Raw genomic sequence first — 54,091 nt, forward strand, 5'->3', positions numbered from 1 at the left:
AGGGCAATAAAGCTTAACAAAAAGATTAGATGTTTGGGTTACGGGGTGCGGTGATTCATCATTGCAGCAACTCGTTGTTTATAAAGGATTACAATGGGCTTCTCTCTTTTTAAATTGGATGTTGGCGACGATATTGTTTCTAAATCCATTGATGCCCTCAGCAATGCCTGGCAGAAAATTGATGATAGACATCCGCTTTTGGGTTGTTTACTGATTCTTTCTTTGCCTACCATCGCTATTTACTTCATCTACACTTGGGGTAGACTCAAAACAACTGAAACCGAGTTGGATCGAAGGGCAAAAGATTCAAACGCGAAACGGAAAAGGAAAAAGGAGGGCAAAAAATGACAAACTGGCTGTATGCACTAGCTATATGCGTTGGCGTTTTGGCCTACTGGATCCTATGTCGTAAGAGTGCATTGAAGCATCAGAGGCGAGCGGTTGAAATGCTGGAAGGCTTTCTGGATGACGATAACATCTCTGAAAAAGAGAAAACGAAAATGTTTCTTAACTATCGCCTGTTCAGAAATTGGTTTGCACTGCCTTTATTTGCAGTGCTTACCCCGTTTTTCGTCATTTTTGCCCTAGCGTCCAACAAGTTTCAACCAGAGCAGTTAGCGAAGGAAAACAGTAAAGAATTTGATGAGTTTTTTGGTGTACTGATGCAAATGTATATGGCAAGAAATCCCATAATTTCAGTGTTTGTTCTCTCTGGAGTTGGGGTATCCTTAGCTATATCTTTAGTTATTGGCACTATGCTTAACAAGGCATCAAAGATTCCGAATCATACCTTGCTAGTAACCGGAATTGCGATGAAATTGCTGGCTTTGAAGCATAAATTCAGGCACGCACACTAGTAAGCATTTCTAAACCCGGTCCCCCGCGCCGGGTTTTCTTTGCCCTACTCTTCCAGCAGCTTCACCGCCAGTTCCATCACCTGAATCTGATCCAAATCCCACTTATCCAGCCCCTTTGCAATCTCCGTTCTTATCACGTCTGCTATGGCTACCCGCTTGGTTTCATGACCTTCGGCAACCATAGCAAACACGACATCCCCGACAATGCGACACATCTCCTGATAGCGCAGCTGCGCGGCTTCTTCGTAGTCCATATCCACAATCCTCTTTGACGTTTTTATGAGCATACCACGAACCCCTCCCTGCCCCATACGGTCACTCCCGCTCTGGCCGAATGGTCCCCCACCAAACAACAACAAAATACAGTTGCAACCAACAATATTTTGCAGTAGATTTAACCCATCAACACCACAACGGTGCCATAGATAAACGTTCCGCTACCCGGCGATAAGGGTCAACTAACGAGGTGTGACATGTCACATCAATCAATAGGAGCAGAAATGAAAAAGGCATCAGAAATCAGCCCAGAAACCCGCAATTTCCGAATTGCTCAGTTGATTAACCAGAAGATTTCCCAGCCAGTGTGCGACGTAACAATAGCGTTGGTTCTGGCTGGGAAGACTGAAAGTGAAATTACAGAGGCAGCAGAAATTACTGCACGTGTGATTTTAAAGACGCTCAGTAATCACCTGGAGAAAGGTGACCGAACTCTTCGTTGTGAAGGCGAATAAAGGTCTCGTCATCAAGCACCCCGAAATCACCAGACTCCCTGAGGAGGGCTTCGAATTCCCCCTCAAGGTCCAGAAGCCTTGACAGGTATTCGATTGGGGTTAGTGGCTCAGTTGTTCGGGATAAGTAGTTTTTTGCTAGCTCAAGTGCATCGAGATTAGACATGTCGAACCTCCTTCGGTCCTTAGGTGTAGGAACCGTCAGGATATACCGGGGGAAGGTTCGGCACCAATAAGAGGGTAGGAATATGAGCAGAAACGGCATTCGTTCACTGGTAATTGTTCTGGCTATCTGCCTTGTTGCCTGGTCAGCGACAATTATCAAAATTCTACATGTTACGGGGGTGTTTAATGGCTAGTTTACCAAAACACGATCCTCATATTCAGGCAGCACAAAGCAAACTTGCTATTGCACACTTTATTGATGACAGAGATATGTGGTCGCAGGCTATGGCTTCAATGAAATTCATATATGAAGCAGCAAAGCACATAGAAGACCGGATGTTTATGGGATGTATTAGATTGTATTCATCTCTGGAAATTGAAGATATAGAGTGCAGCATGGAAATGTATGGCGATTTACTTTCTGTAAGCGGTGATTTGCTGACAGCACAATACAAAATAAATACTGAAGTTTCATTTTAATTATTAATAAAATGAATTAATGCCTTAAATGGCAGGTATCTACACACCTTAACACAGGAATAAATATGGAAACCGAAACACTCCACTGCTACAGCTGCGGCGGCTCCTTTGCACGCGAAGAGTTGCAATATCGCCCTTCTGGTCGAGGGGCTTATCGCAAAGTGGCATATTACTGTTCTATCTGTAACGAAAAGGAAAAAAAGAAAAACCAATTAAAGGCTACGCAGTCGTTAGTTCGCAAGTCGTTACCATCAAGACCAGTAACCGCTCAGCTAAGGCCTGCGCTATGGAACAAATGATATCGAACGCAACTCGCACACCGTTACACGTTAATCAAAAAGCATACGCAACTCTTAATTCATATAACTGCTGGCAAGTAAAGCCCTGCCGCATTAAATGTGGGAATTTAAGTTTAAAGGTTGGAAGGAAATGGCGTTTATTGTCCCGCGATAATGGGAAGTGTTGGGAAGTAATGAGCCATGAAAAATATAACCAACGTAAAGACAGGAGATAATTATTGTGAGAATAGAATTTGATGATCATGGTGCAATAGCAACCGCCACCATCATCAGTACCGTATTCGAATTCCGCCGCCATAATCGAGCTGTGGACACAGCCTTGTTTCTGGCTCCGAGTGTACGCCATAACAGCAGCGGATTCTTTATTTTGAAAACGGAGATATCCGGTAAAACATCTCACGTGCTTCGTGCATATAAAGCACTTCAGTCGGAGGCTTCACGATGATTCAAGTAGCAGAAGCCAAAATTCTCGACAACAACGGAACATATTTTATTAATGGCTCAATTTTCCCTGTGTATCTCAATGATGACGGTGACATATATCTGATCGAAGAGTACGAAAAAGGCGAGCCATGCGAACACGTAATAAAAGACCTTTTTGCCGATGGCGTTTTGGTTGCCATTAATCCGATTGGCTACAACTGAGAACCTAAAAATGAAAGAACTGAAATTTTACGGTGCCAGCGATGACCTTTTTGAATGCGAGGGCGCTATCCGGGAAGAAATCTCTATGTATAGCAACCCCGGCGTTTATCACCTGAAATCTTCTGAAGGCGAGATGCTGGTTATTGCCTGTTATACAGACGAAGGCTGTTGGGCTATCGGCGTCGGTCAAGTCAACGAAGAAACACTTCTCCCTGCATGGCCTTGTTCGTTCGGTCAGCATGAGAGCGGCTATAGCGTTGAGCTGACAATTCAGGTTCCTGACGACACCGAACTGGTACAGGAGGATGACGAATGAGTTGTGGATATCAAGGTTATGAATTTGGTGCGCATTATCCGGACAGCCTTTGCTGTGATGGCTATCTGTGGGATTGCGACGCATACGAAGATGGCATGCTGACGAATGGTGGTGACATTCCTTGCCCTGTCTGTAATCGCAAGCAGTGGCTGGCCTTCTACCGCGATCACATCATTGAGTGCGGAATGATGCAGTCAGAGCGCAAGCGTGGACCTAAAACAGTGAAATACGGCGGTTTCCCTGAGCCCGTACGTGGTGATGCAAAGGCTATGCGCACCATCCGTCGCTGGCTGCGTCGCGGTTGGTATCAAGGCCGGAAGTTCGATGCGGAAGCGCACAAGGTGGCGGCATGAGCATCATCAAAGGCCAACTTATCAGCAGCCAGCGCTATCTGGACAGGTCGAAAGTGGCAGACAGAGCGCTGCGCTTTAAACGGTTCATAGTGGCTGTCTATCCCATCATTTTACGTGGGGTTCAGTACACCATCCTGATGGACGGGCATCACAACTACGCAGCAGCAAAGCTGGCAGGTGTAGAACCGGATTTCCGCCCGATCACTAAGAAGGTGATGAAAATCATTGGTGGAATGACTGAGCACGAGCGTGAGGCTCTATTCATTAACAACGTTACCGACAGCAATTATTACTACGTTGAAACCGGTGAAGTGGTTCAGGAACTTCTGTTGCCGGATACGTCGTGCAAGTTCCAGGCTCACGCGGGTAATCAATGGATATTTGGGGGTGCAGCATGAATATCACCGAACTTACCCCGGAGGTTGCCAGAGAGTCCGGCAGCATCCTGATTATCGTCGCCGCACGACTGGTGCGTCGTGAGTTCTTTGCTCCACTGCATAACCTCTGCGAAATGAACAAGCGTGTTGTAAGCACCCGTGAACTTCGCAATGCCATAGAGCGGGCAGAGGAATGCATGAACCGCGAGGCTCTGAAGATTGTTGATGGTCATGACAGGCTGACCAAAAAGCTCAAAGAGGCTGAGGCCCGCATTGCGGAACTGGAGCTAAGGCATCGCCAACGCGACCGCGATGACTTTATCAGAGGAATTACTCACCCTGCATCTCTATATACCGCCGATGAAGCTATGGAAGCAATTGCAGAATACGACCGTACGCACTGAACTGATTTCCAATAATCAACATTAAACCGGGGAACTGATTATAGTTTCCCGGCCATGAGGTTATTTATGGCCGATATTACTCAAGAAGATGAATGGGTGATGGAAAAGGGAATTGTAGCGAAGATGTATATGACTCCCCGGCAAATTAAATCTTACCGGGAGGGGAGATGGATCGAGGGTATTCATTATAAGAAGCACCCACCAGATCCAAAGGCTTCAGAAGGAAGGGTAACGCTTCTCTACAACTACACCAGGATTAATAGGCTTGTCGGGGAAACATAATGAATATGCCTGCTGGCGTAGAGCTGCATGGGAAGGGAATAAGAATTAGCTTTCTATATCGCGGCATACGTTGCCGCGAAGTTTTGCGCGGTTGGACTGTATCAAATAGCAATATACGAAAGGCTGGTAACCTCCGAGCTTTAATTATGAGTGAGATTCAGCAAGGTAAGTTTGATTATGCAGAGCACTTCCCTGAATCGAAAGCCATACAAAAATTCACAACCACGCAAATGATCCGCACGTATGGTGAGCTTTGCGGTACCTACCTTACAGCAAAAAAACTAGAGGTTTCGGCTGCATCCTATCGTGGCATAGTTTCAAGGCTGGAAACGTTAAGATCAGTTGTTGGAAGCAACACTTACATTGCTGATATTCAACACAGCGACCTGTTGAACTATCGAAACCAATTGTTGACCGGAGAGTCTGTATCGCCCCACTCTCCCTGGCTTAACAAAACCGGTCGTGCAGTATCTACTGTAAATGGGTTGATGAATACCCTGACAGCTATGCTGAAACTGGCCCAGCGTAGTAATTTTATTAATCATGCCCCACACGATGGAATCAAAATGCTAAAGAGGTCCCGTAAAGACCCGGATCCGTTACTTCATGATGAGTACGACGCTTTTATAAAAGTTCTGGCACCTGCAGCGAAATTGCTATGGACAATAGCGATACATACCGGCCTTCGACATGGCGAGTTAGCGGCGCTTGCGTGGGAAGATATCGACCTAGAAAGAGGTGAGATCCATGTATGCAGAAACAAAACTAATGAAGGGTTATTTGTACCGCCTAAAACGGACGCTGGTAAGCGAACAGTGACCCTTTTAAAACCCGCTCTGGATGCCTTACGGCTTCAGTTTCAAAGAACCGGTGCTCTAAGAAAAACAGAAATCACTTTCCACCACCGGGAATATGGCTTAACTGAACAACAGCATTTGCGATTTGTGTTTATCCCAGATCCTCGTTCCCGGACAAAAGGAACGAGTTTCAGTAAGTCCTCTTTGGGCTATAGCTGGGATGCAGGATTAAAAAAGGCGGGGATCCGCTCTCGAAGACCTTATCAATCCAGGCACACTTTCGCCTGTTGGCTGTTAACTGCAGGAGCTAACCCATCATTCATCGCTAGTCAGCTCGGACATGAAAATGCCAAGATGGTTTACGAGATTTATTCAAAGTGGATCGGTGGAATGGACCGAAATCAAGTGGAAATGCTGAACAGCACTTTGCCAACCGTTGTGTCCCAAGGGTGCCCCAAAGACAAAGTGAAGAAAATTAACTTCAAGTAGCTCAATAAGATACGACCAAGCTGGATAATATGCATGTATTTATGGCAGTTCTGGGAACCATTGTGTTCTTTGGATTTCTTGCCGCGTATCTAAGCCACAAATGGGACGACTGATGAACGCCGATAATCCCCACCCGTAAACGCCCCCTGCTGCTGATGCACCAGGGGGCGTTTTTGTTAGCGTCGTTATTTCTTTGTGAAACTCTTAACCGTCGTTTTTCTGTAGCACTTGGTTAAATAACAATTTAGCCATCAGTTATGGGTACTAGTTTAATTGATATCCTTAACTGGATATCTTTATTCTACTTGATCTCTGGTCCGTGCCATTCAAGTTTACCTCTCATTTCTTCCGGAACCAAAGAGAACAGCGAAGAAATTCTCTTTAATTGATGCTCGTATAAAAAACTTTTCTTTTCACTACAATCATCATGGTACCAGCGAGCATTTCTATTTAAAAACCAAATATCCAAATCATTAAAATCATCATTCTTCAACAGTAAATAAAACTCATGTATAAGCTGAGATTCATAATATACAGACTTGTCCCTTGCTCTAAAAAAAGCACCATGAGTGGACACGCTTCTTATTTGCAATAAACTTCCCTGAAGGATGTCTAAGTATATATCTTTTTTTCCCATAACATAATCCCTTTTGTAGTTTCCCTTGAGGGATAACTCAAGGGAATTATTTACTTTCTCACTGGGAGTGGTTTATAAATGCCCACATAATTTGCATTATATGTCCACGACCCATTTTTGATCAATAGATTTATATAGTGAGGGTTCCCTATTTTTGCGATCCTGCATGGTTTGGCCTGCCTTTGAGCCCTATTTTACCGCTCTGAATAAGCAACTGCTAGAGCTGTACCGCACCAGAGATCTATCGGAATATAAAATAGCCCGCAGCACACATTGACCGGAACCTTATCATCCGCGAGAAAAGTAATCTCGGTAGCATCGTCGCCACTCTGGGGCTGAAATAAATAACGCAGGGGATGCTGGTCCGCAAACTGTGCTCGTACACCACGACCAATGCAACCCTGCTGGCACTATTCGAATATGGCCGGCTGATCCGCCGAATCTATACGCTAAAGTATCTGCGCGATCCGCAGTTGGAACGCAACTCCGGCGCGCCCAGAACCGGATTAAATATTATCACCAGTGGCCTGGCAACACATTTTGCTGAACGGGCATTATAACTTCCAAATCAATAATGAGGTTATTGACATAGATGCGCTGGTAGCTGGGCTTAAACTGGGATAATAGAAAAATCTGGGGTTCCGACGTAGAACCCCAATATCATTATCTAAGTCCAATCCTCATAGCCGTTTTCATGAATCCAGACAATTCCAGCCGGACAATTTTCACTTAGAAACCAAAATCCCTCAAATGCATCACAATTCATATCATCCTCAGTTTTAGGAAAAGCCATTTCAAAAACTTCGATCTGCTTGTCGATGCTTCCTGGGAGAAACTTCCCGCGGCGAGCAAGTTTGATCTCACCATCCTCCAATAAACGCCAAATGAACCAGATATAAAGCGTTTTTTCTTCTTGATAAGTTAGCTTATAGATACCATCTACACTTTCTGGGTCGATATTTTTCCATAACATGGTAGTAGAAGCCCCTCGAAGAACCTCTTTCCTTTCCTGATATTGTTTTTCGGCTAAATAATGCATCTAACTCCCCCCCCCAGACATGTGTCATTCATTTTTAATATATTCTCTCAACTACGGCCAAGGGAAACATTAGTTATTAAAAAGGTCATGCCAATTAGAACCTTTGCCACTCCTCGGTTCATAATATTTATCCACATCTATTGATATCCATTGCCCGTTATCTTCTATACTCATTTCTCTTACCAGAATACCTTGTTTACCAGTCACATGGTCCTTTTTCAATAGACCTATCAACTTTACATGATGGAATAAGCGAGAGTTCCCCCCTCCATACAAACTGACATTAGCCTCCAGATTATCAGATAGACTTTTATTTTTCACCGCCAATGATGGGGCTTTAGTATAATCCTCACCATAATCTAATCCAATAACATAAAGACCACCATCATCCAGATAAACAATGTAACCCTCAAATATTATTTCTTGCTCATCAAACGGAGAACAAATTAACTCATCTATATTTTTCATTTCAATGTCACTCCATTAAAATTCATCGCTTTTTCAAGAATAACTGAACGTATGCCAGTCGCACCATTAAAAGTTCTGCGCTGATACCCGCGACCACCGCATGGCTTAGGGCTCTGTCCGGCAGGTCGAGAATCTCGCCGTTATCGCCAATCAATCCCGCCCCTTCGGCATTAATCTGGTTACCGATATTAGATAACAGGGCATTTGTCAGATTGTCCTTGAAGCTGCCGCCATTAATAGTGGTATTCAGAGTGGAGCTGATAACCGACTGCCCGTCCACGCGCTGGACAACTTTCCCCCGTTCTGAACGCTGCCACTGCGTAGCGGATTGCCATTGCTTCAAAACATCTCAAAGATTGTTATCGTGAGTTCGTGTATACCCCTGCTCACGCATGCGAATCAGGTTCTCCTCGCTGGCGCATACCATTCCCGTCGTGAGCAGCTCAAAACCAAAGCGGCGATAGAAGTCTATTTTATCCACAACCGAGTAGATAAAGGTTTTACCAAACGGCTTCAGCTCATTGCTGACCACCTGCATCAGCTGCTGCCCGTATCCCTTTCCCTGGCAGCGTGGAACAACCGCAACATCCGCCAGATAGCTGCACCAGGTCAGATCGCTAATGGCTCTCGCCACCGCAATCAGCTGACCATTTTCATAACCAAACCAGCAAAAAGTACTGTGGCGAAAGGCCCGCTCAACTAATGCGACGTCCCTTTGATTAAGACCTGCGGCGGCGATAATAGCCGCGACTGCATGCCAGTCCACCTGCCCCAGATGCGCTTTTCCGACCAGTTTCATCATCACTTTGTCCCCCGGTTTATCCGCATCCAGAGTAGAGCATCTATGCCCAACCTCACAAAGATTTCACTCACTTCCTCGTCGTTGGTATACTGCAAATCATTTGGCCTATGACAAAACATAATTTGGCCCATGACAACAACACTAGTGACTCACCGGAGACATCACCATGAACCCTCTTACAGAAGCGCCTGGCCCGTCCTCCTCAACCACCCAACCACAGCATGACATGCACAACCGCTGGCCGCGCGCGCAGAGCGTTGAGGATTTCCGCGAGAATCTTCAGGCAGTGCAACGACGCATACACGAGGCATGCCAGCGTAGCCATCGTGACCCGTCAACGGTCAGGCTCCTGCCGGTCAGCAAAACGATGGATGAAGCGCATATTCGCCTTGCGCACCAAGCGGGTTGTTTAATGCTGGGAGAAAACAAAGTTCAGGAAGCCTGGAGTAAATCGCAGGCGATGGCAGATCTCACGGAACTAAAATGGTCGGTTATCGGCCATCTGCAATCGAATAAAGCGAAGCTGGTCGCCAAATTCGCCAGTGAATTTCAGGCACTTGATAATCTGCGTACTGCTGAGGTCCTCGACCGTCGACTGCAAACTGAGGGGCGTACGCTTGACGTTTTTGTGCAAGTCAATACTTCCAACGAAGCCAGCAAATATGGGCTCGCGCCAGACGAGGTTGAATCCTTTTTATGTCAGCTGAAAAACTATGAAAACCTCAACGTACTCGGGTTGATGACGCTGGCTGAATTTAGCACCGATGCCGAACGCGTCAGAGCCTGTTTTATTCGCCTGCGATCTCTGCGGGATCGTCTGTGCGAAGTTGCCCCCTGCGGTTATCAGCCACAAGAGCTTTCTATGGGGATGTCCGGTGATTTCGAAATCGCCATTGAGGAAGGTGCAACGGTGGTGCGGGTCGGACAGGCAATATTCGGTGCGCGAGCGCTGCCTGATGAGTATTACTGGCCGCAGGGAAGCTAGCCATCTCGACAGCATTTTATGCTACTAACAAAACTATAACCCTCGAGAATTTGTTAACCACCGACATGAAAAACAGCGCATTTATGCTTCTAAAAGGTCAAACAATCACCTAATCACAGCATTAAATAAAATATACTCTTGCCCGTTGGCCAGAAAACGGGCAAAAAAAACCGCCAGGTTATTGGCGGTAAATCAATGCTTGCATGGATAGATTATTTTTACGTTCAGAGCATTAATCACTCTGCCTACGTCTTTTCATTACGCTATCACACGTTTCTTCAATGAAAGCTAAACGAAGCCGTTGCTCAAAGTTTTTCCACCAGCGTTTTTATTTGCGCGATTAACTGCGCCTTTTCATCTTCCGCCTCAACCGCGCAAGGCCAGGTTGAGTGGCGGATGATCAACCGCGTGGGGAGCAGTTCGCGGATCCTTAACTGTGGGGAGGCCATCAGTTGGATCAACAGCTCGACCGCCCTTCTTCCCAGTACATTAAAATCCTGTGCGACGGTGGTGAGCGGTGGCTGGAAGTAGAGGCTATCCGCCGTATCATCGTAGCCGGTAACGGAAATTGCCTGGCTGCCGGTGCGATTAAGCTGCGCCAGAGCGCTCAGCACCCCGAGCGCCATCTGATCGTTTGCCACCACGATCGCGCTGATACTGGGATGCTGATGCAGCAGTTCAAAGGTTTTATTCCAGCCGCTGGCTGCGCTCCAGTCGCCAAACACCGTCACCGCATTGCTGACCCCCAGCCGGTGTAGCGCCTCGCGCCAGCTGCTCAAGCGCATCCGTGCCGAGACCGAACTCTCCGGCCCGGCGAGTAATCCGAACTCGCGATGTCCTGAGTCCCACAGATGGCGCACGCAGGCTCCGCAGCCGTCGCGGTGATCGAAGCGCACGCAACACACATCAGTGTCCGGCGAAACGTCAAGGAACAGGCAGGAAATATCCGGGTTCTCCTCTACCAGCCGCTCCGCCAGGCTGCTTTCCAGCGGCAAGCTGATAATCGCTCCGCGAATGTGCTGGGCACGAAACTCATTCAACCGCGCCTGCAGTGACGAATAATCGATCTGCGCCGGCATCGCAATCGACACCTCCAGCTGATGTGAACCGGCATAACTTTTTACCGCCGCGGCGATTTGCGAAGGCGCGTGCAGGGTCAACGAAGCGGTAATGAGCCCAATCGACGGCGCGGATTTTCCCGCCAGCAGCTGCGCAGAGCGGTTCGGCACATAGTGCAACGCCTGCATAGCGCGGATCACTTTGTCGCGGGTTCGTTCAGAAACCACCTCCGGATTATTCAGTACCCGAGAGACCGTCTGCTGAGAAACCCCGGCCTCGCGGGCCACATCTTCTAACGTTGCCAAACGGCGCTGCATCGCCCGCTCCTTCTGCCTGAAAACCTAAATGTCGCCCGCTAACATTTTATGTTTAAAAGACGACAAGAATCAGCCATTTTTCTGGCATTTCGTGATCGCCAGTAGGTTTCAATTTCGCCAATATTGCGGCCTAAATGAAAATATCTGATAACGAAACCATTCTTGTCTAGCGAATGACATTTTCGCACTTATCCGTCAGGTATGTGTATGCAAGAACATAACTCTATCTCTACCGCAGGACCGACGTTTAATGAAGTAATTGCCCGGGAAGACTGGCAAAACCAGACCATTACTCACCTCAACCGCTTAGCGGCCCACCCAACTTTCGCCAGCTGGCGCGATACCGGCGCAGCGCGGGATAACCAGCCTTCGGCAAGCCGTCGTCTGCTTGATGGTCAGTGGCAGTTTTCTTACGTTCGCAGCCCGTTCGATGTGGATGCCAGCTGGATCAATGACGATCTGCCGGACTGCCGCAGTACCCCGGTACCGTCGAACTGGCAAATGGAAGGCTACGACGCCCCTATCTATACTAACGTCCGCTACCCTATCGATACGACGCCGCCGCGCGTCCCTGACGAGAATCCCACTGGCTGCTACTCGCGGACCTTTAGCGTCGATGAACACTGGCAGGTCGAAGGTCAGACGCAGATTATCTTCGATGGCGTCAACTCGGCGTTTCATCTGTGGTGCAACGGCAAATGGGTCGGTTACTCGCAGGACAGTCGCCTGCCCGCCGCCTTCGATCTCAGCCCGTATCTGCAGGCGGGCGAAAACCGCATCTGCGTCATGGTGATGCGCTGGAGCGCGGGAACCTGGCTTGAAGATCAGGATATGTGGCGCATGAGTGGGATATTCCGCTCAGTGTGGCTGTTACATAAACCGGCGCTGCACCTCAGCGATGTTCAGCTCACTCCGCAGTTGGATGCGTTGTATCGCGATGCCGAGCTGCTGGTCAATTTAAGCGTCGCTGCGCCGGTACAGCAACTGGAAGATCTGACGGTGAAGGTTGAACTGTGGGATGGCGCTCGCCTGGTCGCCAGCCACCAGCAATTGCCGGGCTCGCCGGTGATTGATGAGCGCGGAAACTACGCCGAGCGCGCGGCGATCCGTCTGCAGGTTGAACGCCCGGCGCTGTGGAGCGCGGAGACGCCGAACTGCTACCGGGCGGTCGTATCGCTGTGGCGCGGCGATGAGCTGATTGAAGCTGAAGCCTGGGATATCGGTTTTCGTCGTGTCGAAATCAATAACGGTCTGCTGCTGCTGAACGGCAAAGCGCTGCTCATTCGCGGCGTCAACCGCCACGAGCACCACCACCAGCGCGGCCAGGTGGTGACCGAAGAGGACATGGTGCAGGACATTCTGCTGATGAAGCAGAATAACTTTAACGCCGCGCGCTGCTCCCACTACCCTAACGCTCCGCGCTGGTATGAGTTATGCAACCGCTACGGCCTGTACGTGGTCGACGAAGCCAATATCGAAACCCACGGCATGGTGCCGATGAATCGCCTTTCCGACGATCCGTCCTGGCTGCCGGCCTACAGCGCCCGCGTCAGCCGGATGCTGCAAAGCAATCGTAACCATCCGTCAATTATTATCTGGTCGCTGGGAAATGAATCCGGCGGCGGCAGCAACCACGAAGCGATGTATCACTGGCTGAAACGCAACGATCCCTCACGCCCGGTACAATATGAAGGCGGCGGCGCCGACAGTAGCACAACCGATATTATCTGCCCGATGTACGCCCGCGTTGAGCGTGACCAGTTGATTCCAACTGTGCCCAAATGGGGGATCAAAAAATGGATCAGCCTACCGGGCGAGCAGCGTCCGCTGATCCTCTGCGAGTACGCCCACGCGATGGGCAACAGCCTGGGTAACTTTGCCGATTACTGGCAGGCGTTTCGCGACTACCCGCGCCTACAGGGCGGTTTTATCTGGGACTGGGCCGATCAGGCCATTAGCAAAACCTTCGACGACGGCAGCGTGGGCTGGGCCTACGGCGGCGATTTTGGCGATAAACCGAACGATCGCCAGTTCTGTATGAACGGTCTGGTGTTCCCGGATCGCCGCCCGCACCCTTCATTAATTGAAGCTAAACATGCACAGCAGTTTTTCCAGTTTACCCTGCTGGCGCAAAGCCCGCTGCGTATCAGTATCAGCAGCGAATATCTGTTCCGCACTACCGATAACGAAGAGCTGCGCTGGCAGGTTCAGGCGGCAGGTGAAACCTTTGCCGAGGGCAGCATGAAGCTCGATCTTGCGCCCGAAGGCCAGAGCGAGCTGACACTATGCGAGAACCTGGTGCTGCCTGCCGGTGCTGAAGAAGTGTGGCTGACGCTGGAAGTGGTCCAGCCGCAGGCCACCGTCTGGTCCGACGCCGGTCATCGCGTCGCCTGGCAGCAATTCCCACTCGCCGCACCGCTGGCCTTACGCGCTCCTGCTTCTGAGGGTGCTGCGCCAACGCTGGGCAGCAGCGACCGCGCCTGGACTGTACGCAGTGGATCGCAACAATGGACTATCGACCGGGAAAGCGGTCTGCTGAGCCACTGGCAGGTAGACGGCGTGGAACAGCTACTGACGCCGCTGCGTGACCAGTTCGTGCGCGCACCGCTGGATAACGATATTGGCGTTAGCGAAGTGGAACGCATCGATCCTAACGCCTGGGTTGAACGCTGGAAAAGCGCCGGTCTCTACAATCTTAGCGCCCGCTGCGTGCTGTGCGAGGCACAAAGTCTGGCCCATCAAGTGGTGATCGATAGCCGCTGGCACTATTTGCGCGGCGAAGAAGTGGTGATCGTCAGCCACTGGCGGATGACGTTTGATGCTGAGGGTAAGCTGCATCTGGCGGTTGATGGCGAACGCGCTGGCACCCTGCCGCCGCTGCCGCGCGTCGGGCTGAATTTCCAGGTCCCGGACCAGCATCAGCCGGTCTCCTGGCTGGGTTACGGCCCGCATGAGAACTACCCGGATCGCCGCGCCAGCGCCTGTTTCTCCCGCTGGCAGCTGCCGCTGGAAGAGATGAGCACAGCGTATATTTTCCCAACCGAAAACGGTCTGCGTTGTGATAACAAGGCGCTGGACTGGGGTCGCTGGCATGTGGCGGGTAACTTCCACTTCTCAGTACAGCCCTACAGTACCGCGCAGTTAACAGAAACGGACCACTGGCACTGGATGAAGCCGGAAGACGGCATCTGGATCACCCTCGATGGCCAGCATATGGGCATCGGCGGCGATGACTCATGGACGCCAAGCGTACTACAGCAATGGCTGCTGCTTGAGACACAATGGCAATATCAGTTAACGATTCACTTCCAATAATAATCGGGGGCGAAAGCCCCCAACCTTACAGGCATAATAAGATGGAATATTCACAATGAAACTCTCTGAACTCGCGCCCCGAGAACGGCATAACTTCTTTTACTTTATGCTGTTCTTTTTCTTCTACTATTTCATTATGTCGGCTTACTTTCCCTTTTTCCCGGTGTGGCTGGCGGAAGTTAACCATTTAACCAAAACCGAAACGGGGATCGTCTTCTCCTCAATTTCGCTCTTCGCCATTATCTTCCAGCCCATATTTGGCTTGATTTCAGATAAGCTTGGGCTACGCAAGCATCTGCTGTGGACCATCACAGTTTTATTAATCCTGTTCGCGCCATTCTTTATTTTCGTCCTCTCACCGCTATTGCAGATAAATATCATCGCGGGCGCGCTGGCGGGCGGGATTTACCTGGGGATCGTGTTCTCCAGCGGCTCCGGGGCAGTAGAAGCCTATATTGAACGTGTCAGCCGCGCTAACCGTTTTGAATACGGTAAGGTTCGCGTTTCCGGCTGTATCGGCTGGGCGCTATGCGCATCAATCACCGGCATTTTATTTGGTATTGATCCCAATATTACTTTCTGGATCGCCTCCGGTTTTGCGCTGATCCTTGGCGTGCTGCTGTGGGTATCAAAACCGGAAAGCAGCAATAGCGCTGAGGTTATCGACGCGCTGGGTGCTAATCGCCAGGCCTTCTCCATGCGCACCGCCGCGGAGCTGCTGCGGATGCCACGTTTCTGGGGCTTCATCATTTATGTCGTTGGCGTCGCCAGCGTCTATGACGTCTTCGACCAGCAGTTCGCCAACTTCTTTAAAGGCTTCTTCTCCAGCCCGCAACGTGGGACCGAAATCTTTGGCTTCGTCACCACTGGCGGGGAGCTACTTAATGCACTAATCATGTTCTGCGCACCGGCTATTGTTAACCGAATTGGTGCCAAGAATGCCCTGCTGACCGCCGGATTGATTATGTCAGTGCGTATTTTAGGATCGTCTTTTGCTACCTCGGCAGTGGAAGTGGTTATCTTAAAAATGCTGCATATGTTTGAAGTTCCGTTCCTGCTGGTGGGCACCTTTAAATATATCTCGTCGGCCTTTAACCCAAAACTCTCTGCCACGCTGTTCCTGATTGGTTTTAATTTATCGAAACAGCTTTCAGGCGTTGTGCTGTCAGCGTGGGTTGGACGGATGTACGATACCGTTGGCTTCCATCAGGCTTATCTGATCCTCGGCTGTATTACCCTGAGCTTTACGGTTATCTCACTATTTACCCTGAAAGGTAGTAAAACGCTGCTCCCGGCAGCGGCATAGAATAGATGCCGCCGGAAATAACCCGGCGGCATTTAGAATGCAAATAGCCAATATTACTCAATAATTCGCGTCTCTCCATCGCTATTTTCCAGCGCATAAATTCGCGCGTCGGCCATTGAGGAAATCAATTCGGAAAGCTCGGCAGAATGGCTGGTCAACCAGATTTGGCTATAGCGAGACGCTTCAACAATTATTCTGGCAAGAGCCGGAAACATCTGGTGGTGCAGGCTGTTTTCCGGCTCATTGATCGCCAGAAATGCCGGAGGACGAGGGCTCAATAACGCCACCGCCAGGCACAGGAAACGCAGCGTGCCGTCTGACATCTCGGAGGCCAGTAAAGGCCGGTAAACACCGTTACGCCGCATCTTCATTGAGAAACGTGAATTCTCATTCTCACAATAGAATGTGCATTGCGGAAAGGCCTCGGCGAGGATCTCATGCAGCAGTTCCTCCGCGCCGATTTCCACAATAGTCTGAAAGGCGGCAGCAAGATTATGCCCATTGCTATCAAGCACCGGCGAGCGGTAGCCGACCGCCGGTTGGCGTAGCGGCGAATGCCTGCCAATATTGAACTCGTGATAAAAACGCCAGCGTCGCATGGTCTCCCTGACCCGCGAGACCTCCGGAAAGCGATGCGGTTCACCCAATTGACCAAAGATGGATTCGTTCTCATAAATAGTATCGGTGAAGGTACTTTTTTCGCCGTTAACATCTACCAGAAACGCGGCCTGATTTTTGCGCTGTAGCACACGCGATGAAGGTCGTCGGGAAAAGCCCGCCAGCCAGATAGACTCCTCTTTGACAATCGGGTCCAGCACAAACTGGGTCGGATAAGGCAGTTTTTCCGGAAAGCCAACCTGCAACTCATAGTCGAACTCATCGGTCAGACAGGCAAGCTGCAACCGTCGCGGAAAGCGGTCCGTTGGCGCACTCGGCCCTGACCACATAATATTTTCCAGGCCGCCCTCATCACTGATATAGCCGGAAAATTGTCCGTCAGCGGAGGCGGTTAGCAGATGAATAGCTTTGTAGATATTGGACTTGCCGCAGCCGTTGGGGCCGAAAACAATGTTCAGCGCACCCAGCTCCAGCTCGATATCCCTGACCGATCTGAAGTTTTTAATGCGGATGTGGTTAATCATAGCGTTTCCGAAGCGTGCAAAGGCGTATCGCTATACTGTATCGGAGGCGGGAGGAAAACGAAACATGGCCCGACCGGACGACAGATAGCCGTCCGGCATCGGATCAACTGAAGAGCTTTTTCATGCCGCGAGTCAACGCCACTCTCTTGAGTTTATCCGTATCCTCATGGCTCTCACTGAAAACGCCGAAAAAGTAGCGCTCATCATCGATAGTTTGCGACACAATCCGATAGCTCAGCGGCTGACCGGATTTTGCGCCGTACTGCGCCGGCGTGACGGAAACTTCTGTCGCGGTATCGGCGACGCTGACCAGCAGGCCATCTCCTTTACCCCCTACCAGCATGACCTTAATTAACGGGTGCACCATGTCCCTCCCGGGTTGAGGTCAATGATTAGTTTTCGATAGCCACTGGCTGACAGTTTGCAGCGGGGCCGTCATGACCTGGTTTGCCATTTGCCGGAGCAGGCCGAGCCCCCTCTTTTCCGACAACGGGCGGTAGCGGCACGCCCTCTTTGTCCACCGCAGGCGGCGCTTTCTGACAGGTTGTTGTTTTCGCCGCGTCCGCACCCCAGGCAGGCGTGGACAGATTCAGCAACGCCACGGGAGCAAGCAGTAACGCAACCTTCAGTACATTCTTATAGTTCATACCGACCTTGAGTAAAAAAATAAATTTCTTATGCTGAGCTAAACGCTGATTATTAGTAGCAAAAGCTGACAAATGATGAAGGAAAAAAGAGGAATTGTGAATCTCAATAGCTCTTATTTATCAGTCGTCGCTTTGGAAGAAAGCAAGTTATGTGGATTTTATTACTCAGAATAGTCTCAATCAATTGAAATATCAGGAAAACCACTAATTCTGGCGAAGGCTTTATGGCGAGGTTGTTTCCTGTACTGAAGCGGAAAACAACAACCAGGGTTATGTAATGAAAAAATCTCTCTAGTGCTCCTTTCGACAGGTGCAGCACTATATAAAACCAACGCCGATGGCGTCGCCCTTCAGAACGGACTTGGGCAGTCGATTATGTTTATCTTTGACGACAAAGGCGTATTGAAAAAGCACGGCAGCGTGTAACTCATCCGGTCTTTGGAAAAATCCTGGAATACAGCCGCAGCGGCCTGTGCATTTGAACTTCTTCCGTCAGCCACTAGACTTAGATGAGTCAAACGAAAGGAGAATCACATGTCATCACAAGATTATGAAAACGACGCGCAAAATCTGGCGGACAAGGTCGGTAACAAAGTCAACGAAATTGCCGGGGAAGCCCAACAGCAATTTGGTGATGCGGTAGATTCGCCTAAGCATCAGTTGAAAGGCGCAGCGCGTAAATACGCCGCCCAGGCGTCAGATGCGGTCTCCGAAGTTTCGGAGCGAGTCAAAGAAAACCCGCTTACCGGATTGCTGGCCGCCGGTGCCATCGGGCTGGTCATTGGTTTACTGGCTGGACGTAAGTAAGATTAAGGCCTTCGGGCCTTAATTTTTTGTGCTTTACCCCACTCAAATCGCCACGACGTTCGCCACATCAAACTGAAAGACATAGGGATCGGACAGGAGCTGGAATTGCTCATCATCAGGGTAGGTTACCGCCACATGGTAATTCTCACCCGCGAACGCTTTGACCGCATCCAGATCCTCCCAGTAAGTCGCCAGAAAGAAATGTTCCCATTCTCCCTGAGTTTCTCGCCTGACAAACGCTCCCGCGTTTCCAGGGATACCCGCCGAATGTTGCACGCCGGTTGCCTGCAAATGGTCTGCAAACGCTTCACCAAAATCAACAGGAACACAGCCGTGCCAGGTTCTGACAATCATCTTCGCTCTCCATAAAAAACCGACAAAGATGCATTTATAACAAAAATAAACCACTTTATGTGATTTTTTATGCACTTCATGTCTGTACTGGATGATTCACCAGGTCCACCTCGATCTGACCGTATCGCAACGTCATCCCCTCGCACTGACACATCAGCTAAAATTACAGGTATAATCGCAAAAATTTTTCAACGGGATTAGAAGCGAAGATGACAAAACTCACCTTACAAGAGCAGATGCTAAAAGCAGGACTAGTCACCAGCAAAAAGATGGCTAAAGTCCAGAGAACAGCGAAGAAATCACGAGTTCAGGCTCGCGAAGCAAGAGAGGCTGTGGAAGAAAATAAAAAAGCGCAGCTTGAGCGTGATAAACAGCTAAGCGAACAACAAAAACAAGTTGTTTTATCTAAAGAGTATAAAGCTCAGGTGAAGCAGCTCATTGAAATGAACAAAATCGTCATTGCAAAAGGCAATATTGATTTTAACTTCACGGATAACAACTTAATTAAAAAAGTTGTTGTGGATAAGACAACGCAAACTCAGCTGATTAACGGCCGTCTCGCCATCGCGCGTTTGGTTATTGATGGCAGTGGCGAGAGTGAATACGCAATTATCCCCGCGATCGTGGCCGATAAAATCGCGCAGCGAGATGCGAACAGTATTGTTTTAAACAGCGCGCTGAGTCAGGAAGAGCAGGATGAAGATGATCCGTATGCTGATTTTAAAGTGCCCGACGATTTGATGTGGTAATCAGCCGTGCAGACCAGAACTCATCGTCCAGAATGAAATCAACCACCTCCCCAGGAGGTGGTTTAGGGCGGGCTCTGCGCCCGGCTACTATTTCAATCTCCTTCCTGCATCAATGCCTGGGATCGGCAATGATACGTGAGGGGCTACCGTATAAAACGAGAACCTTTTTACCTTCTACAAATAAAGGTGCATTGCCTTGAACGACTGTCATTAGATTACCGTTTTCAGTTTCGATAACATATTCCATCCCCGTCTGTTTAGTCGCAGAGGCTTCAAGTGCTGCGCCAGTGAGACCTCCTACAACAGCTCCACCAATAGCACCCACGATATTGGCGCGAGTGCCGCCACCAATTGCTGAACCAGCTGCTGCTCCTGCGGCTGTACCAGCGGCACCTCCTAATGCGGAGGTGCCACGAATATCAACAGGCCGAGCGCTAATGATCGTTCCAGCAATAGAACGATTAACCATACCCACCGAACCAACGGAATAGCTATTAGGAGAAATCTCCTGTGCGCACCCTGACAACAAAGTGAGCACTGCGATTAAAGCGGCCGTTTTCATTTATCTACCCGGGAAGGGAACATTGGACGGGTAAGGTCAATACTCTCTAACGCCTGCAAGAATTGTGTAATATTGTTTTGCACTGCGCGGTTAATTGACTCACGGGCACGAACAACTCCCACGAAGGCATATGACGCAGGTACAGTTCCGGTAGATTCAATATCTTGCGTGTAGATAATATCGCCATTAGAGCGGTTAATAATTTCATAGCGCGCAACAGCTTTCGTTGTCATCGACATCCCAAAGCTCGGGACATCCAGCGCTAAGGAAGGTGCGAACAAGTCCCTGATATGAGATCATGTTTGTCATCTGGAGCCATGGAACAGGGTTCATCATGAGTCATCAACTTACCTTCGCCGACAGTGAATTCAGCAGTAAGCGCCGTCAGACCAGAAAAGAGATTTTCTTGTCCCGTATGGAGCAGATTCTGCCATGGCAAAACATGGTGGAAGTCATCGAGCCGTTTTACCCCAAGGCTGGTAATGGCCGGCGACCTTATCCGCTGGAAACCATGCTACGCATTCACTGCATGCAGCATTGGTACAACCTGAGCGATGGCGCGATGGAAGATGCTCTGTACGAAATCGCCTCCATGCGTCGGTTTGCCCGGTTATCCCTGGATAGCGCCTTGCCTGACCGCACCACCATCATGAATTTCCGCCACCTGCTGGAGCAGCATCAACTGGCCCGCCAATTGTTCAAGACCATCAATCGCTGGCTGGCCGAAGCAGGCGTCATGATGACTCAAGGCACCTTGGTCGATGCCACCATCATTGAGGCACCCAGCTCGACCAAGAACAAAGAGCAGCAACGCGATCCGGAGATGCATCAGACCAAGAAAGGCAATCAGTGGCACTTTGGCATGAAGGCCCACATTGGTGTCGATGCCAAGAGTGGCCTGACCCACAGCCTAGTCACCACCGCGGCCAACGAGCATGACCTCAATCAGCTGGGTAATCTGCTGCATGGAGAGGAGCAATTTGTCTCAGCCGATGCCGGCTACCAAGGGGCGCCACAGCGCGAGGAGCTGGCCGAGGTGGATGTGGACTGGCTGATCGCCGAGCGCCCCGGCAAGGTAAGAACCTTGAAACAGCATCCACGCAAGAACAAAACGGCCATCAACATCGAATACATGAAAGCCAGCATCCGGGCCAAGGTGGAGCACCCATTTCGCATCATCAAGCGACAGTTCGGCTTCGTGAAAGCCAGATACAAGGGGTTGCTGAAAAACGATAACCAACTGGCGATGTTATTCACGCTGGCCAACCTGTTTCGGGCGGACCAAATGATACGTCAGTGGGAGAGATCTCACTAAAAACTGGGGATAACGCCTTAAATGGCGAAGAAACGGTCTAAATAGGCTGATTCAAGGCATTTACGGGAGAAAAAATCGGCTCAAACATGAAGAAATGAAATGACTGAGTCAGCCGAGAAGAATTTCCCCGCTTATTCGCACCTTCCCTAATACTTTCACGTTAAGACTAACCGTATTTGAGGAGTTATCTTTAAAAATTGCCATGCGGTCAAGCGCTTCTTGTAACGAATCGCGCCAAATTGGCGTAATAACCTCCATTCCCGCCGTGACATCACCTTTCTGCTCATCTGGACGAGCAAGTGATACCGTGAGTGATTTTAGTTGTGCATCAATTTTCTTTTGGCTAACACCTACGCTTGGTGTAGAAAAATTCAGAGGTGGAGCGCTGGTACATCCAGTTAAAGATCCAATGACAACAGCAATTAATAGTAGTTTTTTCATCATTTATCCCCATTAGCATCATGGGTATAATAGCGGAATAAACAATCAAAAAGTATTGATTTTAATCAGTTACTTAAATGATGATATAAACCACTTCCTGCACATAACTTTTTAATTGTTTTGCTCCACCATGTCTTAGGGCCCCTGATGCGGCCGACAGGCTCATTATGTCTGACAACATTAGTAGCTGGCTGGATTGGACACCCAAGTTAGGGATAGCTACGTGAATTACCTCTGGCATTTTCTCAGAATACAAAACCCATTTTGGGGAAGAACTTTAGAGGGATTTGGGCACGAAACTATTACTCAAAAACCGGGTTTATCGCCCGGTTCTCTTTTCACTAGCTAAACGCACTGCTAGCTCAGCCCGCGATTTTCCAGCATCGGTTCGATTTTAGGATCGTGCCCGCGCCACTGCCGATACAGTTCAGCTAAATCAGTGCTATTGCCGCGCGACAAAATCGCCTCGCGGAAGCGCTGGCCGTTTTCACGGGTTAAACCGCCCTGCTCAACGAACCACTGATAGCCATCGTCCGCCAGCATCTGCGTCCATAGATAGGCGTAATAGCCTGCGGCGTAGCCGCCGCCGAAAATATGCGAAAAATAGCTGCTGCGATAACGCGGCGGCACGGCGGAAAGATCCATATTCTCCGCTTGCAGCGCCGTCGCTTCGAAGGTATCAACATCCTGCGGCAGCGTTTCCGTCGACACGCTGTGCCAGTGCATATCCAGCAGCGCCGCCGCGAGCAGCTCGCTCATGTCGTAACCTTTATTAAACTTCGCCGCCCGGAACATGCTATCACGTAACGCTTCCGGCATGGCTTCACCGGTTTGATGATGCCGCGCATAGTGGGCGAATACCTGCGGTTCGCTGGCCCAGTGTTCAAAAATCTGTGACGGGAACTCAACAAAATCACGCGGCGTATTCGTGCCTGAGAGGCTGGCATAACGCTGGCTGGCAAACAGGCCGTGCAGCGTGTGACCAAACTCGTGGAATAACGTAATCACCTCATCCCACGACAGCAATGCGCTGTGGCCAGCCTTGGGTTTCTGATAGTTACAGACGTTGTAGATGACCGGATGCTGCGCGCGCAAAGTTGATTGCTCAACAAAAACGCCCATCCACGCCCCGCCGCTTTTGCTATCGCGGGCGAAAAAGTCACCATAAAATAGCGCAATCCCCTCACCGTTCGCGTCAAAAATTTCCCATACCTGCACATCTGGGTGATAAACCGGGATATCAAAACGCTCAACAAAGCGGATGCCAAACAGCTGAGAAGCGGCCCAGAATACGCCGTCGCGCAGGACGCGGTCGAGGGCGAAATACGGCTTTAGCTGCGCTTCGTCGATAGAAAACTTCGCCCGACGCACCTGCTCGCCATAGTAGAGCCAGTCCCAGGCCGCAGCCTGAAAATCGCCGCCTTCATTATCGATAACCTGCTGAATATCCGCCAGCTCCTGCTCGGCTCTGGCTCGCGCCGCAGGGGCTATCCGCCGCATAAAGGAAAAGGCCTGCTCAGGGGTTCTTGCCATCTGGTCAGCCATCGACCAGCTCGCATAATCAGCGGTCCCAAGCAGTTGCGCTTTACGGGCCCGGATCTCCGCGAGCCGCAATACCAGCTCGCGGGTATCATTGGCATCGCCTTTTTGGTTACGCGTCCAACCCGCAGCGAACAGGTTTTCTCGCGTCTGCCTGTCCTGCAGGGAAAGCAGCGCGGGTTGCTGAGTCGTATTAAGCAGCGCAAGCAGCCAGCGATCGTTTAAGCCTTTCTCCTGCGCCGCTTCTGCCGCTGCGCTTATTTCATCCTCACTGAGCCCTTCCAACTGATGGGCATAATCTACCACCAGACCACCGGACTTCACCGCCCCCAACAGACGTTGCTGAAACTGACTTTGCAGGGTCGCAGCTTCCGTATTCAGCGCCCGCAGCACCGTTTTTTGCTCTTCTGCCAACGTTGCGCCTGCGAGGGTGAAACGTTGCCAGGTTACCTCCAGCAAACGCATGGATTCAGCGTCCAGAGAGAGAGAATCACGCTGTTGCCAAACCTGTTTCACACGCTCAAACAGCGCCTCATTGAGCCAGATATTGTTGCCCAGTTCAGCCAGTTCGGCAGAAAACTGCTCATCCAGTTCCTGAATTATCGGGTTGGTATCCGCTCCAGCCATAGCAAAGAAGACGCTTGTCACCCGCGCCAGCAGCTGCCCGCTCTGCTCCAGAGCCACCAGCGTATTGGTAAAATCCGCCGGAGCCGGGTTATTAACGATCGCGCTAATCTCTTCACGTTGACGCCGTACGCCTTCATCAAAGGCCGGGCGGTAATGGCTATCTGAAATCAAATCAAAACGCGGCGCCTGATAAGGCAGCAGGCTGACGCTTAAAAAAGGATTGTTGTCCAACATCATCATCTCCTGAACACGATTATCCTGTAAGATTAGGCAACTCATTGATTGATCGCAATGATTTCCCCGCTCGTCAAATGTTGTCCGACGATTTCCATTACCCGTCGCCGATATCGCGTGCTATGGTATAAAGACACAAAAAGCGTTGAGGAACAGTAAGATGATTATCCTGGTTACCGGAGCAACAGCAGGTTTTGGTGAAAGTATTACTCGCCGTTTTGTCGCTAACGGTCACAAAGTCATTGCCACCGGGCGTCGCGAAGAGCGCCTGAAGACGCTGAAGGATGAGCTGGGCGAGAGCATTTATACCGCGCAGTTGGACGTGCGTAATCGTGCGGCTATCGAAGAGATGATCGCCGGGCTGCCCGCGGAGTGGCAAGCCATTGACGTTCTGGTTAATAACGCCGGACTGGCGCTGGGGCTCGAACCCGCACACAAAGCCAGCGTTGAAGACTGGGAAGATATGATTGACACCAACAATAAAGGGCTGGTGTACATGACCCGTGCGGTTCTGCCTGGCATGGTTGAACGTAACCGCGGTCATATCGTCAACATCGGTTCAGTCGCTGGTAGCTGGCCATATGCTGGCGGTAACGTCTACGGCGCGACAAAGGCTTTTGTTCGCCAGTTTAGTCTAAATCTGCGCGCCGACCTTCACGGCACCGCCGTTCGCGTGACCGATATTGAACCCGGTCTGGTAGGCGGAACAGAATTCTCTAACGTGCGCTTTAAAGGTGATGACGCCAAAGCGGACAAAGCTTACGAGAATACGCAAGCCCTGACGCCGGAAGATGTAACCGAAGCGGTCTGGTGGGTCGCAACCCTGCCGAAACACGTCAATATCAACACCCTTGAAATGATGCCAGTCAGCCAAAGTTTTGCCGGTCTGAACGTTCATCGTCAGGGCTAAGCTCAACGACCCGGTCAGCAGACCGGGTCTGGGCTGGAAAGCAAAAAACGCGTAAAATAGCGCAAAATTCCATTTAAAAGTAAGCACAATGGCCGCAGAATCCCAACTGAATCCGACACAGCCTGTAAACCAGCAAATTTATCGTATCCTTCGTCGGGATATCGTCCATTGCCTGATCCCGCCCGGCACCCCACTGTCCGAAAAGGAAGTTTCCGTACGCTTTGACGTTTCTCGTCAGCCGGTGCGTGAAGCCTTTATTAAACTGGCGGAAAACGGCCTGATTCAGATTCGCCCACAGCGCGGCAGCTATGTGAACAAGATTTCCCTCTCGCAGGTGCGTAATGGGTGTTTTGTTCGACAGGCCATTGAATGCGCAGTAGTGCGCCGCGCCGCCGGGATGGTGAATGATGAACAGCTCTATCAGCTTGAGCAAAATCTCAATCAGCAGCGTGCGGCGGTCGAACGCCAACAGTTAAATGATTTCTTTCAGCTGGATGATGAATTTCACCAGAAGCTCTCGCAAATTGCCGACTGCCAACTAGCCTGGGATACCGTCGAAAATATTAAAGCCACCATTGACCGGGTGCGCTATATGAGTCTCGATCATGTCACCCCTCCCGATATGATGCTGCGCCAGCATTATGATATTTTCCAGCCGCTGGTCGCCCGTAACCCGGATGCCGTAGAAAAAGCGATGAGCCTGCATCTGCAGGAAATTAGTGAGTCCGTCCTGCTTGTACGTCAGGAAAATAGCGACTGGTTCAGCGAAGAGTAAAAATATAGATAGCGGCAGAGTCTCTCACCTGCCGCCAAATGTTCAGGCTATCGATGTTATCTAATCACCAGAACCGGTATTTTAGCGTAGCGAATAATCGACTCGGCGTTGGATCCCAACAGATGAGTAGAAATGCCCGGCTTACGCGAGCCAATCACAATCACGTCATAGTCATCATTACTGCCGATCGCTAAGATTTCATCACGCACGTTACCAAACACGACCCGGGAGTGAATGCGCTCAGCAGGAATTGAGAACAGACGGGACAGCGACCTCATCTTTTTCTCTGACTCTTCCCGCATATATGCTTCAAATTTACGAATATCGGCTGCGAAACCGCGCAGAACTGAGCTACTGCTGTTTGGCAATATGTTCAGCAGCGTGATTTCACCTTCATCCGCTGAGGCCAAAAACTCCGCATGGCGAACGGCTTTGTCACTTAAATCCATTTCAAAAACGTCTACGGGCAACAATATTTTCTTGTACATAGTCCGTTCTCCTTTACTCAAGAAACTAAATAATTTAAGCCATCATGCCATATTTATCACAACGGGAGAACAACACATCCGCCAAATAAATATTTAATTCATTAAAATAAATATAAATTATATATATTTAGCTATGGATAGCTAAAGTTAAGTGTGTTCAACGATCTGGATCAAGTTTATTGCCCAATATGGTAGGTTTATATAGCCTGGATAATTCACGTTGTCGGCAGGTGGCATGCCAGAGGAAAAATGCCGCCAGTAAGGCGGCATCAGAATGGATAAATTTAGTTGGCCTGGGCCCACGCAGCAACAGTGGCTTTTGCGCCGTTCTTTTGCAGTGCTAAATAGGCGTTAGTGACCGCATCTACGAAGCGGCCTTCCTGTACCAGAGTCTGACCGAAAATGGCCTCAATACCCAGCAATGCCTTCACTCGCCCTTCACCTTCTTCGCTGTTGCGCACGGTCTTGGCAATCACCGGCAGCAACGGGTCAGAAATTTCAATTGACTGTCCCTGGTCATCAACGCCGCTGACGTAGCGCATCCAGCCCGCAACGCCCATCGCCAGCAGAGTAAAATCGCTGCCATGTGCCAGATGCCAACGAATCGAATCCAGCATGCGCTGTGGCAGCTTCTGACTACCGTCCATCGCTATCTGCCAGGTGCGGTGCTGCAACGCCGGATTGCTGTAACGGTCGATAAGCAAACCTGCGTAACGCGCTAGATCTACGCCTTGTACTTTCAGCGTCGGAGCCTGTTCATTCAGCATCAGCGCATGTGCGGCACGGCGATAGTTGTCGTCCAGCATACAGTCATTAATATGCTGATAACCTGCCAGATAACCCAGGTAAGCCAGGAAGGAGTGGCTACCGTTGAGCATGCGCAGCTTCATTTCCTCAAACGGCAGCACGTCAGATACCAGCTCAGCGCCCGCCTTTTCCCATTCCGGACGACCGGCAACAAAGTTATCCTCAATAACCCACTGGCGGAACGGTTCACAGGCGACCCCAGCAGGATCGCGCACGCCGGTGAGTTGTTCAATTTTGTCCAGCGTATCCGCTGTCACGGCCGGGACGATGCGGTCAACCATCGTGGATGGAAAAGTAACATTGCGCACAATCCATTCAGCGAGTTCGGCATCAACTGCACGGGCATAGGCACAAACGACATTACGCATCACGTGGCCGTTTTCCGGCATATTATCGCAGGACATGACGCTAAATGCGGCCAGCCCAGCCGTCTTACGTCGTGCCAAAGCTTCCACAACCACGCCCGGCGCTGATTTTGGCTGATGCGGGTTTTGCAAATCGGCGACAATCAGCGGGTGATCCAGCTGTAGTTCACCGCTCGCTGGGGAGTGGCAGTAACCTTTTTCAGTAATGGTCAATGAGACAATGGCGACCTGCGGTTCACACATTTTCGCCAGCACGCTTTCCAGACCATCTACCTGGGCGTGCATCGCCTGCTTCACCACGCCGACAACGCGAGCAGTCCAGGCATCCGCCGACATCTCGGCGACGGTATACAGCAAATCCTGCTGTTGCAGGTCGGCAATCTGTTGCTCGCCGCCGATTAAATTGACTTCTGTATAACCCCAGTCGCTGCCGTGTTCTGTTGCCAGAATATCGGCATATACCGCCTGGTGGGCGCGATGGAATGCGCCAAATCCCAAGTGGACGATACGCGGAACGAGCCGGTCGCGATCGTAAGAAGGCAGCGTGGCATTAGCTGTTAAAAGCGTGTTTTCCATGGTGACTCTCATTTTATGATGTTCAAAAATCCATTCTCAATGAGAATGGCTCAGTGATATAAACCATCTCATATGATTGGTATGACACCTTTGACCTTCATCAACTACCATACAAGATAATGTCATTATATATTCAGCATATTTTGCATGAAGGGATAGAAAATGCCGGGCTAAAAACCCGGCAGGTTATTAATTTACAACTATCATCAAGGTGCGGACTCTATGGAACTCAAATATATTGCCCGTTGCCGACCGTTTTTTTCTCCGGCGTGCAATCTGCAGCATCATTGAGCAAACTCAAATCACGGTCGCGGACTTCAGGCATCAGAATGGCAGAAATTAAACCAATGATTGAATAACAAACCAGCATAATAACGATGGGCATCCATGAGCCGGTCATATTACAGAAAATACCAGCCAGTACGGGACCAAAGCCTACGGCAACTAAACCGCCAGCCTCTTTCGAAATCGCCATACGGGTAAAGCGATTACGGGAACCAAACAGTTCGGCCATGGTAATATTTTCCAGAGCAAACAGGCCTAACACCGCCACATTATGAATCACAATCAATGACGCCATAATAGTGCTTGCGCTATAGCTCTTATCTACAATTATCGACAGCATCGGGTAAGCCAGAATAATCGCCGAGATATTGATGATAATGTAAGGTACGCGACGACCTATTTTATCTGATAACCACCCCAGGAAAGGAATAGTGATAAAGCCAATAACCGAGCTAATCATTAATGCGTCAGTTGGTATACCTTTATCAAACAATAACGTTTGTACCAGATAACCTGCGAGGAATGTTTGCAGTAAGCCGGAGTTACCCGCTTGCCCAAAGCGCAGACCCGTCGCCAGCCAGAAGGACTTACTTTTCAGCATCGCACCGAGGGTGTTCTCACTGGTCGCAGCCTCTTCCTGCAAAACATTTTCTTCACTAACCTGTTCAAACACCGGGCTTTCTTTCAGGTTCAGACGTAACCAGATAGCAAAAATCATCACCACAACGCTTGCCAGGAACGGAATACGCCATCCCCACGCGACGAGCTGTTCGCGGTCCAGTACGAAGAACATGACCGCCCAGATGGCCGTGGCGCTTAACGTTCCGCAGTTGGTTCCCATCGCGACCAGCGAAGAGATAATGCCGCGCTTACCTTTTGGCGCATATTCTGCCAGCATGGTGCCCGCTCCGGAAATTTCAGCCCCGGCGCCTAATCCCTGAACGATACGTAAAGTGACCAGTAATACCGGCGCTAATATACCGACCTGAGCGTAGGTTGGCAGAACGCCAATCAGGGTGGTACAAATCCCCATCATGGTGATGGTAATAAACAGGACTTTTTTACGCCCTATACTGTCACCCATCTTACCAAAAAAGAATGCCCCGACGATTCGTGCAATATACCCTGCGCCATAAGTCCCCATTGCCAGAATAAGCGCCATGGCAGCAGATTGTTCAGGGAAAAATATTTCATGAAAAACCAGCGCCGCGCCAAGAGAATAGAGCTGGAAGTCCATAAACTCCAGCGCGGTACCTAACCAACCAGATACGGCTGCACGAATGAGATCTGATGTTGTTCTCTCATTTTTAACTGTAGTCATAATGATTATCTCTAATTGTAGGATATAGAGTCCGCACTCGTAATTATTGCCCGAAGGTTAATAAAACCTTACAGCAACGTTTTCTGTCATTCTCAAAAAGTTCCAGTGCATCAACAACATGTTGATACTCAAATTCGTGAGTGATCAGCTCCTCTGGATTAATTAGCCCTTGTTCTAACCAATCAATTACCACCGGGAATTTATTGGCATTCAGGCGTGACGAGAAAATAGATAACTCTTTCCCGGTAATGCCTTGTTGGACAACCTGAGAGGGTTCTGTTGAGAATCCCATCAACACAATTCTTGCCGCCGGTGAGGCTAACGTGACGGCTTCTTGCAAAATCGTCGGATGACAGGCGGCGTCAATAATCAGAGTCGGCTGTATTCCCTTCTCTTTCAGCGTTTCGGATAACGGCTTCTCGCCATTATTGATAACCCAATCCGCTCCGTTGCGCTGCGCCATCTGCAGACGCTCATCAATCCGGTCAACCACGATCACCTGCTTAACGCGGTACACCCGTTTCAGCACCTGGATAGTTGTTAGGCCCATCGGCCCAGCCCCGTAGACCAGCGCAACATCCTGGTCAGTTGGCGAGACATGTCCAGTAACGTTAGCCGCAATAGTGAAAGGTTCAATCATCACCGCATGTCGGTCAGAAACCGAATCCGGTACCAACCAGGCATTTTTAGCCGGCACGACGGCGTACTCGCTAAAACCGCCATCCCGATGAACGCCAAGCACCACTAAAGAGGTACACACGTTCGGTTTTCCCACTGAGCAAGGATAGCAATGACCGCAGCTAATCACCGGGTCAACGCTGACGCGCTGGCCAACGACTTTATCAGTGACACCTTCACCAACCGCATCAATCTCGCCGAAAAATTCATGCCCTATCACGCGCGGATATTTAGCAAATGGGTTGTGCCCGCGATAAATATGGCTATCAGAACCGCATATTCCCGCCAGTTTCACTTTGACCCGCACTTCCCCTGCCGCAGGTTGCGGAATTGGACGCTCTTCAATCACTAACTCGTTAGGTTGACGAATCACAATACTTTTCATTTCTTTCTCCTCACCAGTTCCACAACGTGCCGTCTTCCAGACGGGCTACCGGCAAATAAGCGGGTTCATAGGGATATTTCGCTGCCAGCTTTTCATCAAACTCGATGCCCAGGCCCGGTTTTTCACCCGGATGCATATAGCCATTATCAAACGTCCAGCTATGCGGGAAGACTTCCAGCATTTGCTCGGAATAGCCCATATATTCCTGCACGCCAAAGTTCGGCACCCACAGGTCGAAATGCAGCGCTGCGGCCATACAAACTGGCGACAGATCCGACGGCCCGTGTGAACCGGTGCGCACTTGATAGAGCGAAGCAAAATCGGCAATGCGGCGCATACCCGTAATCCCACCGGCGTGAGTAATGGTGGTGCGGATATAGTCGATCAATTGTTCTTCAATCAGCTGCTTACAATCCCAAATGCTGTTAAAGACTTCCCCAACTGCAATCGGTGTGACGGTATGCTGACGAATTAAGCGGAAGCACTCCTGGTTCTCTGCCGGGGTCGGATCTTCCATCCAGAACAGGCGATAATCTTCGATACTTTTACCAAAGCGCGCCGCTTCAATTGGCGTCAGGCGGTGGTGCATGTCATGGAGCAAATGTTCGTTAAAACCAAACTTTTCGCGCACGGCAGCAAATAGCTGCGGCGTAAAATCGAGGTATTTTTCTGTCGACCACAACTGCTCTTCCGGCCACTGCCCTTTGGTAGCTGGTTCGTAGGCCTGACCTTTACCTTTCGCCATGCCGTAGGTGGTTTTCATACCCGGCACACCGCACTGCACGCGAATGGCCTTGAATCCCATCTCCTGGTGGCGAGCATAATCATCGAGTACTTCATCAATGGAGTGGCCCGTGGTGTGGCAGTAAACCATGACCCCTTCCCGCGATGCCCCACCCAGCAGCTGATACAAAGGCATGCCTGCTGCTTTTGCTTTAATGTCCCACAGGGCCATATCGACGGCGGAAATAGCCGACATCGTCACCGGACCGCGACGCCAGTACGCGCCTTTATAGAAAAATTGCCAGATGTCTTCAATACGATGCGCATCACGCCCAACCAGCTGCGGGCAAAGGTGATCGCGCAGATACGATGCGACTGGCAGCTCGCGGCCGTTTAGCGTGGCGTCACCGTAGCCGACAATTCCGTCATCGGTGGTGATTTTAAGGGTGACAAAGTTACGTCCTGGACAAGTGACGAAAACTTCAGCGGCAACGATCTTCATCTCATCTTCCTTACATCTATGCGGTTAGTGAATAAAATTAAAACACCAGACCTACTACCATACAAGTATGACGATCAAAAAGAATGCGTTCGATCACATTATCTCGGTTGCCAAAATGGGATCTCAAAAGACGGGAATGAATTAAGATGGGGAAAAACAATCCGGACCAATGCGGGTTTGATCCGGATGATTAACTCAAAGCGATCGCTATGCTCGTCCCCATCCTGCCACAATGATTAGCATCCCGCACAGCGCAATCAGCGCCCCTGCCCAGTCGTAATGACTCAGTTTTACGCCATCAACGAAACGCAGCCAGAGCAGCGCTGAACAGACATAAACACCGCCGTAAGCCGCATAGACGCGCCCGCTGGCTTCCGGATGCAGCGTCAACAACCAGACAAACAGCGTCAGCGCCAAAGCAGTCGGAATCAACAGTAACGAGCTTGCCCCACGTTTCAGCCATAGCCAGGGTAAATAGCAGCCGATGATTTCACACAGGGCGGTAGCAAAGAAAAGTAATGTTGTTTTTAGCATTTAAAGATTCGTAAAGGGGACAATGAATTAATCCATTCTACGCAATAATGCCCCATAACCAGGTCTGTTTTGTCGGGTATGCCGTCGAAAAGAGATGTAGTAAACTCAGACTAAGGGGATCACTTAAAGGAAATCGTGATGAATATGACATTGAACAAACGCTGGTGCCTGACCGCTATGCTGGCGCTGAGCGCGGTAATCTTTACCGCATCGTCATTTGCCAAAACTGACAAGCTGGTGATTGAATCCGGCGATAGCGCGCAAAGCCGCCAGCAGGCCGCGATGGAAAAAGAACAGTGGAACGACACCCGTTCTTTACGCCAGAAGGTCAACACGCGTACCGAGAAAGAGTGGGACAAAGCCGACGTGGCTTTTGATGCTCAGGACAACTGCCAGAAGAGCGCGAACGTTAACGCGTACTGGGAACCCAACACCCTACGCTGCCTTGATCGCCGCACTGGCCGTACCGTAGCACCGTAATTTATGGCGCCTGCGGGCGCCATAATTCATACAACTGCGCAATAACTCACAGGTATTAGGTATTCCCATGACTGACGCTCATCACGTCAAACTTCGCCCACTCGAGCGCGAAGACTTACGCTTTGTCCACCAGCTCGATAATAACGCCAGCGTTATGCGCTACTGGTTTGAAGAGCCTTATGAAGCCTTTGTCGAACTTTCTGATCTGTACGATAAACATATTCACGACCAGAGCGAACGCCGCTTTGTCATTGAATGCGACGGTGAAAAAGCCGGCCTGGTGGAACTGGTGGAAATCAATCACGTTCACCGCCGTGCGGAGTTCCAGATAATCATCTCCCCGGATTATCAGGGGAAAGGTCTGGCAACCCGCGCTGCGAAGCTCGCAATGGACTACGGCTTTATGGTGCTCAACCTCTATAAGCTGTATCTCATTGTTGATAAAGAGAATGAAAAGGCAATTCACATTTACCGCAAGCTCGGTTTCATAGTGGAAGGTGAACTCATTCATGAATTCTTCATCAACGGCGAATATCGCAATACTATCCGCATGTGTCTGTTCCAGCACCAGTACCTGACCGAGCACAAAGCACCGGGTCAGACGTTGCTCAAGCCGACGGCTCAGTAATACTCGATGGTGTTTTTGATAGTGTAGTGGTAAGTCAGCGGGGGCTGGACGCTGTTATCGACCATCTGCTGCTCGCAGCGAGTAGGGTTGTAATAATCATCGTATTCGCAGGTCTGCTGTACGCTGCCGACCGGATTATCATCTGAAACCAATACGGCGCTATAGTTCAACTTCTGACGTGAGTCGGCTGAAGGTGTCAGCGTTACCGCATAACGCGCATCTTTAGCCGTCGTGGTTTTCCCCAGCGGAAAACCCTCGCTATCATAGCGATAAGAGGTCGTTGTTTTTTTACCCATTGACGTTACGATAAAACCATTATCATCCATCTCCCACTTCATCCCTTCAGACACCATTTCAGCCAGTTGGCATTTCCCCTGCAAGCGCAGGCGTTTTTCATGGGTTTCAGAATCAAGGTAGTAATTCGCATCCAGCAACCACGCCCCACCGGTGTTCTCTTCACGATTATCCAGAGCGATAAGATCAAAGCACCCTTCGTTTGACAAACGCGCTCTCACCTCTTTAATCGCTTTATCATGTTCATCAAACAGCGTCTGAGTAAACTCCTTCACCGGCCCGCGCAGCGGATCGAACTCAAATTCGTTAGAAAAACTCGCCATTTCCGGCGTAAACGCTTGTGGCGCTGCCTTTTCATCGCAGGCGCTAAGCGCCCATACTGCCGATACCAGCAAAAACAGTCTTTTCACGCGCGATTCCTTTTGTGCATAGTGCAATCATATTAGCAAATACAATTGTTTACACCACGTCTGCTATGCTTAAATCTGGATAAGGTCAATAAGGAGTTTATGATGAAATTATCACCCTGGCTATGCGCGGCTCTGCTGCTGGGTTCAGCATCCGCTTTGGCAGCACCCGACTCATGCGAGCGGGTTAAAAACGATATTCAGCAAAAAATCATCAATAACGGCGTCCCTGAATCAGGGTTTAGCCTCGCGATTGTCCCGAACGATCAAACCGATCAACCCGGAGCGCAGGTTATCGGCCACTGCGCCAATGATACGTTTAAAATTATCTACACCCGCGACAGCGACTCGCAGTAACCTCCTGCCGTTTTGTTGTAAAAGGTCTTATCCCTCGGTTGACCGGGGATAAGATCTTCCTAACCCCTTTTAAGTATTATTTCTCACTCCACGCCACCCTATTACGGCGGCGTCGTACCTACACCATTATAACAAGATCATGGAGTGAGCTATGTCTAACCAGGAATATCCCGGCGGCCTCAGCCGTCGAACGCTAATAAAATCATCCGCCCTTGGCTCGCTGGCTCTTGCGGCTGGCAGTCTATCGTTACCTTTTAGCCTGCGTACCGCCGCCGCTGCGGTTCAACAGGCTACCCAGAGCGAAGAACGTATTGTCTGGGGCGCCTGCTCGGTCAACTGCGGCAGCCGCTGCGCCCTGCGTTCGCACGTACGCGATGACGAAGTTGTCTGGGTAGAAACCGATAATACCGGGCCGGATGTTTATGGCGATCATCAGGTTCGCGCCTGCCTGCGCGGCCGCTCTATTCGTCGCCGCATTAATCATCCTGACCGCCTCAATTACCCGATGAAACGCGTCGGTAAACGCGGCGAAGGTAAGTTTGAGCGTATTAGTTGGGAAGAAGCGCTGGATACGATTGCCGATAACCTCAAAAGGGTCGTCAACGATTACGGCAACGAAGCAGTTTATCTCAATTACGCCACCGGCATCGTCGGCGGCAATATGACCCGTTCCTCTCCTGCGGCCTCTCCCGTAAAACGCCTGATGAACTGCTACGGCGGTTCACTGAATCTGTACGGCTCATATAGCACCGCTCAGATTTCCTGCGCGATGCCCTACACTTACGGCAGCAATGACGGCAACAGCACCTCCGATATTGAAAACAGCAAACTGGTGGTCATGTTCGGTAATAATCCGGCGGAAACCCGCATGAGCGGCGGCGGCATTACCTATTATTTAGAGCAGGCACGCGAGCGTTCAAACGCGCGAATGATCGTTATTGACCCGCGCTACACCGACACCGCCGCCGGTCGTGAGGATGAGTGGATCCCCATTCGTCCCGGTACCGATGCCGCGCTGGTGGCAGGCATAGCCTGGGTGCTGATTAACGAAGGCCTGGTCGACCAGCCGTTCCTCGATGAATATTGTGTCGGTTACGATGAAAAAACGCTTCCGGCAGATGCCCCGGCAAACGGGCATTACAAAGCGTATATTCTTGGCACAGGCGATGACGGCATGGCCAAAACCCCACAGTGGGCCTCACGTATCACCGGCATTCCCGTTGACCGCATTGTGAAACTGGCCCGGGAAATCGGCAGCACCAAACCAGCTTATATTTGCCAGGGCTGGGGGCCGCAGCGCCAGGCCAACGACGAGTTGGCATCCCGCGCCATAGCCATGCTAGCGATACTCACCGGTAACGTCGGTATTAACGGCGGCAACAGCGGGGGGAGAGAATCTACCTATACCATCACCATTGAACGCCTGCCGGTGTTGGAGAATCCGGTTAAAACCGCCATCTCCTGCTTTAGCTGGACCGATGCCATCGATCGTGGCGCAGAGATGACTGCCACTCGCGACGGCGTGCGCGGTAAAGAGAAGCTGGATGTACCGATTAAATTCTTCTGGAACTACGCCGGTAACACCATCATCAACCAGCACTCTGACATCAACAAAACCCATGAGATCCTGCAGGACGAAAGTAAGTGCGAGATGATCGTGGTTATCGAAAACTTTATGACTTCGTCGGCTAAATACGCCGATATCCTGCTGCCGGACCTGATGACCGTTGAGCAGGAAGATATTATTCCCAACGACTACGCCGGTAATATGGGCTACCTCATCTTCAGTCAACCAGTCACTTCAGCCAAGTTTGAACGCAAACCCATCTACTGGATCCTCTGTGAAATCGCGAAACGCTTAGGCGATGATGTTTATCAGAAATTTACCGAAGGCCGTACCCAGGAGCAGTGGTTACAGCATCTGTACGGCAAAATGCTGGCAAAAGACCCGGCTCTGCCGAGCTATGACGAGTTGAAACAAATGGGCATCTACAAGCGCAAAGACCCTAACGGACACTTCGTCGCTTATCGTGATTTCCGCAAAGACCCGCTTGCAAATCCGTTGAAAACCCCATCGGGTAAAATCGAAATTTACTCCAGCCGACTGGCAGATATCGCTGCCAAATGGCAACTGGAAAAGGATGAAACCATCAGCCCGCTGCCTGTCTATGCCTCCACCTTCGAAGGCTGGGATGACCCACTGCGTGATAAATTTCCGCTGCAAATGTTCGGTTTTCACTACAAAGCGCGTACCCACTCCAGCTACGGCAATATCGATGTGCTACAGGCCGCCTGCCGTCAGGAGGTATGGCTTAACCCGCTGGATGCCGAAAAGCGCGGCATTAAGAACGGCGATATAGTGCGCGTATTCAACGCTCGCGGTGAGCTACGGATCCCGGCCAAAGTAACCCCGCGCATCATGCCCGGCGTGTCGGCAATGGGCCAGGGCGCATGGCATGATGCCAACATGAGTGGCGATCGCGTCGATCACGGTGCCTGCATCAATACGATCACTACCCATCGCCCATCGCCGCTGGCTAAAGGCAATCCGCAGCATACCAATCTGGTCGAAATCGAGAAGGTTTAAGGAGTAAACCATGAGTACACAGTATGGATTTTTTATCGATTCCGCCCGCTGCACCGGCTGCAAAACCTGCGAGCTGGCCTGTAAGGATTATAAAAACTTAACCCCGGACGTCAGCTTTCGCCGCATTTATGAATACGCAGGTGGCGACTGGCAGGAGGATAACGGCGTCTGGAATCAAAACGTCTTCGCCTATTATCTCTCAATCGCTTGTAACCACTGCGAAGATCCGGCCTGTACTAAGGTCTGTCCCAGCGGTGCGATGCACAAACGCGATGACGGGTTTGTGGTGGTGGATGAAGAGGTTTGCATCGGTTGCCGTTATTGCCATATGGCCTGTCCGTACGGCGCGCCGCAGTACAACGCGGCGAAAGGTCATATGACCAAATGCGACGGCTGCCACACCCGGGTTGCCGAAGGCAAAAAACCTATTTGCGTCGAGTCTTGTCCATTGCGGGCGCTCGATTTTGGACCTATTGAAGAACTGCGCCAAAAACATGGCCAACTTGCCGCCGTCGCACCGCTGCCGTCGGCACACTTCACCAGGCCGAGTATCGTTATCAAACCGAACGCCAACGCGCGTCCGTGTGGCGATACCACCGGCTATCTGGCTAATCCAAAGGAGGTGTAAAATGGGAAATGGATGGCATGAATGGCCGCTAGTACTGTTTACCGTGCTGGGGCAAAGCGTCGCAGGGGCGATTATCGTCACCGGACTTGGCTGGCTATCATTAAACAACAACTCTGAAGCTCAGCAGCGCCTGGTGCGCAGTATGTTTTTTATCTGGCTGCTGATGGGAATTGGCTTTCTCGCTTCGGTCATTCACCTCGGTTCACCACTGCGGGCATTTAACTCGCTTAACCGCGTTGGCTCATCGGCATTGAGTAACGAAATCGCCAGCGGTGCGCTGTTCTTCGCCGTGGGTGGAATCTGGTGGCTGCTCAATATTCTCGGAAAAATGCCGCGAATATTAACTAAGGCCTGGCTGCTGCTGACCATGCTGCTCGGCTGCCTTTTCGTGCTTGAGATGACTCTGGTATACCAGATTGATACCGTACCAACCTGGTACAATGGCTACACCACTGCCTCATTCTTTCTGACGATGGTGCTGTGCGGCCCACTGTTCGCAGCCCTGCTGCTGCGCATCGCCAACGTCCCTTTTAATGGCAGAGTATTCGCCTCAATGAGCGCCCTGGCGCTGTTGGCCAGCCTGGCGGTGGTGATTTTACAAAACACCGAACTGGCGGAGATCCACAGTTCAGTCCAGCAGGCCAGCGCCCTGTTACCGGATTATGGCTGGCTGCAAATCCTGCGCTTAGTACTGCTGACGCTGGGCCTCGGCTGCTGGATTTGCCCGCTGGCAAGACGTAAAAACCCGCATGTCGCCAGTCTGGTGCTCGGTTTGATTCTGGTTTTGCTCGGTGAGTTCATCGGGCGCGGCCTGTTTTATGGTCTGCATATGACCGTCGGTACGGCGATTGCCGGTTAATAAATGGGTGCTGCCGCACCCAGCGCAGTAAGGAACAAGTATGATGCAACCGCAAGACCGCGACGCCGTCGCCCTTAGCGCCCGTACGCTGGGCGCATTGTTTTCCTTTGCTCCGGATAGCCCGCAGGCCGCCCCGCTGATCGCCGCTTTTCGCGACGGTAGCTGGCAGGCTGAGTGGCCATATGCTGTCGCCGATACGCTGACGACGCAGTTCTCGACGGCTGACGATGAACCGTTGCCGCAAGCCTGGCAACGCTTATTTATCGGTCCGTGGGCGCTGCCTGCACCGCCCTGGGGCTCCGTGTGGCTGGACAAAGAAAGCGTGCTGTTCGGCGATTCAACGCTGGCGCTACGTGAGTGGATGCGCGCGAATGGCATCAGTCTGGCAGAGCAGCATTCTGAACCGGAGGATGGCTTCGGCACTTTGCTGCTGCTGGCCGCCTGGCTCTGCGAGTCAGGTCAGGATGAGGCTTTTACGCAGTTGCTTGCCTGGCATCTGCTACCGTGGTCAGGCCGTTTTCTCAGCGTGTTTATCGCTGATGGCGGAAATCCGTTTTATCAGGCGCTGGGCCAGCTGGCGCTAGCAACGCTCGCTCAATGGCAAGAACACTTACCCTGCGCGGTCGCTGAAAAACCGCTCTATCGGTAATCCTCCGCGCCATGCCTGCCCCACAGGTATGGCGCACTAAGTGACACCGTCACTTAAAAGCCAGTCTAAGCACTTATAGCTTTTGCGTATATCCTTATTTCCAATCACAATAAACCATAATTTCCACTACCCGTACCCTCTGATGCACCGTCTGCATAGTTATCCTGATGTCCAGGTCATGTTTCGTCGCCTGTTAATTGCCACGTTAGTCGGCATCTTTGCCGCACTGGCGGTCGCCCTGTTTCGCAATGCCATGGCGGGCCTGGAAAGCCTGTTTCTCAGCAATGACAGCGGCAGCCTGGTTAATGCTGCCCAATCACTCCCCTGGTGGCGGCGGCTGTTGACGCCTGCACTTGGCGGGATGGCTGCGGGATGCCTGCTTTGGCTCTGGCAACGCCGCATGGTTGAGCGCCCTCATGCGCCAACCGACTACATGGAAGCTCTGGAAACCGGGGACGGTGTGTTTGATACGCCAGCCAGTCTGGTGAAATCGCTGGCTTCACTGCTGGTAGTCGCCACCGGCAGCGCCATTGGTCGCGAGGGGGCGATGATCCTGCTGGCGGCGCTGGCGGCTTCGCTGTTTGCCCGCCGTTTTACGCCAAAAGACGAGTGGAAGTTATGGGTCGCCTGCGGTGCCGCCGCCGGGATGGCGAGCGCCTATCACGCGCCGCTGGCCGGCAGCCTGTTTATCGCCGAGATATTATTCGGCACCCTGATGCTGGCCTCGCTTGGCCCGGTAGTAATTGCCGCCGTCGTTGCCCTGTTGCTGACCAATCTGATGAACGGTGGGTCAGCGCCGCTTTATCACGTTGAATTCCACGACACCCTGCGCGCCACGCATTATGCTCTGATGCTGGCAACCGGCCTGTTGGCTGGGCTATGCGGGCCGCTCTTTATCTGGCTGATGAGCTTCAGCCATCAATGTTTTGTTCGCCTTCGCCTGACTCCTCCGTGGCAGTTGGCGCTGGGAGGCATCATCGTCGGTCTGCTGTCGCTGATCACCCCGGCGGTCTGGGGGAACGGCTATAGCGTGGTGCAAAGCTATCTTCTGTCGCCGCCGCTGTTTACTGCCGTGATTATCGTCTTTGTGTGCAAGCTGCTGGCGGTGCTGGCAAGCAGCGGTTCCGGCGCTCCGGGCGGCGTATTTACGCCAACGCTGTTTGTTGGGCTGGGAATAGGCATGCTGTTCGCCAGCTTTACGGGGCTATGGCTGCACGATTATCAGGAAATAGCGATTATGATTGGTTTAACCGGCATGGCGACATTTCTGGCAGCCACGACCCATGCGCCGATTATGTCTACATTGATGATTTGTGAGATGACCGGGCAGTATGTATTACTCCCCGGCTTACTGATTGCCAGCGTACTGGCATCAGTGCTGTCGCGGACGTTATGCCGTGACTCTATCTACCGCCATCACCTCGCCGAGCATCGATAAATCAATATACTGGCTCAGCTCGCGCTGCTCGGCGCGCGGTAAATAAGGCAGCTCGCCAATAAGCGGCCCCGGCAGTTTTTTGCTCAGCACGTCGATGATTTCAGCATAGTGCGCCAGACCGGGGTTGATACGGTTGGCCACCCAGCCAATCAGCGGCAAACCATCATTGGCAATGGCCTGCGCAGTCAGCAGGGCGTGGTTGATGCAGCCTTCCTGAATACCCACCACCATCAATACCGGAAGCTGTTCCTGCACCACCCACTCTGAGAGCGGACGCAAGTCGTTCATCAGGCTGCGCCAGCCGCCGGTGCCTTCGACCACCACGTGATCGACCTGACCGCTCAGGCGCTGGAGGCCATCCGACAGCAGACTGTAGTTAATTGGGCAGCTATGCGCCACGCTGCTTTCATCTTCGCTTAACGCGATGGGATTGACAGCGTCATACGGCAGCACGAGCGAAGAAACGCTCTGTAAAACCAGCGCGTCTTTGTTCCGCAGTCCGTCCGGCGTCTCTTTGCTGCCCTTCGCCACAGGCTTGTACCCGGCCACGCTTTTGCCGCTGGCAGCAAGTGCCTGCAACAGCGCACGGGAGACCACCGTCTTCCCGACAGCAGTGTCAGTACCTGTTATGAAGAAACGCTTAAACATCACTAGCCCCACAGTTATGTTGATGAAAAATACAGGAGAGAAATAGTCAACTGTGGAAAAAGTCTACGCGAAGCTGCCAAAGTCCAGCTTGAGATAGCGCAATTTTTGGTGTGAATATGAAAAAATGTTAACCCTGTAACAGTCGTATCAGCAACGATCCGTTATAGAGCGCATCTTTGACCAGAGCCGCGCCAGCCATCGTTCCCCGGTTAGAAAACTGGGTGCTTTCTACCGCAATATGGCGGCTGTAGGCCGGTAGCGACTGTTGCCGAATACAATCAGAAATTGCCGGAAACAAGATATCCGCGGCCAGGTTAAAGGGGGAGCCAATGAGGATTTTTTGCGGGTTAAAAAGGTTCACCATGATTGCCAGAATCCGCCCGACGTGGTTCCCGACGCCGCTGATAATATCGCGCGCCAGCAGGTCCCCCTGCAGCGCAGCCTGACATAACCATTCAACGCTCAACGGCTGCTGATGCAACATTGAGCTCATCGATTTAGCCATCCGAACCTGTGCCAGTTCGAGCACGCTTTCGACGCTGGCGATGGTTTCCAGGCAGCCATGGTTACCGCAGTAGCAGCGTTTTCCGTACGGATCGACCTGAGTATGGCCGATTTCCACCAGGCTGCTGCTGCCCGCATGTAGCAGGCGGCCATCGGTGATGACTCCAGCACCAACGTTATGGTCGATAACCACCTGAATGACGTCCCGCGCCCCTCTCGACGCGCCAAACAGCGACTCAGCCATGGTCCAGGCGCTGATATCATGCTGAATGTAGACCGAGACCCCGGTATGGTTAGATAAGATCTCGCCAAGCGGCATATCTTTAACATCATCATAAAACGGCATCCGGTGGATGATGCCGTTTTCAGTGTCGATAATTCCCGGCATGGTGATGGCAATAGCGGTTAATCGTTCCAGCTTTTTTTGATGACGAATAAAAAACTGATCAACATGATCGAGTACGCGCGTCGCAAAAGGCTGAACATGCTGTAACGCCAGCTCAAGCTGCTCTTCCACCACCAGCTTGCTGCTTAAATCACGCAGGGCGAGATGGATTTCGCCGCGGTTAATGCGGATGGAAAGATAGTGCCAGGCTTCCGTTTCCACCATTAACCCAACGGCGGGACGCCCACGGCTGCCGGGGTCCTGGATTTCGGTTTCCTGCACCAGGTGCGCTTCCAGCATTTCACGCACGATTTTGGTGATACTGGCAGGTGCCAACTGCGCGAAGCGCGAGAGGTCGATACGCGACACCGGGCCAAGCTGATCAATCAGGCGATATACCGCGCCTGCGTTGGTCTGCTTTATTTGATCGATATGGCCTGGCTGACTGTCCGCTACCACCGTTGACTCCCTTTATTTTCGCGCTTCGAAATAAACTGAGGGCTATGGTGAAGCACTTCAATGCTTCACGTCAAATTTTTACTTAGCCTTGTGATTTACCGCACATTTCTAGATGGTTTTTGTCCTAAAAATCTAATGTGGCGCTGGCGAGAAGCGACTCACGAAAGCGCTGCGCCGCCTGTCCCTGCTCGTGATGCTTCGACCACACCAACCACATTTCAGATACCGCGTCCTGCTCCTCAATGGGTAACCAGCGCATTTCCGACAGTTGAACCCGCCTGAACGATGCGGGCAGAATTGACACGCCAAGCCCGGCGGCGACCAGTCCAATAATGGTCATCGCCTCACCCACCTCTTGAGTGATAACCGGCGTTAAGCCATAGCGGCGCATCAGCCCGAGAATATCGTCGTACAACCCGGTTCCTACGTGAGGATCAAAAAACACAAACGGTTCCCGAGCCAGCTCCCGCAGGCTGACGCTCGGTTGGCTTGCCAGGGGATGGTCGCGCGGAACCATGGCCAGCAGCGGCTCGCGCAGCACCCTTTCCCAGGCCAACGTATCCGGCAACTGGGTATTGCGCATCAGCCCCAGATCGAGCGTTCCCTCGTTAAGGGGCACGATTTGTTCCCGGGTGTTGGTTTCCCGGGTCTGGATATGCACATCCGGATAGCGGCGGCGAAAAGTCGAGAGCGTGTCGGATACCGCCTTAATAAAGGGAGCCGATGAGGTGAAACCGATTCGCAGCTCACCGGTTTCACCATGGTGTAAACGGGCGGCTCGGGCGGCGGCTTCGTCAACCTGGGTAAGAATCTGTCGGCTATCAGCCAAAAACTGTTTCCCTGCTTCCGTCAGGCTGACGCTGCGGTTAGTTCGGGCAAACAGACGCGCGCCAATCTGCTGTTCAAGGATTTGAATCTGCTGGCTAAGCGGCGGCTGGGAGATATTCAAACGCGCCGCCGCATGACCGAAATGTAGCTCTTCGGCAACGGCAATAAAGTAGCGCAGATGACGCAGTTCGATATTCATATTTAAAACGTTTTATTTGAGATTATTAATATATTAGACAGAATATTTACATTTTCATACCCTTTACTGGTGACCTGCGAGGCCACTTAACTCTCTGTTTATCAGCAAGGATTTTTCCGTGAGTCGTACAACTACCGCTGACATCGTGCCGGCAAGCGACGTCAGCGACGCTATCGTTCCCCAGCCAAATCAGTTTATTAAACGCGGCACCCCGCAATTTATTCGCGTTACCCTCGCGCTCTTTTCTGCCGGACTGGCAACCTTTGCGCTGCTCTATTGCGTGCAGCCAATTCTGCCGGTGCTCTCCAGCGAGTTCGGCGTTTCACCGGCCAGCAGTAGTATTTCGCTGTCGATTTCAACAGCCATGCTGGCGGTCGGTCTGCTGTTTACCGGCCCGCTTTCCGACGCCATTGGTCGCAAACAGGTGATGGTTACCGCGCTGGTGCTGGCCTCGTGCTGCTCTCTGCTGTCGACGATGATGTCAAGCTGGCACGGAATTCTGATTATGCGCGCATTGATCGGCTTATCGCTAAGCGGCGTGGCGGCGGTCGGTATGACTTATCTGAGTGAAGAGATTCATCCCAGCGTTGTGGCGTTCTCAATGGGGTTGTATATCAGCGGTAACTCCATTGGCGGCATGAGCGGCCGCTTGTTGACCGGGGTGTTCACCGATTTCTTCGGCTGGCGCATCGCGCTGGCGGTGATTAGCTGTTTTGCCCTCGCCGCGGCGATCATGTTCTGGCGCATCCTGCCGGAATCGCGCCATTTTCGTCCGACCTCGCTGCGGCCGAAATCGCTGCTGATTAACTTCCGCCTGCACTGGCGCGATCGCGGCCTGCCGCTGCTGTTTCTCGAAGGTTTTTTGCTGATGGGGTCGTTCGTCACTCTGTTTAACTATATCGGCTACCGCCTGATGCTCTCGCCGTGGTCGCTGAGCCAGGCGGTCGTTGGCCTGCTGTCGGTGGCCTATCTGACCGGCACCTGGAGCTCGCCGAAAGCCGGGGCCATGACGGTACGCTATGGTCGCGGCCCGGTGATGTTGTTCTCCACAGCGGTGATGCTCGGCGGCCTGCTGCTGACCCTGTTCTCATCGCTATGGCTGATTTTTATTGGCATGCTGCTGTTCTCCGCCGGGTTCTTCGCCGCGCATTCGGTCGCCAGCAGTTGGATAGGCCCGCGGGCCCGACGCGCGCGCGGTCAGGCATCATCGCTCTATTTATTTAGCTACTATCTGGGTTCCAGTATGGCGGGTACATTGGGTGGGGTTTTCTGGCATAACTACGGCTGGAACGGCGTCGGCGGGTTTATCGCGTTGATGTTAATAGCAGCACTTCTGACCGGCGCGTGTCTACACAAACGTCTGAAATAAAACGTCTTAACGTGGCCTGAACGGGCCACGTTGCTCACCACATTCCCAGAACCGACGACATACCCATTAACTCTCTGAGAGCATCAACGGAAAGCAGTGCGATAAACAGCCAGGTAAACGGATTCATAATCAACCCCGCATCAGCAGCCAGCGCCTTTGATGAGTTTAGCCGCTGGCCAGAGAAAGAGTCTGCTATTTTGCGCACATTTGGATTATTTCGACCTAAACATAAAATACGCAACCGATTAATCAATACATAATGCTGATTTTGGTGGCTAACGGCGTTTAAGGTTGCGCAAGAATGGTTATTTCAGCATTCCCGTCCAGGCGGAGAGCAGCAAAAGCAGCGCCATAGTGCGCTGGAAACCCACCAACCCACGATCGGTACGAAACATCCGATTGACCACCTGCCCAAGCCACGCCCACGCCACCAGACAAACTAGCGATATCAATAAAAACCACAGCGCCATCAGCGCAATCACTGGCAGCGGATGCTGGCCCGTTGGTGCAAACAGACTCACCACCGCCAGCGCCATCATCCAGGTTTTCGGATTCACCACTTGTAACAACGCCGCCGCGCGAGCGGTAAAACGCTTTTGCGTCCCGCCATCTAAATCCGGCGGCGGCGCGCTAAAGAGCTGCCAACTGAGCCAGCTCAGCCATAAAGCCCCGGTCCAGCTCATTATCTGCCGCACCAGCGGATACTGGTGCAAAAGCTCCCCGGCTCCAGCTCCCGATATCATCACAATCAGACTGGCCGAGACGCATGCGCCAATTACCGCTGATAGCGTAGCCTTCACGCCATAACGCTGGCTGTTGGCCAGAATCAAAATATTGGTCGGCCCAGGGGTGATCGAGGCGACAAAAGCAAATAACAGATACGGCAGCAGATCCACAGGTGGCTCCTTTTATAAGGCGAGCGACTACTTTGCGGATATTTTCAGGAAACGTCTGGAAGGTTTGTGCACAGGCGACGGTAATGCGCCGGAGTCAGCCGATATGAGCGCAGAAACCAGCGTCCGAGATGGCTCTGGTCAGCAAAACCCAGCGTGGCGGCAACGTTCACCGGCAACTCACCGCAGGCCAATAGCTGTCGCGCCTTAGCCAGCCGCAGTTGAATAAGCCATGCGTGAGGCGCAAGGTTGAACTCACGCTTAAAGCAGCGCGTCAGGGTGAACCTGTCGGTGCCCGTCTCGCGGGCCAAATCGGAAAGGCCAATATTTTCCCCCACATGAGCATACAGATAATCTCTCGCCCGATGAGCCACTGCCGCACTTTGGACATGCGAGGGCAATTTTTTGCGCCAGTGGCAATGCGCCGTGAGCTGGGACAGCAAGCTGTCCATGCAGCTCTGCTGGACAATGCGCATCTCATTGCCGTGCAGGGTATTAAAGGTTTCGCCGATCGCGCGCACCAGCTGCGGTTCGCGAGTCAACGTGCGGGCAAAATGCAGCGAATAGCTTCCGGGAACCGATTCATACAGTCCTTGCAGAGTATCGGTCAGCCATTTTTCATCAAGATAAAAGGTCAGATAGGTGAATCCGCCAACGATCGGGGCATCGCCATCGTGGATTTCGCCCGGTTCCAGTAAAAAAGCATCCCCCGGATGGCTGCGATGGCGTTCACGGCGGCAGGAAAACTGCTGAGTACCGGACAGTGTGATCCCCACCAGATAGCTGTCGTGCCAGTGTGGATCATAGGCGTGGCCTTCAAAATGCGCCTTAATCGTTTCAATTCCCGAGTCTGCGTGCTGTCGCAGCTCCAGCCAGTCATGAGTCATACACTCCTCCACTTTACCGCAGCATTGACGATCCTTTCGGCGTTGTCTGGAAGATTTGTGCACCACGCCCTGCGCCGCCTCATTTTGCGCTATTGCACTATCTTCAGTAACTCGGTGGTGAACTGACTAATATCAATCTGATAGGCCGGATAGGCTTCCTGTAATTTGCTGAAGTCACCCACATTGACCATGATGGTGGTGAGCCCTTTCGCCTCATTTTGTTGATACAGGGCCATCGCATCCAGTTTCTCAAATTCGGTGAATAAAACGGTATCGACCTGCATCACTTTGCCTGCAGGCGTCACAGAGATCACCGCGCTATCTATACCGGTGTAATCATCAAGGATGTGCGGCGATGAGATAGTAAAAGACATCAACTTGGTATAGACGGAAAGCTCGGACTCCAGCGCCCTGAGAGCATTGATGTTACCTGGCAATTCCGCCGTAACAATCCCGGCATCCTTGCAGTAAAGGATCTCGCTAAATAGCCTGAAAAACTCCAGCCAGCGAGGGTCCGCCTGCTGCGGACTGGTCTTAAGTTTTGTGCCTTCAAACAAGTCAACAATTTCAATGGCGGTTGACCAGACGTGTTGTAATTTCGTTCTGAACTGCACTTCAACATGAAACCCTCCGCAGGAATAAATTCGATGAATTCCGCGATATCCGGTGGTTTTGGGGGCAATTAAATAGTCTCTTGTTCGCTTAACGATCGCCCCGTCGATATCCGTTCGATAGATTTCGGTCTCAACCAAATCATCATAGCTATCCATAATTACGCGGCAGCCTGCAATATCGCTCATCTGGCTCACGTTGATGGTCGTGGAGGTCATGCCATCCAGAGAGGGACGGGATAATTTATCCAGAATAGTGGGGAAACGTTTTAACCTTGACGTGACTTGCCCCACGCCAAACTGCTCCAGGGCGCTACGAATATGCCTCATCGGTCGATCGTGTGCCGCCCGGTATTCCTGAATGATAACGATGTCCTTTTCAGAGGCAGTACCTTTGCGAATACGTCTGCCGGCTTTTTCAATTTGACTACGGGAATGCTTAAGGATGAATTCACCATCCTGAAATGCGCTATCGGGCATGATTTTATCGTTAATTGGCTATATGAAGTGGATCACTTTCCCACATCCGAAACCGTCATCAAAACAAAGATTTCACTTGTACATATGATTTCGCACGTCCTTTGCCCATAGGGCCAGCACATTCCTTTGCCAGTGAAGGATTACAATGGTGTAAAGTCGATATACTCATCATACTTCAACTCCTTCAGATAACTGATAACAAGCGAGAATCCCGATATGAATAACGCATCAAACTATCATCAGCTGACTCGCACCTTTCAGCGTCTTTCACGCTTCTCGCATCTCTCCGCCATCGCTGGCTGGGATATGTTCGCCATGATGCCGCCCGGCGGCAGCGCAGCGCGTGGTGAAGCGCTGGCTGAACTCGGCGTTTTGCAGCATCAAATTTTGACCGATAAAAAAGTAGGCGAATGGCTACGCAATGCCCGCCAGGAAGAGCTGAATGATGTAGAACAGGCGAATCTGCGCGAAATGACGCGTCAGTATGAACAGGCGGCGCTGCTGCCCGAAAGCCTGGTTGAAGCAAAATCGCTGGCAGGTAGCCGCTGCGAACACGCCTGGCGCAGCCAGCGCCCGGCAAACGACTGGCAAGGCTTTGCCGAAAACCTGCGCGAAGTCGTCAAGCTCAGCCGCGAAGAAGCCCAAATCCGCGCCGCAGCCAAAGGCTGCTCCCGCTATGACGCGCTGCTGGATATTTTCGAGCCGGATATGACCAGTGCGCGGCTGGACGTCCTGTTCGCCGACCTCAAATCCTGGCTTCCATCTTTACTCGCTAACGTTGTTGAGAAGCAGGCGCAAATGCCGCTCATCGAACCGCAGGGGCCGTTCCCCGTCGCCGACCAACGTGAGCTGGGGCTGGAAGCGATGCGCGTGCTAGGGTTTGATTTTGACGGCGGACGCCTGGACATCAGCGCCCACCCGTTCTGCGGCGGCGTCCCTCAGGATGTGCGCATCACCACGCGTTACAACGAAAACGACCTGCTCAGCGCGCTGTTTGGCGTGATCCACGAAACCGGCCACGCGCGCTACGAACAAAATCTGCCGCGTAACTGGCTCGATCAGCCTATCGCCCTCGCCCGTTCGACGGCAATCCATGAATCACAAAGCCTGTTTTTCGAAATGCAACTGGGCCGTAGCGAGGCATTCCTGCAACGGCTGCTGCCAACGGTACGCCAGTACTTTGGTGAGCAACCGGCCTTCAATCGCGATAACTTCATTGCGTGGAACCAGCGCGTCAAGCCGGGCTTTATCCGCGTTGACGCCGATGAAGTGAGCTATCCGGCACACGTTATTCTGCGTTACGAAATCGAACGCGCATTGATTGATGGCGATATTGAAGTGGAGGATATTCCGGCGCTGTGGGATGAAAAAATGCAGCACTGGCTGGGTCTTTCCACCACCGGTAACTACCGTGATGGCTGTATGCAGGATATCCACTGGACCGACGGCGGCTTTGGCTACTTCCCGTCTTACACTCTGGGCGCAATGTACGCCGCGCAGCTGATGGCTTGTGCCAAACGGGCGCTACCGCAGTTGGAAAGCGACATCGCCAACGGCAACTTTAGCGCCCTGTTCGACTGGCTGCGGCAGAATATCTGGCAGCACGGCAGCCGCTTCAGTACCTCTCAGCTGATTCAACATGCCACCGGGGAAGATATCAATAGCGCCTTTTTCCGCCAGCACCTGACCTCGCGTTACCTGTAAAAGCAGCGGCGTCGGTCTCCCCGACGCCTTATTCCGTCTTGGTTCAGAGGCGTTGTACATACCGTTACACGCCGAAACCAAACACTCACGGAAACCTCGATAAGACAAGCATATAGTTCTTTCAACGGCCCCGCAGTGGGGTTGAAACAAGAAACCTTTTCGAGGATATCAGAATGAAAAAAGTATTAGCTCTGGTCGTTGCCGCTGCAATGGGTCTGTCTTCTGTTGCTTTCGCTGCCGATGCTGCCACCACCACTCCGGCTCCGGCTGCTGCAACCCACAGCACCACCGCGAAAACCACGCATCACAAAAAACACCACAAAGCCGCTGCCAAACCGGCCGCAGAGCAGAAAGCTCAGGCTGCTAAGAAACACAAAAAAGCAGAAGCCAAACCCGCTGCTGCCCAGAAAGCCCAGGCCGCTAAAAAACACAAAAAAGCCGCCACTAAACCTGTAGCTCAGAAAGCACAGGCAGCTAAAAAGCACCACAAAACGACCAAACACAATACCGCTAAACCTGCTGCACAACCGGCTGCTTAATCTCCCCGGTTAGGCGGTTTGATATGATATCGGCGCTGCTTCAGCGCCGTTTTTTTCTGGAGAGCACCATGCTGCGGCGCTATCGTTTTGAGCTCATCCTGATATTACTGATTATCTGCGCGCTGATCGCCAGCCGCTTTTTCCTCTATTGAACCGTTAGCTGCCAGAGGTTATAGCCCAGGCCATACAGGGCCAAAAACAGCAAGAATAGCGCCGATACCGTGGTCAACTTCCTCGCATAGTGCGCCGTTAACCAGCGACGAATCGCCAGAATATAGAGCGACAGTACGCTCAGGTCGATAATCACCCACACCATCGTTAACAGCCCCAGACTCAAACCGATACTGGCGGTGATATGAATAAACTGCGGAAAAAAAGCGGCAAAAAAGAGAATATCTTTCGGGTTGCTTAGCGCCGTCACAAACCCTGCCATCACCCCACTCCGCTGCACCGATACGCTCCCTGATACCCCACGCTCCCGCAACATACCCAACGCAAGCTTGATGATATACAGCGACCCGGCAATCGCCAGCAGCGTCAATGCTCGTGGATCTAACGCCACCAGCCCCGTCAGCATCGCGGCTGCCGCGACAATCAATACTAACGAAGCCAGATTTCCCCCGACCATTATGCGTACCGCGCTGGCATACCCTTCGCGCGCCGCGGCTCCGGTGACCAATAACACCACCGGCCCCGGCGTGGCAATCAGCGCCAGTACCGTCAGGCAGTAGGCTGCAAGCAATGAAAAATCCATGAACTGAACTCACTATTCGATGATAAAGACGCTATATTCCGCCTTGATTTCAGAGTTGAAAAACGATAAATAGTGAGCTTCAATGTGAGTTTTACTCAATATAGAGAGTAATAGTCGATGTCGATGCCGCCGCTCTACGCTCTGCGCGCCTTTGAAACCGCCGCGCGTCTTGGCTCATTTAGCAAGGCCGCCGCCGCGCTACACGTCACGCCCGGAGCCGTCAGCCGCCATGTCAGCACCCTGGAAGCGTGGTTTGAGTGCCAGCTCTTTTTTCGCCATGGACCAAAAGTCACGGTTACCGACGCAGGACGGCAGCTGGCGAAAGCATTAGAAGAGAGTTTCTCGGCGATTGACCAGGCCTGTCAGACCCTGCGCCGTCAGGCGGGAAAGCTACGGCTGAAAGCGCCGTCCACCCTCACCATGCGCTGGTTACTGGACGTACTGCAACAGTTTCGCCAGCAGCATCAGCGCCCGGAAGTTGAAATGAGTAGCCTGTGGATGGACCGGGACTGCGTCGATTTCGCTCAGGAACCGTTTGACTGCGCGATCCTGCTCGGCGACGGTAATTTTGGCGACGATAATGTCTGTAGTCTGCTGTTTGCCGAATGGCTCATCCCGCTTTGCGCACCGGGGATGCAACAAAAGGCCCTGCAGGATTTAGCCACCTGCACGCTGATTCACCCTTCGACCGATCGTCGGGACTGGCGGCGGTGGCTACAATATTGCGGGCAACAACAACAGCCGAATATTAGTCAGGGCTTAGTTTTTGATACCCTGGAACAAGGCACCATGGCAGCCATGAGCGGCCATGGCGTCAGTATTGGCGATCTGCTGCTCAATCTACCCGCGATCCGCGCCGGACTGCTGGCGCTGCCCTTTTCGACAGCCGTTGCCACCGGCGAGGGATACTATATGGTGTGGCCCAAAAACACGCTTAACTCACAGCCCATCGCATTGCTGCACGACTTTTTGCATCAGCATGTTCCCGAGCCTCTCCCTGACAATATCACTCGCCAGGGTCAAGCGCCTTTTTACAAGACATGAACCGCCGTGACCAGCAGATAGCCCGTGGTGCCCCAAATCATGGCGGACACCAGAGAAACGTAAACTAATGCGCGAATACCTTGTTTAGACATAGACCCTCCCGTACATCGGGTAATGAGAGATTGCAGATATCATCGCCGGGACAACATCTCTATTTGCTCAACAAGGTGATAGCAATAACAACGTTTTGGGTGAGAAAATGTTTCGCTTTGAAAGTAATTGAGAAACAGGTAAAGAAGTATTTGTTCTTTTATAGATAGCTCTTGTTTAACCAGTAACATCGCCTTCTGGAACACTCACCTTAAGAAAAATCTGCAGTAAGAAAGCTTTTTACCCCGCGCAGGATGCTGTACGTTCGGATACACGATTTATGTTGCTTCCGCCCCCTATTTCTGCGGAAATAACGCAGCAGAAAATCGATGTTAACCGTTTGAAATTACGCTATTCACCTACGTAAAAAAGACTGTTTTTTCTGCTTTTACGGGCGTTAGGGATTCATTAAAATTATTCTTAACTTTCATAAACTTAAATCTGCTGCTACTTTCAATATACATAATTAACTCCCCAGAGAGTGATATGCGTAGAGACGTACTGTTATTACTGTGTTCATTTTGTCTATTTCCCGCGCTAGCTCAGGCTGATGATGATGGCATGAGTGCAAAAGATATTAAGACGCTGTTTTTCGGTCATGATGATCGTAAACCGGTGAATAACCCCACAGATACGCCGTGGGACGCTATCGGGCAACTGGAAACCGCCAGCGGCAACCTCTGCACCGCCACGCTGATTGCGCCCAATCTGGCGCTGACCGCCGGGCACTGCCTGCTTACGCCGCCCAAAGGCAAGCCGGATAAACCCGTTGCGCTGCGCTTCATCTCGCGTAAAGGGGCATGGGTGTATGAAATTCACGGTATTGAAGGCCGCGTTGACCCATCGCTGGGTAAACGGCTGAAGGCCGACGGCGATGGCTGGATAGTGCCCTCCGCGGCAGCACCGTGGGATTTTGGCCTTATCATGCTGCGCTATGCCCCCTCAGGAATTACGCCGATACCCATTTTTAGCGGCAATAAGGCCGATTTGACCGCCGCGCTGAAGACCGCTGAACGCAAAGTCACGCAGTCCGGCTATCCGGAAGATCATCTGGATAATCTCTACACTCATGAAGACTGTGTGGTGACCGGCTGGGCGCAGACGTCGGTGCTGTCGCATCAGTGCGACACCTTACCGGGCGATAGCGGTTCCCCGCTGCTGCTGAAAACCGACACGGGTTGGCAGGTTATTGCGGTACAGAGTTCGGCTCCGGGACCTAAAGATCGCTGGCGGGCGGATAATCGAGCCATATCGGTGACCGGTTTTCGCGACAAACTGGAAACTCTGGCCGCCCAATAAGCGGTCAGCCCTGCTGCTGGCGCAGCTGTAGTAAAGAAGCGACGGGCATCGGCTCGCTGAAATAGAACCCCTGCAATCTGTCGCATCCGGCACGACGCAGCAGCGCCAGCTGTTGCTGATTTTCAACGCCTTCCGCCACTACCGTAATGCCTAGCGCCCCGGCAATACGCACGGTACCGCGTACC

Annotated in this window: 69 protein-coding genes and 2 pseudogenes (2 of these 71 only partly in view); 40 read left to right on the plus strand and 31 right to left on the minus strand. The window is 51.6% G+C overall.

What is annotated here, in order from left to right; genetic code table 11:
* The 3 genes from HV127_RS22910 to HV127_RS22920 all read left to right on the plus strand — a co-directional run.
* Window positions 1-17 carry the final stretch of a helix-turn-helix domain-containing protein gene (locus HV127_RS22910; RefSeq protein ID WP_182239019.1) on the plus strand. 385 nt of this gene lie to the left of the window's left edge, so only the last 17 of its 402 coding nucleotides appear in the window; its start codon lies off the left edge, out of view; the stop codon is at window positions 15-17.
* Between the two features lie 76 nt (window positions 18-93).
* A complete protein-coding gene (locus HV127_RS22915; RefSeq protein ID WP_142461855.1) occupies window positions 94-348 on the plus strand; it encodes a hypothetical protein in 255 nt (84 codons plus the stop codon).
* Window positions 345-857 (plus strand): hypothetical protein, encoded by a 513-nt coding sequence (locus tag HV127_RS22920; RefSeq protein ID WP_142461856.1) that lies wholly within the window; start codon window positions 345-347, stop codon window positions 855-857. Before HV127_RS22915 ends, HV127_RS22920 begins: the two co-directional genes overlap by 4 nt.
* 44 nt (window positions 858-901) lie before the next feature.
* On the opposite strand, the gene fumD is transcribed toward HV127_RS22920, so the two are convergent.
* A complete protein-coding gene (fumD, locus tag HV127_RS22925) occupies window positions 902-1,111 on the minus strand; it encodes a fumarate hydratase FumD (protein WP_128696945.1) in 210 nt (69 codons plus the stop codon).
* 246 nt (window positions 1,112-1,357) lie between these two features.
* Here fumD and HV127_RS22930 point away from each other — a divergent pair, with 246 nt between their 5' ends.
* From HV127_RS22930 to mgtS, 13 genes are all read left to right on the plus strand, one after another.
* Window positions 1,358-1,588, plus strand: coding sequence for a hypothetical protein (locus HV127_RS22930; protein WP_142461857.1), 231 nt, complete (start codon window positions 1,358-1,360; stop codon window positions 1,586-1,588).
* Between the two features lie 245 nt (window positions 1,589-1,833).
* Window positions 1,834-1,944 (plus strand): hypothetical protein, encoded by a 111-nt coding sequence (locus HV127_RS32110; RefSeq protein ID WP_004111705.1) that lies wholly within the window; start codon window positions 1,834-1,836, stop codon window positions 1,942-1,944.
* A complete protein-coding gene (locus HV127_RS22935; protein ID WP_182239021.1) occupies window positions 1,937-2,230 on the plus strand; it encodes a host cell division inhibitory peptide Kil in 294 nt (97 codons plus the stop codon). The genes HV127_RS32110 and HV127_RS22935 overlap by 8 nt, the downstream gene beginning before the upstream one ends.
* Before the next feature lie 65 nt (window positions 2,231-2,295).
* The gene (locus tag HV127_RS22940; protein WP_182239023.1) at window positions 2,296-2,529 is read left to right on the plus strand and encodes a hypothetical protein; all 234 of its coding nucleotides are present in this window, start codon (window positions 2,296-2,298) and stop codon (window positions 2,527-2,529) included.
* A 220-nt stretch (window positions 2,530-2,749) separates the two neighbouring features.
* Window positions 2,750-2,974 (plus strand): hypothetical protein, encoded by a 225-nt coding sequence (locus HV127_RS31840; protein ID WP_228727490.1) that lies wholly within the window; start codon window positions 2,750-2,752, stop codon window positions 2,972-2,974.
* Window positions 2,971-3,174, plus strand: a complete 204-nt coding sequence (locus HV127_RS22945) for a hypothetical protein (RefSeq protein WP_182239024.1) — start codon at window positions 2,971-2,973, stop codon at window positions 3,172-3,174. Before HV127_RS31840 ends, HV127_RS22945 begins: the two co-directional genes overlap by 4 nt.
* Window positions 3,175-3,184: 10 nt before the next feature.
* Window positions 3,185-3,490 carry a hypothetical protein gene (locus tag HV127_RS22950; RefSeq protein WP_182239026.1) on the plus strand — a complete coding sequence of 102 codons (306 nt, stop codon included), beginning with the start codon at window positions 3,185-3,187 and terminating at the stop codon, window positions 3,488-3,490.
* On the plus strand, window positions 3,487-3,843 hold the full coding sequence (locus HV127_RS22955) for a hypothetical protein (RefSeq protein ID WP_128696940.1): 357 nt from the start codon (window positions 3,487-3,489) through the stop codon (window positions 3,841-3,843). The genes HV127_RS22950 and HV127_RS22955 overlap by 4 nt, the downstream gene beginning before the upstream one ends.
* Entirely contained in the window at window positions 3,840-4,241 is a 402-nt protein-coding gene (locus tag HV127_RS22960) for a ParB/RepB/Spo0J family partition protein (protein WP_182237435.1), read from the plus strand. The genes HV127_RS22955 and HV127_RS22960 overlap by 4 nt, the downstream gene beginning before the upstream one ends.
* Window positions 4,238-4,624, plus strand: a complete 387-nt coding sequence (locus HV127_RS22965) for a hypothetical protein (RefSeq protein WP_228727469.1) — start codon at window positions 4,238-4,240, stop codon at window positions 4,622-4,624. Before HV127_RS22960 ends, HV127_RS22965 begins: the two co-directional genes overlap by 4 nt.
* 66 nt (window positions 4,625-4,690) lie before the next feature.
* Complete coding sequence (gene xisR / locus HV127_RS22970; RefSeq protein WP_004111685.1) at window positions 4,691-4,906, plus strand: excisionase family protein; 216 nt, start codon at window positions 4,691-4,693, stop codon at window positions 4,904-4,906.
* A complete protein-coding gene (locus tag HV127_RS22975) occupies window positions 4,906-6,192 on the plus strand; it encodes a site-specific integrase (protein WP_182239028.1) in 1,287 nt (428 codons plus the stop codon). Before xisR ends, HV127_RS22975 begins: the two co-directional genes overlap by 1 nt.
* Window positions 6,193-6,221: 29 nt before the next feature.
* A complete protein-coding gene (gene mgtS / locus HV127_RS22980; protein WP_148676219.1) occupies window positions 6,222-6,305 on the plus strand; it encodes a protein MgtS in 84 nt (27 codons plus the stop codon).
* 188 nt (window positions 6,306-6,493) lie between these two features.
* On the opposite strand, the gene HV127_RS22985 is transcribed toward mgtS, so the two are convergent.
* On the minus strand, window positions 6,494-6,829 hold the full coding sequence (locus tag HV127_RS22985) for a hypothetical protein (protein ID WP_182239031.1): 336 nt from the start codon (window positions 6,827-6,829) through the stop codon (window positions 6,494-6,496).
* A 175-nt stretch (window positions 6,830-7,004) separates the two neighbouring features.
* On the opposite strand from HV127_RS22985, the pseudogene HV127_RS22990 reads away from it, so the two are divergent.
* A pseudogene (locus HV127_RS22990) lies at window positions 7,005-7,453 on the plus strand (Tn3 family transposase); the annotation flags it as partial.
* Window positions 7,454-7,496: 43 nt separating this feature from the next.
* On the opposite strand, the gene HV127_RS22995 reads toward HV127_RS22990, so the two are convergent.
* The 4 genes from HV127_RS22995 to HV127_RS23010 form a co-directional block, all read right to left on the minus strand.
* Window positions 7,497-7,802, minus strand: coding sequence for a DUF596 domain-containing protein (locus tag HV127_RS22995; protein ID WP_182240778.1), 306 nt, complete (start codon window positions 7,800-7,802; stop codon window positions 7,497-7,499).
* Between the two features lie 135 nt (window positions 7,803-7,937).
* On the minus strand, window positions 7,938-8,336 hold the full coding sequence (locus tag HV127_RS23000; RefSeq protein ID WP_182240901.1) for a hypothetical protein: 399 nt from the start codon (window positions 8,334-8,336) through the stop codon (window positions 7,938-7,940).
* A 22-nt stretch (window positions 8,337-8,358) separates the two neighbouring features.
* The gene (locus HV127_RS23005) at window positions 8,359-8,679 is read right to left on the minus strand and encodes a DUF637 domain-containing protein (protein ID WP_182239032.1); all 321 of its coding nucleotides are present in this window, start codon (window positions 8,677-8,679) and stop codon (window positions 8,359-8,361) included.
* A gap of 6 nt (window positions 8,680-8,685) precedes the next feature.
* Window positions 8,686-9,138, minus strand: coding sequence for a GNAT family N-acetyltransferase (locus tag HV127_RS23010; RefSeq protein ID WP_182239034.1), 453 nt, complete (start codon window positions 9,136-9,138; stop codon window positions 8,686-8,688).
* Window positions 9,139-9,304: 166 nt separating this feature from the next.
* Here HV127_RS23010 and HV127_RS23015 point away from each other — a divergent pair, with 166 nt between their 5' ends.
* Entirely contained in the window at window positions 9,305-10,123 is an 819-nt protein-coding gene (locus HV127_RS23015) for a YggS family pyridoxal phosphate-dependent enzyme (RefSeq protein WP_228727491.1), read from the plus strand.
* 305 nt (window positions 10,124-10,428) lie between these two features.
* Here the strand turns inward: HV127_RS23015 and HV127_RS23020 are convergent, their stop codons facing one another.
* Window positions 10,429-11,499, minus strand: a complete 1,071-nt coding sequence (locus tag HV127_RS23020; RefSeq protein ID WP_182239036.1) for a LacI family DNA-binding transcriptional regulator — start codon at window positions 11,497-11,499, stop codon at window positions 10,429-10,431.
* A gap of 207 nt (window positions 11,500-11,706) precedes the next feature.
* Between HV127_RS23020 and HV127_RS23025 the strand changes: the two genes are divergently transcribed.
* On the plus strand, window positions 11,707-14,814 hold the full coding sequence (locus HV127_RS23025; RefSeq protein WP_182239039.1) for a beta-galactosidase: 3,108 nt from the start codon (window positions 11,707-11,709) through the stop codon (window positions 14,812-14,814).
* A gap of 55 nt (window positions 14,815-14,869) precedes the next feature.
* Complete coding sequence (locus HV127_RS23030) at window positions 14,870-16,120, plus strand: MFS transporter (RefSeq protein ID WP_182239041.1); 1,251 nt, start codon at window positions 14,870-14,872, stop codon at window positions 16,118-16,120.
* Window positions 16,121-16,173: 53 nt separating this feature from the next.
* On the opposite strand, the gene HV127_RS23035 is transcribed toward HV127_RS23030, so the two are convergent.
* The 3 genes from HV127_RS23035 to HV127_RS23045 form a co-directional block, all read right to left on the minus strand.
* A complete protein-coding gene (locus HV127_RS23035; RefSeq protein ID WP_182239043.1) occupies window positions 16,174-17,262 on the minus strand; it encodes an AAA family ATPase in 1,089 nt (362 codons plus the stop codon).
* A 103-nt stretch (window positions 17,263-17,365) separates the two neighbouring features.
* Complete coding sequence (locus tag HV127_RS23040; protein WP_182240782.1) at window positions 17,366-17,626, minus strand: hypothetical protein; 261 nt, start codon at window positions 17,624-17,626, stop codon at window positions 17,366-17,368.
* A 28-nt stretch (window positions 17,627-17,654) separates the two neighbouring features.
* Complete coding sequence (locus tag HV127_RS23045; RefSeq protein WP_182239046.1) at window positions 17,655-17,909, minus strand: hypothetical protein; 255 nt, start codon at window positions 17,907-17,909, stop codon at window positions 17,655-17,657.
* A 294-nt stretch (window positions 17,910-18,203) separates the two neighbouring features.
* On the opposite strand from HV127_RS23045, the gene HV127_RS32045 reads away from it, so the two are divergent.
* Window positions 18,204-18,335 (plus strand): hypothetical protein, encoded by a 132-nt coding sequence (locus HV127_RS32045; protein ID WP_275944524.1) that lies wholly within the window; start codon window positions 18,204-18,206, stop codon window positions 18,333-18,335.
* Between the two features lie 108 nt (window positions 18,336-18,443).
* Entirely contained in the window at window positions 18,444-18,716 is a 273-nt protein-coding gene (locus HV127_RS23050) for a DUF883 family protein (RefSeq protein ID WP_110274104.1), read from the plus strand.
* 42 nt (window positions 18,717-18,758) lie between these two features.
* Here HV127_RS23050 and HV127_RS23055 read toward each other — a convergent pair whose 3' ends face one another.
* Window positions 18,759-19,070: a hypothetical protein gene (locus HV127_RS23055; RefSeq protein ID WP_110274103.1), complete on the minus strand. Its 312-nt coding sequence runs from the start codon at window positions 19,068-19,070 to the stop codon at window positions 18,759-18,761.
* A 209-nt stretch (window positions 19,071-19,279) separates the two neighbouring features.
* On the opposite strand from HV127_RS23055, the gene HV127_RS23060 reads away from it, so the two are divergent.
* The gene (locus HV127_RS23060; protein ID WP_182239048.1) at window positions 19,280-19,819 is read left to right on the plus strand and encodes a DUF2058 domain-containing protein; all 540 of its coding nucleotides are present in this window, start codon (window positions 19,280-19,282) and stop codon (window positions 19,817-19,819) included.
* Window positions 19,820-19,928: 109 nt separating this feature from the next.
* Here HV127_RS23060 and HV127_RS23065 read toward each other — a convergent pair whose 3' ends face one another.
* The gene (locus tag HV127_RS23065) at window positions 19,929-20,381 is read right to left on the minus strand and encodes a hypothetical protein (RefSeq protein WP_142514737.1); all 453 of its coding nucleotides are present in this window, start codon (window positions 20,379-20,381) and stop codon (window positions 19,929-19,931) included.
* Window positions 20,378-20,614, minus strand: a complete 237-nt coding sequence (locus HV127_RS23070) for a UDP-N-acetylglucosamine acyltransferase (protein ID WP_228727492.1) — start codon at window positions 20,612-20,614, stop codon at window positions 20,378-20,380. The genes HV127_RS23065 and HV127_RS23070 overlap by 4 nt, the downstream gene beginning before the upstream one ends.
* Before the next feature lie 101 nt (window positions 20,615-20,715).
* Here HV127_RS23070 and HV127_RS23075 point away from each other — a divergent pair, with 101 nt between their 5' ends.
* Window positions 20,716-21,696, plus strand: coding sequence for an IS5-like element IS5 family transposase (locus HV127_RS23075; protein ID WP_042934497.1), 981 nt, complete (start codon window positions 20,716-20,718; stop codon window positions 21,694-21,696).
* Between the two features lie 108 nt (window positions 21,697-21,804).
* On the opposite strand, the gene HV127_RS23080 is transcribed toward HV127_RS23075, so the two are convergent.
* The gene (locus tag HV127_RS23080; protein WP_228727493.1) at window positions 21,805-22,140 is read right to left on the minus strand and encodes a hypothetical protein; all 336 of its coding nucleotides are present in this window, start codon (window positions 22,138-22,140) and stop codon (window positions 21,805-21,807) included.
* Between the two features lie 354 nt (window positions 22,141-22,494).
* The gene (gene dcp, locus HV127_RS23085) at window positions 22,495-24,537 is read right to left on the minus strand and encodes a peptidyl-dipeptidase Dcp (RefSeq protein WP_182240786.1); all 2,043 of its coding nucleotides are present in this window, start codon (window positions 24,535-24,537) and stop codon (window positions 22,495-22,497) included.
* A gap of 160 nt (window positions 24,538-24,697) precedes the next feature.
* On the opposite strand from dcp, the gene ydfG reads away from it, so the two are divergent.
* Window positions 24,698-25,447, plus strand: a complete 750-nt coding sequence (gene ydfG, locus HV127_RS23090) for a bifunctional NADP-dependent 3-hydroxy acid dehydrogenase/3-hydroxypropionate dehydrogenase YdfG (protein WP_112214300.1) — start codon at window positions 24,698-24,700, stop codon at window positions 25,445-25,447.
* Between the two features lie 88 nt (window positions 25,448-25,535).
* On the plus strand, window positions 25,536-26,222 hold the full coding sequence (locus HV127_RS23095) for a GntR family transcriptional regulator (RefSeq protein ID WP_110274099.1): 687 nt from the start codon (window positions 25,536-25,538) through the stop codon (window positions 26,220-26,222).
* Between the two features lie 56 nt (window positions 26,223-26,278).
* Here the strand turns inward: HV127_RS23095 and HV127_RS23100 are convergent, their stop codons facing one another.
* The 6 genes from HV127_RS23100 to HV127_RS23125 form a co-directional block, all read right to left on the minus strand.
* Window positions 26,279-26,710: a universal stress protein gene (locus HV127_RS23100; RefSeq protein ID WP_182239050.1), complete on the minus strand. Its 432-nt coding sequence runs from the start codon at window positions 26,708-26,710 to the stop codon at window positions 26,279-26,281.
* Between the two features lie 284 nt (window positions 26,711-26,994).
* Window positions 26,995-28,458 (minus strand): fructuronate reductase, encoded by a 1,464-nt coding sequence (locus tag HV127_RS23105; RefSeq protein WP_182239052.1) that lies wholly within the window; start codon window positions 28,456-28,458, stop codon window positions 26,995-26,997.
* Between the two features lie 229 nt (window positions 28,459-28,687).
* A complete protein-coding gene (locus HV127_RS23110; protein ID WP_182239054.1) occupies window positions 28,688-30,064 on the minus strand; it encodes an MFS transporter in 1,377 nt (458 codons plus the stop codon).
* A 43-nt stretch (window positions 30,065-30,107) separates the two neighbouring features.
* Window positions 30,108-31,127, minus strand: coding sequence for a Zn-dependent oxidoreductase (locus HV127_RS23115; RefSeq protein WP_182239056.1), 1,020 nt, complete (start codon window positions 31,125-31,127; stop codon window positions 30,108-30,110).
* A 10-nt stretch (window positions 31,128-31,137) separates the two neighbouring features.
* A complete protein-coding gene (gene rspA / locus HV127_RS23120; RefSeq protein ID WP_182239058.1) occupies window positions 31,138-32,352 on the minus strand; it encodes a starvation-sensing protein RspA in 1,215 nt (404 codons plus the stop codon).
* A gap of 207 nt (window positions 32,353-32,559) precedes the next feature.
* Window positions 32,560-32,886 carry a YnfA family protein gene (locus tag HV127_RS23125; protein WP_182239060.1) on the minus strand — a complete coding sequence of 109 codons (327 nt, stop codon included), beginning with the start codon at window positions 32,884-32,886 and terminating at the stop codon, window positions 32,560-32,562.
* A gap of 138 nt (window positions 32,887-33,024) precedes the next feature.
* Here HV127_RS23125 and HV127_RS23130 point away from each other — a divergent pair, with 138 nt between their 5' ends.
* Both HV127_RS23130 and speG read left to right on the plus strand, forming a co-directional pair.
* Window positions 33,025-33,366 (plus strand): DUF1283 family protein, encoded by a 342-nt coding sequence (locus HV127_RS23130; protein ID WP_142513889.1) that lies wholly within the window; start codon window positions 33,025-33,027, stop codon window positions 33,364-33,366.
* 67 nt (window positions 33,367-33,433) lie between these two features.
* On the plus strand, window positions 33,434-33,994 hold the full coding sequence (speG, locus tag HV127_RS23135; protein WP_110274090.1) for a spermidine N1-acetyltransferase: 561 nt from the start codon (window positions 33,434-33,436) through the stop codon (window positions 33,992-33,994).
* Here the strand turns inward: speG and HV127_RS23140 are convergent.
* The gene (locus HV127_RS23140; protein WP_182239062.1) at window positions 33,988-34,698 is read right to left on the minus strand and encodes a YnfC family lipoprotein; all 711 of its coding nucleotides are present in this window, start codon (window positions 34,696-34,698) and stop codon (window positions 33,988-33,990) included. The genes speG and HV127_RS23140 overlap by 7 nt on opposite strands.
* A gap of 102 nt (window positions 34,699-34,800) precedes the next feature.
* Between HV127_RS23140 and HV127_RS23145 the strand changes: the two genes are divergently transcribed.
* The 6 genes from HV127_RS23145 (at window position 34,801) to clcB (ending at window position 41,213) form a co-directional block, all read left to right on the plus strand.
* The gene (locus tag HV127_RS23145; protein WP_182240788.1) at window positions 34,801-35,052 is read left to right on the plus strand and encodes a DUF1161 domain-containing protein; all 252 of its coding nucleotides are present in this window, start codon (window positions 34,801-34,803) and stop codon (window positions 35,050-35,052) included.
* Window positions 35,053-35,203: 151 nt separating this feature from the next.
* Entirely contained in the window at window positions 35,204-37,639 is a 2,436-nt protein-coding gene (ynfE, locus tag HV127_RS23150) for a selenate/tellurate reductase subunit YnfE (RefSeq protein ID WP_182239064.1), read from the plus strand.
* A 10-nt stretch (window positions 37,640-37,649) separates the two neighbouring features.
* Complete coding sequence (locus HV127_RS23155) at window positions 37,650-38,267, plus strand: DMSO/selenate family reductase complex B subunit (RefSeq protein ID WP_182239066.1); 618 nt, start codon at window positions 37,650-37,652, stop codon at window positions 38,265-38,267.
* Between the two features lies 1 nt (window position 38,268).
* Window positions 38,269-39,126, plus strand: a complete 858-nt coding sequence (locus HV127_RS23160) for a DmsC/YnfH family molybdoenzyme membrane anchor subunit (protein WP_182239068.1) — start codon at window positions 38,269-38,271, stop codon at window positions 39,124-39,126.
* Between the two features lie 40 nt (window positions 39,127-39,166).
* Window positions 39,167-39,775 (plus strand): Tat proofreading chaperone DmsD, encoded by a 609-nt coding sequence (gene dmsD / locus HV127_RS23165; RefSeq protein WP_182239070.1) that lies wholly within the window; start codon window positions 39,167-39,169, stop codon window positions 39,773-39,775.
* 142 nt (window positions 39,776-39,917) lie between these two features.
* A complete protein-coding gene (clcB, locus tag HV127_RS23170) occupies window positions 39,918-41,213 on the plus strand; it encodes a voltage-gated ClC-type chloride channel ClcB (RefSeq protein ID WP_182239072.1) in 1,296 nt (431 codons plus the stop codon).
* Here the strand turns inward: clcB and bioD are convergent.
* The 3 genes from bioD to HV127_RS23185 form a co-directional block, all read right to left on the minus strand.
* Window positions 41,166-41,861 (minus strand): dethiobiotin synthase, encoded by a 696-nt coding sequence (gene bioD, locus HV127_RS23175; RefSeq protein WP_110274082.1) that lies wholly within the window; start codon window positions 41,859-41,861, stop codon window positions 41,166-41,168. The two genes, clcB and bioD, sit on opposite strands and share 48 nt — an antisense overlap.
* A 127-nt stretch (window positions 41,862-41,988) precedes the next feature.
* Entirely contained in the window at window positions 41,989-43,209 is a 1,221-nt protein-coding gene (mlc, locus tag HV127_RS23180; protein ID WP_110274081.1) for a sugar metabolism global transcriptional regulator Mlc, read from the minus strand.
* A 124-nt stretch (window positions 43,210-43,333) separates the two neighbouring features.
* The gene (locus HV127_RS23185) at window positions 43,334-44,236 is read right to left on the minus strand and encodes a LysR family transcriptional regulator (RefSeq protein WP_182239074.1); all 903 of its coding nucleotides are present in this window, start codon (window positions 44,234-44,236) and stop codon (window positions 43,334-43,336) included.
* A 118-nt stretch (window positions 44,237-44,354) separates the two neighbouring features.
* Between HV127_RS23185 and HV127_RS23190 the strand changes: the two genes are divergently transcribed.
* A complete protein-coding gene (locus HV127_RS23190) occupies window positions 44,355-45,605 on the plus strand; it encodes an MFS transporter (protein ID WP_181486072.1) in 1,251 nt (416 codons plus the stop codon).
* 34 nt (window positions 45,606-45,639) lie between these two features.
* On the opposite strand, the gene HV127_RS31615 is transcribed toward HV127_RS23190, so the two are convergent.
* From HV127_RS31615 to HV127_RS23210, 4 genes are all read right to left on the minus strand, one after another.
* A complete protein-coding gene (locus HV127_RS31615; RefSeq protein ID WP_220022287.1) occupies window positions 45,640-45,732 on the minus strand; it encodes a KPN_01571 family protein in 93 nt (30 codons plus the stop codon).
* A gap of 178 nt (window positions 45,733-45,910) precedes the next feature.
* Window positions 45,911-46,501, minus strand: a complete 591-nt coding sequence (locus HV127_RS23200; RefSeq protein WP_182239076.1) for a LysE family translocator — start codon at window positions 46,499-46,501, stop codon at window positions 45,911-45,913.
* 44 nt (window positions 46,502-46,545) lie between these two features.
* A complete protein-coding gene (locus tag HV127_RS23205) occupies window positions 46,546-47,385 on the minus strand; it encodes an AraC family transcriptional regulator (RefSeq protein WP_182239078.1) in 840 nt (279 codons plus the stop codon).
* 89 nt (window positions 47,386-47,474) lie between these two features.
* Window positions 47,475-48,476 (minus strand): RelA/SpoT domain-containing protein, encoded by a 1,002-nt coding sequence (locus tag HV127_RS23210; protein ID WP_182239080.1) that lies wholly within the window; start codon window positions 48,474-48,476, stop codon window positions 47,475-47,477.
* Window positions 48,477-48,692: 216 nt separating this feature from the next.
* Here HV127_RS23210 and HV127_RS23215 point away from each other — a divergent pair, with 216 nt between their 5' ends.
* From HV127_RS23215 to HV127_RS32050, 3 genes are all read left to right on the plus strand, one after another.
* Window positions 48,693-50,180: a carboxypeptidase M32 gene (locus HV127_RS23215; protein ID WP_182239082.1), complete on the plus strand. Its 1,488-nt coding sequence runs from the start codon at window positions 48,693-48,695 to the stop codon at window positions 50,178-50,180.
* A 173-nt stretch (window positions 50,181-50,353) separates the two neighbouring features.
* Window positions 50,354-50,719: an acid resistance repetitive basic protein Asr gene (asr, locus tag HV127_RS23220; protein ID WP_110274073.1), complete on the plus strand. Its 366-nt coding sequence runs from the start codon at window positions 50,354-50,356 to the stop codon at window positions 50,717-50,719.
* A 23-nt stretch (window positions 50,720-50,742) separates the two neighbouring features.
* On the plus strand, window positions 50,743-50,871 hold the full coding sequence (locus HV127_RS32050; RefSeq protein WP_112214323.1) for a hypothetical protein: 129 nt from the start codon (window positions 50,743-50,745) through the stop codon (window positions 50,869-50,871).
* Here the strand turns inward: HV127_RS32050 and HV127_RS23225 are convergent.
* Window positions 50,865-51,473 (minus strand): LysE family translocator, encoded by a 609-nt coding sequence (locus tag HV127_RS23225; protein ID WP_182239084.1) that lies wholly within the window; start codon window positions 51,471-51,473, stop codon window positions 50,865-50,867. The genes HV127_RS32050 and HV127_RS23225 overlap by 7 nt on opposite strands.
* Window positions 51,474-51,590: 117 nt before the next feature.
* Between HV127_RS23225 and HV127_RS23230 the strand changes: the two are divergent.
* Window positions 51,591-52,531: pseudogene (locus tag HV127_RS23230) on the plus strand (LysR substrate-binding domain-containing protein); the annotation flags it as partial.
* Between the two features lie 562 nt (window positions 52,532-53,093).
* Window positions 53,094-53,906 carry a serine protease gene (locus tag HV127_RS23235; RefSeq protein WP_182239088.1) on the plus strand — a complete coding sequence of 271 codons (813 nt, stop codon included), beginning with the start codon at window positions 53,094-53,096 and terminating at the stop codon, window positions 53,904-53,906.
* Between the two features lie 4 nt (window positions 53,907-53,910).
* Here HV127_RS23235 and HV127_RS23240 read toward each other — a convergent pair whose 3' ends face one another.
* Window positions 53,911-54,091, minus strand: the 3' portion of a protein-coding gene (locus HV127_RS23240; protein WP_182239090.1) for an EAL domain-containing protein. Its footprint extends 1,976 nt past the window's final position; 181 of the gene's 2,157 nt are visible here — the last part of the coding sequence; its start codon lies off the right edge, out of view; its stop codon occupies window positions 53,911-53,913.

Origin of the sequence: Klebsiella sp. RHBSTW-00215, from assembly GCF_014103785.1 — a bacterium.
In the GTDB taxonomy this organism is placed as follows: Bacteria; Pseudomonadota; Gammaproteobacteria; order Enterobacterales; family Enterobacteriaceae; genus Klebsiella.

Bases quoted from the DNA above. Each gene is read 5' to 3' on its own strand.
- rspA (WP_182239058.1), bottom strand. From the start codon at position 32,352: ATGAAGATCGTTGCCGCTGAAGTTTTCGTCACTTGTCCAGGACGTAAC.
- fumD (WP_128696945.1), bottom strand. From the start codon at position 1,111: ATGGACTACGAAGAAGCCGCGCAGCTGCGCTATCAGGAGATGTGTCGC.
- bioD (WP_110274082.1), bottom strand. From the start codon at position 41,861: ATGTTTAAGCGTTTCTTCATAACAGGTACTGACACTGCTGTCGGGAAG.
- HV127_RS22920 (WP_142461856.1), top strand. From the start codon at position 345: ATGACAAACTGGCTGTATGCACTAGCTATATGCGTTGGCGTTTTGGCC.
- HV127_RS23070 (WP_228727492.1), bottom strand. From the start codon at position 20,614: ATGACAACGAAAGCTGTTGCGCGCTATGAAATTATTAACCGCTCTAAT.
- HV127_RS23015 (WP_228727491.1), top strand. From the start codon at position 9,305: ATGAACCCTCTTACAGAAGCGCCTGGCCCGTCCTCCTCAACCACCCAA.
- HV127_RS23100 (WP_182239050.1), bottom strand. From the start codon at position 26,710: ATGTACAAGAAAATATTGTTGCCCGTAGACGTTTTTGAAATGGATTTA.
- HV127_RS22955 (WP_128696940.1), top strand. From the start codon at position 3,487: ATGAGTTGTGGATATCAAGGTTATGAATTTGGTGCGCATTATCCGGAC.
- HV127_RS23060 (WP_182239048.1), top strand. From the start codon at position 19,280: ATGACAAAACTCACCTTACAAGAGCAGATGCTAAAAGCAGGACTAGTC.
- HV127_RS22965 (WP_228727469.1), top strand. From the start codon at position 4,238: ATGAATATCACCGAACTTACCCCGGAGGTTGCCAGAGAGTCCGGCAGC.
- HV127_RS23225 (WP_182239084.1), bottom strand. From the start codon at position 51,473: ATGGATTTTTCATTGCTTGCAGCCTACTGCCTGACGGTACTGGCGCTG.
- HV127_RS22985 (WP_182239031.1), bottom strand. From the start codon at position 6,829: ATGGGAAAAAAAGATATATACTTAGACATCCTTCAGGGAAGTTTATTG.
- HV127_RS32110 (WP_004111705.1), top strand. From the start codon at position 1,834: ATGAGCAGAAACGGCATTCGTTCACTGGTAATTGTTCTGGCTATCTGC.
- HV127_RS22935 (WP_182239021.1), top strand. From the start codon at position 1,937: ATGGCTAGTTTACCAAAACACGATCCTCATATTCAGGCAGCACAAAGC.
- HV127_RS23145 (WP_182240788.1), top strand. From the start codon at position 34,801: ATGAAATTATCACCCTGGCTATGCGCGGCTCTGCTGCTGGGTTCAGCA.
- HV127_RS23215 (WP_182239082.1), top strand. From the start codon at position 48,693: ATGAATAACGCATCAAACTATCATCAGCTGACTCGCACCTTTCAGCGT.
- HV127_RS22950 (WP_182239026.1), top strand. From the start codon at position 3,185: ATGAAAGAACTGAAATTTTACGGTGCCAGCGATGACCTTTTTGAATGC.
- HV127_RS23055 (WP_110274103.1), bottom strand. From the start codon at position 19,070: ATGATTGTCAGAACCTGGCACGGCTGTGTTCCTGTTGATTTTGGTGAA.
- HV127_RS23115 (WP_182239056.1), bottom strand. From the start codon at position 31,127: ATGAAAAGTATTGTGATTCGTCAACCTAACGAGTTAGTGATTGAAGAG.
- HV127_RS22915 (WP_142461855.1), top strand. From the start codon at position 94: ATGGGCTTCTCTCTTTTTAAATTGGATGTTGGCGACGATATTGTTTCT.
- asr (WP_110274073.1), top strand. From the start codon at position 50,354: ATGAAAAAAGTATTAGCTCTGGTCGTTGCCGCTGCAATGGGTCTGTCT.
- HV127_RS23160 (WP_182239068.1), top strand. From the start codon at position 38,269: ATGGGAAATGGATGGCATGAATGGCCGCTAGTACTGTTTACCGTGCTG.
- clcB (WP_182239072.1), top strand. From the start codon at position 39,918: ATGCACCGTCTGCATAGTTATCCTGATGTCCAGGTCATGTTTCGTCGC.
- HV127_RS23095 (WP_110274099.1), top strand. From the start codon at position 25,536: ATGGCCGCAGAATCCCAACTGAATCCGACACAGCCTGTAAACCAGCAA.
- ynfE (WP_182239064.1), top strand. From the start codon at position 35,204: ATGTCTAACCAGGAATATCCCGGCGGCCTCAGCCGTCGAACGCTAATA.
- HV127_RS22960 (WP_182237435.1), top strand. From the start codon at position 3,840: ATGAGCATCATCAAAGGCCAACTTATCAGCAGCCAGCGCTATCTGGAC.
- HV127_RS23155 (WP_182239066.1), top strand. From the start codon at position 37,650: ATGAGTACACAGTATGGATTTTTTATCGATTCCGCCCGCTGCACCGGC.
- HV127_RS23125 (WP_182239060.1), bottom strand. From the start codon at position 32,886: ATGCTAAAAACAACATTACTTTTCTTTGCTACCGCCCTGTGTGAAATC.
- HV127_RS23065 (WP_142514737.1), bottom strand. From the start codon at position 20,381: ATGAAAACGGCCGCTTTAATCGCAGTGCTCACTTTGTTGTCAGGGTGC.
- dmsD (WP_182239070.1), top strand. From the start codon at position 39,167: ATGATGCAACCGCAAGACCGCGACGCCGTCGCCCTTAGCGCCCGTACG.
- HV127_RS23105 (WP_182239052.1), bottom strand. From the start codon at position 28,458: ATGGAAAACACGCTTTTAACAGCTAATGCCACGCTGCCTTCTTACGAT.
- HV127_RS23050 (WP_110274104.1), top strand. From the start codon at position 18,444: ATGTCATCACAAGATTATGAAAACGACGCGCAAAATCTGGCGGACAAG.
- HV127_RS23210 (WP_182239080.1), bottom strand. From the start codon at position 48,476: ATGCCCGATAGCGCATTTCAGGATGGTGAATTCATCCTTAAGCATTCC.
- dcp (WP_182240786.1), bottom strand. From the start codon at position 24,537: ATGTTGGACAACAATCCTTTTTTAAGCGTCAGCCTGCTGCCTTATCAG.
- speG (WP_110274090.1), top strand. From the start codon at position 33,434: ATGACTGACGCTCATCACGTCAAACTTCGCCCACTCGAGCGCGAAGAC.
- HV127_RS23110 (WP_182239054.1), bottom strand. From the start codon at position 30,064: ATGACTACAGTTAAAAATGAGAGAACAACATCAGATCTCATTCGTGCA.
- ydfG (WP_112214300.1), top strand. From the start codon at position 24,698: ATGATTATCCTGGTTACCGGAGCAACAGCAGGTTTTGGTGAAAGTATT.
- HV127_RS23025 (WP_182239039.1), top strand. From the start codon at position 11,707: ATGCAAGAACATAACTCTATCTCTACCGCAGGACCGACGTTTAATGAA.
- HV127_RS23020 (WP_182239036.1), bottom strand. From the start codon at position 11,499: ATGCAGCGCCGTTTGGCAACGTTAGAAGATGTGGCCCGCGAGGCCGGG.
- HV127_RS23035 (WP_182239043.1), bottom strand. From the start codon at position 17,262: ATGATTAACCACATCCGCATTAAAAACTTCAGATCGGTCAGGGATATC.
- HV127_RS22940 (WP_182239023.1), top strand. From the start codon at position 2,296: ATGGAAACCGAAACACTCCACTGCTACAGCTGCGGCGGCTCCTTTGCA.
- HV127_RS23075 (WP_042934497.1), top strand. From the start codon at position 20,716: ATGAGTCATCAACTTACCTTCGCCGACAGTGAATTCAGCAGTAAGCGC.
- HV127_RS23080 (WP_228727493.1), bottom strand. From the start codon at position 22,140: ATGATGAAAAAACTACTATTAATTGCTGTTGTCATTGGATCTTTAACT.
- HV127_RS23000 (WP_182240901.1), bottom strand. From the start codon at position 8,336: ATGAAAAATATAGATGAGTTAATTTGTTCTCCGTTTGATGAGCAAGAA.
- HV127_RS23185 (WP_182239074.1), bottom strand. From the start codon at position 44,236: ATGAATATCGAACTGCGTCATCTGCGCTACTTTATTGCCGTTGCCGAA.
- HV127_RS23010 (WP_182239034.1), bottom strand. From the start codon at position 9,138: ATGATGAAACTGGTCGGAAAAGCGCATCTGGGGCAGGTGGACTGGCAT.
- HV127_RS22975 (WP_182239028.1), top strand. From the start codon at position 4,906: ATGAATATGCCTGCTGGCGTAGAGCTGCATGGGAAGGGAATAAGAATT.
- mgtS (WP_148676219.1), top strand. From the start codon at position 6,222: ATGCATGTATTTATGGCAGTTCTGGGAACCATTGTGTTCTTTGGATTT.
- HV127_RS22930 (WP_142461857.1), top strand. From the start codon at position 1,358: ATGAAAAAGGCATCAGAAATCAGCCCAGAAACCCGCAATTTCCGAATT.
- HV127_RS22945 (WP_182239024.1), top strand. From the start codon at position 2,971: ATGATTCAAGTAGCAGAAGCCAAAATTCTCGACAACAACGGAACATAT.
- HV127_RS23030 (WP_182239041.1), top strand. From the start codon at position 14,870: ATGAAACTCTCTGAACTCGCGCCCCGAGAACGGCATAACTTCTTTTAC.
- HV127_RS32050 (WP_112214323.1), top strand. From the start codon at position 50,743: ATGATATCGGCGCTGCTTCAGCGCCGTTTTTTTCTGGAGAGCACCATG.
- HV127_RS23235 (WP_182239088.1), top strand. From the start codon at position 53,094: ATGCGTAGAGACGTACTGTTATTACTGTGTTCATTTTGTCTATTTCCC.
- HV127_RS23205 (WP_182239078.1), bottom strand. From the start codon at position 47,385: ATGACTCATGACTGGCTGGAGCTGCGACAGCACGCAGACTCGGGAATT.
- HV127_RS23130 (WP_142513889.1), top strand. From the start codon at position 33,025: ATGAATATGACATTGAACAAACGCTGGTGCCTGACCGCTATGCTGGCG.
- HV127_RS31615 (WP_220022287.1), bottom strand. From the start codon at position 45,732: ATGAATCCGTTTACCTGGCTGTTTATCGCACTGCTTTCCGTTGATGCT.
- HV127_RS23045 (WP_182239046.1), bottom strand. From the start codon at position 17,909: ATGAACTATAAGAATGTACTGAAGGTTGCGTTACTGCTTGCTCCCGTG.
- HV127_RS22995 (WP_182240778.1), bottom strand. From the start codon at position 7,802: ATGTTATGGAAAAATATCGACCCAGAAAGTGTAGATGGTATCTATAAG.
- xisR (WP_004111685.1), top strand. From the start codon at position 4,691: ATGGCCGATATTACTCAAGAAGATGAATGGGTGATGGAAAAGGGAATT.